This is a genomic window from Clostridium carnis, assembly GCF_054657435.1.
In genome coordinates, this window is the sequence record NZ_BAAHYS010000001.1 from 2,408,180 (window position 1) to 2,465,850 (window position 57,671).

Annotated in this window: 50 protein-coding genes, 1 pseudogene and 1 riboswitch (1 of these 52 cut by a window edge); of the genes and pseudogenes, 44 read left to right on the forward strand and 7 right to left on the reverse strand. The window is 27.3% G+C overall.

Annotated features, from left to right (window positions below):
* The 9 genes from ACYQ1T_RS11670 to ACYQ1T_RS11710 all read left to right on the forward strand — a co-directional run.
* A protein-coding gene (locus ACYQ1T_RS11670; RefSeq protein WP_459834901.1) for a phosphoribosylformylglycinamidine synthase crosses the window boundary here: on the forward strand, positions 1–3,671 show its 3' portion. Its footprint begins 76 nt before the window's first position; 3,671 of the gene's 3,747 nt are visible here — the last part of the coding sequence; its start codon lies off the left edge, out of view; the stop codon is at positions 3,669–3,671.
* Positions 3,672–3,686: 15 nt separating this feature from the next.
* Positions 3,687–4,166 (forward strand): 5-(carboxyamino)imidazole ribonucleotide mutase, encoded by a 480-nt coding sequence (purE, locus tag ACYQ1T_RS11675; RefSeq protein ID WP_459834903.1) that lies wholly within the window; start codon positions 3,687–3,689, stop codon positions 4,164–4,166.
* Entirely contained in the window at positions 4,166–4,870 is a 705-nt protein-coding gene (gene purC / locus ACYQ1T_RS11680) for a phosphoribosylaminoimidazolesuccinocarboxamide synthase (protein WP_459834905.1), read from the forward strand. The genes purE and purC overlap by 1 nt, the downstream gene beginning before the upstream one ends.
* Before the next feature lie 37 nt (positions 4,871–4,907).
* Positions 4,908–6,320 (forward strand): amidophosphoribosyltransferase, encoded by a 1,413-nt coding sequence (purF, locus tag ACYQ1T_RS11685; RefSeq protein WP_459834907.1) that lies wholly within the window; start codon positions 4,908–4,910, stop codon positions 6,318–6,320.
* A gap of 9 nt (positions 6,321–6,329) precedes the next feature.
* A complete protein-coding gene (gene purM, locus ACYQ1T_RS11690; protein WP_459834909.1) occupies positions 6,330–7,331 on the forward strand; it encodes a phosphoribosylformylglycinamidine cyclo-ligase in 1,002 nt (333 codons plus the stop codon).
* Positions 7,319–7,927, forward strand: a complete 609-nt coding sequence (gene purN / locus ACYQ1T_RS11695; RefSeq protein ID WP_459834911.1) for a phosphoribosylglycinamide formyltransferase — start codon at positions 7,319–7,321, stop codon at positions 7,925–7,927. Before purM ends, purN begins: the two co-directional genes overlap by 13 nt.
* 19 nt (positions 7,928–7,946) lie before the next feature.
* On the forward strand, positions 7,947–9,449 hold the full coding sequence (gene purH, locus ACYQ1T_RS11700) for a bifunctional phosphoribosylaminoimidazolecarboxamide formyltransferase/IMP cyclohydrolase (RefSeq protein WP_459834913.1): 1,503 nt from the start codon (positions 7,947–7,949) through the stop codon (positions 9,447–9,449).
* A 27-nt stretch (positions 9,450–9,476) separates the two neighbouring features.
* On the forward strand, positions 9,477–10,724 hold the full coding sequence (gene purD, locus ACYQ1T_RS11705; RefSeq protein ID WP_459834916.1) for a phosphoribosylamine--glycine ligase: 1,248 nt from the start codon (positions 9,477–9,479) through the stop codon (positions 10,722–10,724).
* Between the two features lie 83 nt (positions 10,725–10,807).
* Positions 10,808–10,957, forward strand: coding sequence for a hypothetical protein (locus ACYQ1T_RS11710; RefSeq protein WP_459834918.1), 150 nt, complete (start codon positions 10,808–10,810; stop codon positions 10,955–10,957).
* Positions 10,958–11,507: 550 nt separating this feature from the next.
* Here the strand turns inward: ACYQ1T_RS11710 and ACYQ1T_RS11715 are convergent.
* On the reverse strand, positions 11,508–13,865 hold the full coding sequence (locus ACYQ1T_RS11715) for a hemoblobin-interacting domain-containing protein (RefSeq protein ID WP_459834920.1): 2,358 nt from the start codon (positions 13,863–13,865) through the stop codon (positions 11,508–11,510).
* A 395-nt stretch (positions 13,866–14,260) separates the two neighbouring features.
* On the opposite strand from ACYQ1T_RS11715, the pseudogene ACYQ1T_RS11720 reads away from it, so the two are divergent.
* The 9 genes and pseudogenes from ACYQ1T_RS11720 to ACYQ1T_RS11760 all read left to right on the forward strand — a co-directional run.
* A pseudogene (locus tag ACYQ1T_RS11720) lies at positions 14,261–14,341 on the forward strand (HTH domain-containing protein); the annotation flags it as partial.
* Positions 14,342–14,343: 2 nt separating this feature from the next.
* On the forward strand, positions 14,344–14,472 hold the full coding sequence (locus tag ACYQ1T_RS11725) for a hypothetical protein (protein WP_459834922.1): 129 nt from the start codon (positions 14,344–14,346) through the stop codon (positions 14,470–14,472).
* 181 nt (positions 14,473–14,653) lie between these two features.
* Positions 14,654–14,776, forward strand: coding sequence for a hypothetical protein (locus ACYQ1T_RS11730; protein ID WP_459834924.1), 123 nt, complete (start codon positions 14,654–14,656; stop codon positions 14,774–14,776).
* Between the two features lie 52 nt (positions 14,777–14,828).
* Positions 14,829–15,701 carry an SPL family radical SAM protein gene (locus tag ACYQ1T_RS11735; RefSeq protein ID WP_459834926.1) on the forward strand — a complete coding sequence of 291 codons (873 nt, stop codon included), beginning with the start codon at positions 14,829–14,831 and terminating at the stop codon, positions 15,699–15,701.
* 86 nt (positions 15,702–15,787) lie between these two features.
* Entirely contained in the window at positions 15,788–16,747 is a 960-nt protein-coding gene (locus ACYQ1T_RS11740) for a tRNA dihydrouridine synthase (protein WP_459834928.1), read from the forward strand.
* Between the two features lie 438 nt (positions 16,748–17,185).
* Positions 17,186–18,898, forward strand: a complete 1,713-nt coding sequence (locus ACYQ1T_RS11745; protein ID WP_459834930.1) for a sigma-54 interaction domain-containing protein — start codon at positions 17,186–17,188, stop codon at positions 18,896–18,898.
* A 323-nt stretch (positions 18,899–19,221) separates the two neighbouring features.
* Positions 19,222–20,583, forward strand: a complete 1,362-nt coding sequence (locus tag ACYQ1T_RS11750) for a short-chain fatty acid transporter (RefSeq protein ID WP_459834932.1) — start codon at positions 19,222–19,224, stop codon at positions 20,581–20,583.
* Between the two features lie 27 nt (positions 20,584–20,610).
* Positions 20,611–21,555 (forward strand): 3-hydroxyacyl-CoA dehydrogenase family protein, encoded by a 945-nt coding sequence (locus ACYQ1T_RS11755; protein ID WP_459834935.1) that lies wholly within the window; start codon positions 20,611–20,613, stop codon positions 21,553–21,555.
* A gap of 44 nt (positions 21,556–21,599) precedes the next feature.
* Entirely contained in the window at positions 21,600–23,150 is a 1,551-nt protein-coding gene (locus tag ACYQ1T_RS11760; protein ID WP_459834938.1) for an acyl CoA:acetate/3-ketoacid CoA transferase, read from the forward strand.
* 159 nt (positions 23,151–23,309) lie between these two features.
* Here the strand turns inward: ACYQ1T_RS11760 and ACYQ1T_RS11765 are convergent, their stop codons facing one another.
* Positions 23,310–23,846: a DUF6143 family protein gene (locus ACYQ1T_RS11765; protein WP_459834941.1), complete on the reverse strand. Its 537-nt coding sequence runs from the start codon at positions 23,844–23,846 to the stop codon at positions 23,310–23,312.
* 336 nt (positions 23,847–24,182) lie between these two features.
* Here ACYQ1T_RS11765 and ACYQ1T_RS11770 point away from each other — a divergent pair, with 336 nt between their 5' ends.
* From ACYQ1T_RS11770 to ACYQ1T_RS11795, 6 genes are all read left to right on the forward strand, one after another.
* Positions 24,183–24,938 (forward strand): MIP/aquaporin family protein, encoded by a 756-nt coding sequence (locus ACYQ1T_RS11770; RefSeq protein ID WP_459834944.1) that lies wholly within the window; start codon positions 24,183–24,185, stop codon positions 24,936–24,938.
* 19 nt (positions 24,939–24,957) lie between these two features.
* Positions 24,958–26,457 carry a glycerol kinase GlpK gene (glpK, locus tag ACYQ1T_RS11775; RefSeq protein ID WP_459834946.1) on the forward strand — a complete coding sequence of 500 codons (1,500 nt, stop codon included), beginning with the start codon at positions 24,958–24,960 and terminating at the stop codon, positions 26,455–26,457.
* A gap of 253 nt (positions 26,458–26,710) precedes the next feature.
* On the forward strand, positions 26,711–27,844 hold the full coding sequence (locus tag ACYQ1T_RS11780; protein WP_459834948.1) for a deaminase domain-containing protein: 1,134 nt from the start codon (positions 26,711–26,713) through the stop codon (positions 27,842–27,844).
* A gap of 187 nt (positions 27,845–28,031) precedes the next feature.
* Positions 28,032–28,184: a zinc-ribbon domain-containing protein gene (locus ACYQ1T_RS11785; protein WP_430841979.1), complete on the forward strand. Its 153-nt coding sequence runs from the start codon at positions 28,032–28,034 to the stop codon at positions 28,182–28,184.
* A 145-nt stretch (positions 28,185–28,329) separates the two neighbouring features.
* The gene (locus ACYQ1T_RS11790; RefSeq protein ID WP_459834951.1) at positions 28,330–29,862 is read left to right on the forward strand and encodes a [FeFe] hydrogenase, group A; all 1,533 of its coding nucleotides are present in this window, start codon (positions 28,330–28,332) and stop codon (positions 29,860–29,862) included.
* A gap of 62 nt (positions 29,863–29,924) precedes the next feature.
* Positions 29,925–30,395, forward strand: a complete 471-nt coding sequence (locus ACYQ1T_RS11795; RefSeq protein WP_459834953.1) for an LURP-one-related family protein — start codon at positions 29,925–29,927, stop codon at positions 30,393–30,395.
* Between the two features lie 258 nt (positions 30,396–30,653).
* Here the strand turns inward: ACYQ1T_RS11795 and ACYQ1T_RS11800 are convergent, their stop codons facing one another.
* The gene (locus ACYQ1T_RS11800; RefSeq protein WP_459834955.1) at positions 30,654–31,442 is read right to left on the reverse strand and encodes a response regulator transcription factor; all 789 of its coding nucleotides are present in this window, start codon (positions 31,440–31,442) and stop codon (positions 30,654–30,656) included.
* Positions 31,435–33,135, reverse strand: coding sequence for a sensor histidine kinase (locus tag ACYQ1T_RS11805; protein ID WP_459834958.1), 1,701 nt, complete (start codon positions 33,133–33,135; stop codon positions 31,435–31,437). Before ACYQ1T_RS11805 ends, ACYQ1T_RS11800 begins: the two co-directional genes overlap by 8 nt.
* 204 nt (positions 33,136–33,339) lie before the next feature.
* Here ACYQ1T_RS11805 and ACYQ1T_RS11810 point away from each other — a divergent pair, with 204 nt between their 5' ends.
* From ACYQ1T_RS11810 to ACYQ1T_RS11820, 3 genes are read left to right on the forward strand one after another with little or no spacing between them, the layout of a single operon-like run.
* A complete protein-coding gene (locus ACYQ1T_RS11810) occupies positions 33,340–34,368 on the forward strand; it encodes an ABC transporter substrate-binding protein (RefSeq protein WP_459834960.1) in 1,029 nt (342 codons plus the stop codon).
* A 29-nt stretch (positions 34,369–34,397) separates the two neighbouring features.
* Positions 34,398–35,507, forward strand: a complete 1,110-nt coding sequence (locus ACYQ1T_RS11815) for an ABC transporter ATP-binding protein (protein ID WP_459834962.1) — start codon at positions 34,398–34,400, stop codon at positions 35,505–35,507.
* Entirely contained in the window at positions 35,500–37,155 is a 1,656-nt protein-coding gene (locus tag ACYQ1T_RS11820) for an ABC transporter permease (protein WP_459834964.1), read from the forward strand. Before ACYQ1T_RS11815 ends, ACYQ1T_RS11820 begins: the two co-directional genes overlap by 8 nt.
* Positions 37,156–37,223: 68 nt before the next feature.
* Here ACYQ1T_RS11820 and ACYQ1T_RS11825 read toward each other — a convergent pair whose 3' ends face one another.
* Positions 37,224–38,813, reverse strand: coding sequence for an amidohydrolase (locus tag ACYQ1T_RS11825; protein WP_459834966.1), 1,590 nt, complete (start codon positions 38,811–38,813; stop codon positions 37,224–37,226).
* 222 nt (positions 38,814–39,035) lie between these two features.
* On the opposite strand from ACYQ1T_RS11825, the gene ACYQ1T_RS11830 reads away from it, so the two are divergent.
* The 11 genes from ACYQ1T_RS11830 (at position 39,036) to ACYQ1T_RS11880 (ending at position 48,223) form a co-directional block, all read left to right on the forward strand.
* Entirely contained in the window at positions 39,036–39,434 is a 399-nt protein-coding gene (locus ACYQ1T_RS11830; RefSeq protein WP_459834968.1) for a ribosomal maturation YjgA family protein, read from the forward strand.
* Positions 39,435–39,534: 100 nt separating this feature from the next.
* Positions 39,535–40,437 carry an HD domain-containing protein gene (locus ACYQ1T_RS11835; RefSeq protein WP_459834970.1) on the forward strand — a complete coding sequence of 301 codons (903 nt, stop codon included), beginning with the start codon at positions 39,535–39,537 and terminating at the stop codon, positions 40,435–40,437.
* A 265-nt stretch (positions 40,438–40,702) separates the two neighbouring features.
* The gene (locus ACYQ1T_RS11840) at positions 40,703–41,179 is read left to right on the forward strand and encodes a glutathione peroxidase (RefSeq protein ID WP_459834972.1); all 477 of its coding nucleotides are present in this window, start codon (positions 40,703–40,705) and stop codon (positions 41,177–41,179) included.
* A gap of 43 nt (positions 41,180–41,222) precedes the next feature.
* Complete coding sequence (locus tag ACYQ1T_RS11845) at positions 41,223–41,972, forward strand: MBL fold metallo-hydrolase (RefSeq protein WP_459834974.1); 750 nt, start codon at positions 41,223–41,225, stop codon at positions 41,970–41,972.
* Positions 41,973–42,083: 111 nt separating this feature from the next.
* Complete coding sequence (locus ACYQ1T_RS11850) at positions 42,084–42,515, forward strand: MarR family winged helix-turn-helix transcriptional regulator (protein WP_459834976.1); 432 nt, start codon at positions 42,084–42,086, stop codon at positions 42,513–42,515.
* A gap of 357 nt (positions 42,516–42,872) precedes the next feature.
* The gene (locus ACYQ1T_RS11855; RefSeq protein ID WP_459834978.1) at positions 42,873–44,750 is read left to right on the forward strand and encodes a cell wall-binding repeat-containing protein; all 1,878 of its coding nucleotides are present in this window, start codon (positions 42,873–42,875) and stop codon (positions 44,748–44,750) included.
* A 220-nt stretch (positions 44,751–44,970) separates the two neighbouring features.
* A complete protein-coding gene (locus tag ACYQ1T_RS11860) occupies positions 44,971–45,603 on the forward strand; it encodes a hypothetical protein (RefSeq protein ID WP_459834980.1) in 633 nt (210 codons plus the stop codon).
* A 12-nt stretch (positions 45,604–45,615) separates the two neighbouring features.
* Positions 45,616–46,164: a hemerythrin domain-containing protein gene (locus ACYQ1T_RS11865; RefSeq protein WP_459834982.1), complete on the forward strand. Its 549-nt coding sequence runs from the start codon at positions 45,616–45,618 to the stop codon at positions 46,162–46,164.
* 21 nt (positions 46,165–46,185) lie between these two features.
* Positions 46,186–46,368, forward strand: coding sequence for a DUF1858 domain-containing protein (locus ACYQ1T_RS11870; protein ID WP_459834984.1), 183 nt, complete (start codon positions 46,186–46,188; stop codon positions 46,366–46,368).
* Between the two features lie 231 nt (positions 46,369–46,599).
* Positions 46,600–47,820: a peptidase T gene (pepT, locus tag ACYQ1T_RS11875; RefSeq protein ID WP_459834986.1), complete on the forward strand. Its 1,221-nt coding sequence runs from the start codon at positions 46,600–46,602 to the stop codon at positions 47,818–47,820.
* Positions 47,821–47,845: 25 nt separating this feature from the next.
* On the forward strand, positions 47,846–48,223 hold the full coding sequence (locus ACYQ1T_RS11880; RefSeq protein ID WP_459834988.1) for a hypothetical protein: 378 nt from the start codon (positions 47,846–47,848) through the stop codon (positions 48,221–48,223).
* 135 nt (positions 48,224–48,358) lie between these two features.
* On the opposite strand, the gene ACYQ1T_RS11885 is transcribed toward ACYQ1T_RS11880, so the two are convergent.
* Entirely contained in the window at positions 48,359–50,041 is a 1,683-nt protein-coding gene (locus ACYQ1T_RS11885) for a DUF2207 domain-containing protein (protein ID WP_459834991.1), read from the reverse strand.
* 168 nt (positions 50,042–50,209) lie between these two features.
* On the opposite strand from ACYQ1T_RS11885, the gene ACYQ1T_RS11890 reads away from it, so the two are divergent.
* The 5 genes from ACYQ1T_RS11890 (at position 50,210) to nrdG (ending at position 55,667) form a co-directional block, all read left to right on the forward strand.
* Complete coding sequence (locus ACYQ1T_RS11890; RefSeq protein WP_459834994.1) at positions 50,210–51,091, forward strand: M15 family metallopeptidase; 882 nt, start codon at positions 50,210–50,212, stop codon at positions 51,089–51,091.
* A gap of 237 nt (positions 51,092–51,328) precedes the next feature.
* Positions 51,329–52,204: a tetratricopeptide repeat protein gene (locus ACYQ1T_RS11895; RefSeq protein ID WP_459834997.1), complete on the forward strand. Its 876-nt coding sequence runs from the start codon at positions 51,329–51,331 to the stop codon at positions 52,202–52,204.
* Between the two features lie 99 nt (positions 52,205–52,303).
* Positions 52,304–52,678, forward strand: coding sequence for a hypothetical protein (locus tag ACYQ1T_RS11900; protein WP_459834999.1), 375 nt, complete (start codon positions 52,304–52,306; stop codon positions 52,676–52,678).
* Positions 52,679–52,943: 265 nt separating this feature from the next.
* Positions 52,944–55,064 carry an anaerobic ribonucleoside-triphosphate reductase gene (nrdD, locus tag ACYQ1T_RS11905; protein WP_459835001.1) on the forward strand — a complete coding sequence of 707 codons (2,121 nt, stop codon included), beginning with the start codon at positions 52,944–52,946 and terminating at the stop codon, positions 55,062–55,064.
* Positions 55,065–55,163: 99 nt separating this feature from the next.
* Entirely contained in the window at positions 55,164–55,667 is a 504-nt protein-coding gene (nrdG, locus tag ACYQ1T_RS11910) for an anaerobic ribonucleoside-triphosphate reductase activating protein (protein WP_459835004.1), read from the forward strand.
* Positions 55,668–55,729: 62 nt separating this feature from the next.
* On the opposite strand, the gene ACYQ1T_RS11915 is transcribed toward nrdG, so the two are convergent.
* Positions 55,730–55,939, reverse strand: coding sequence for a cold-shock protein (locus ACYQ1T_RS11915; RefSeq protein ID WP_459835006.1), 210 nt, complete (start codon positions 55,937–55,939; stop codon positions 55,730–55,732).
* Between the two features lie 188 nt (positions 55,940–56,127).
* Positions 56,128–56,187: riboswitch (Fluoride riboswitch) on the forward strand.
* Between the two features lie 37 nt (positions 56,188–56,224).
* On the opposite strand from ACYQ1T_RS11915, the gene ACYQ1T_RS11920 reads away from it, so the two are divergent.
* A complete protein-coding gene (locus tag ACYQ1T_RS11920; protein ID WP_459835009.1) occupies positions 56,225–57,412 on the forward strand; it encodes a chloride channel protein in 1,188 nt (395 codons plus the stop codon).
* The last annotated feature ends 259 nt before the right edge of the window (positions 57,413–57,671 follow it).

Below are 57,671 nucleotides of genomic sequence, written 5' to 3' on the forward strand. Positions count from 1 at the left end.
TTAAAACTAATTTAGGAATAAATGCTTTAGAAGACGTTAGACTTATAAATAAGTACACTTTAGGAAAAATCAATGATGAGTTTTATAAAAAAGCTCTTTATACTATTTTTTCTGAAAAAACGGTAGATAATATATATGAAAATAAATTAGAAATTAAATCTTCAGAGGTTGCATTTGGAGTTGAATATTTACCAGGACAGTATGATATGAGAGCGGCTTCAGCTTCAGAGTGTTATCAGCTTTTAACAGCTGATGAAAAGATAGAAGTTAAATATGCAAAAATAATTGTTTTAAAGGGAAATATTACTGTTGAGGAAGTAAACAGAATAAAAGGTTACTATATTAATCCTGTAGATTCAAGAGAGGTAGATGTATATGGACTAGAACTTTCATCAGAGCTTCCAAAGCCTAAAGATGTAGAGATTTTAGATGGATTCATAGATAAAAACGATGAAGAACTTGAAGCTTTTTATAATGAGTTAGGGTTAGCTATGAGTTTTGAAGATATAAAGATGATAAGAGATTTCTTTAAAGACGAAGAAAGAAATCCAAGTATTACAGAGATAAAGGTAATTGATACATACTGGTCAGATCACTGTAGACACACTACTTTTTCAACAGCAATTGAAGAAGTAAAGATTGAAGAAGGAATATACACGACTCCAGTAATTAAAGCTTATAAGGCTTATCTAAAATCAAGAGAATATGTTTATGGTGAAACTAATAGAGATAGAACCTTAATGGATATAGCAGTAATTACAATGAAGGAAATGAGAAAAAAAGGTATGTTAGATGACCTTGATATTTCAGAAGAAATTAATGCATGTTCAATTAAAGTTAATATAGAAACAACTAATGGAAATGAAGAATATTTAGTAATGTTTAAAAATGAAACCCACAATCATCCAACTGAAATAGAACCCTTTGGTGGGGCAGCTACATGTCTTGGTGGGGCTATTAGAGACCCTCTATCAGGCAGAACTTATGTATATCAAGCAATGAGAGTTACTGGAGCAGCTGATCCAACAGAAAAAGTTGAAAATACATTAAAGGGTAAACTTCCACAAAGAACTATAACTCTTGGAGCAGCTCATGGATATAGCTCATATGGTAATCAAATTGGACTAGCTACAGGTCAAGTTTCAGAAATTTATCATCCAAACTATGTTGCAAAGAGAATGGAAGTTGGAGCTGTTATAGCAGCAGCACCTAAAGAAAATGTAGTTAGAGAAGAACCACAAAATGGAGATATAGTAATACTTTTAGGTGGAAGAACTGGTAGGGATGGATTAGGTGGAGCAACTGGATCATCAAAGGAGCATACAGAAGATTCAATAAATGAGTGTGGAGCAGAGGTTCAAAAAGGTAATGCCCCTACAGAAAGAAAAATTCAAAGGTTATTTAGAAACTCAGAAGTAGCTAAAATGATAAAAAGATGTAATGATTTTGGAGCAGGTGGAGTTTCAGTTGCAATTGGAGAATTAACAAGAGGTTTAGATATAGATTTAGATAAAGTTCCAAAGAAATATGAAGGATTAGATGGAACAGAGCTTGCTATTTCAGAGTCACAAGAAAGAATGGCAGTTGTAGTTGATAAAGAAAATGTAGATAGATTTATAGAATTATCAGAGAGAGAAAATTTAGAAGCTATTAAAGTTGCTTCTGTTACAGATACAGAAAGACTAAGAATGTATTGGAGAGGCAAAAAAATAGTTGATTTAAAAAGAGAATTTTTAGATACAAATGGAGCAAGACAAATTACTAAGGTAGAAGTTATAGCACCAAAAGAATATCCTTTTTCAGTAGGAGATGTGGATGTTTCTAAAGAATGGATAAAAACATTAAATAAATTAAATGTATCATCACAAAAAGGACTAGTTGAAAGGTTTGATTCAACTATAGGAGCTGGAACAGTACTTATGCCATTTGGAGGAAAATATGCTAAAACACCGGCAGAAGGAATGGCAGCAAAAATACCAGTGTTAAATGGTGAAAGTAAAGATGCAACATTAATGAGCTTTGGGTTTAATCCAGACTTAGGACTTTGGAGCCCATATCACATGGCATATTATTCAGTTATTGAAGCAGTAACAAAATTAGTTTCAATGGGGGGGAATTATAAAAAGGCAAGGCTTACCCTTCAAGAATATTTTGAAAGATTAGGAAAAGAACCAAAAAGGTGGGGAAAACCTTTCGCAGCTTTACTTGGAGCGTATAAAGCTCAAATTGATTTAAATATTCCAGCAATAGGTGGTAAAGATTCAATGTCAGGTACATTTAAAGATATTGATGTTCCACCATCATTAGTAGCTTTTGCAGTAGGAGTAGAAAAAGCAGAAAATATAATCTCACCAGAATTTAAGAAAATAGGATCAAAAATTATTTTCTTAATAAGTGAAAAAAATAAAGATATGACATTAAATATTGAAGGATTTAAAAATAATTTAGATAGAATTTATAAATTGATTTTAGAGAAAAAGGTAATATCTTCATCAACAGTTAAGTTTGGTGGAGTAGCTGAAGCCCTTACCAAAATGGCTTTAGGAAATAGAATTGGGGTTAACTTTGAAAACTTAACTAAAGAAGAGTTATTTGGATTAAATTATGGCAGTTTAGTTTTAGAAGTTAAAGAAGATGTAAATATAGAAGAGGAATTTAAAGGATGCGCTTATAAAGTAATAGGTAATACAATAAAAAATGTGGCTATAATTTCAAAAGATTATGATTTAAATTTAGAGTTAGAAAAGTTAGAAAACACATTAGAAGAAAAATTATCTAAGGTGTTTAAATTAAAAACAAAAGATAAAGTAGAAAAAATAGAAACAGTTTTATATAACAAGAAAGAAATAATAATTCCAAAAGCAAAGGTAGCAAAACCAAGAGTATTTATACCAGTATTTCCAGGGACAAATTGTGAATATGATTCTGCAAGAGCTTTTAGAAATGAAGGAGCAGAAGTAAGAGAAGTAGTTTTGAGAAATATAAGTAAAGAAGCTTTAAATGATTCAATTATTCAAATGGAAAAAACTATTAGAGAAAGTCAAATAATAATGCTACCAGGTGGGTTTTCGGCTGGAGATGAACCAGATGGTTCAGGAAAGTTTATAGCAACTGTATTTAGAAATGAAAGAATTAAAGAAGCTGTAATGGATCTATTACAAAATAGAGATGGTTTAATGTTAGGGATTTGTAATGGCTTCCAAGCTTTAATTAAATTAGGTTTAGTTCCATATGGAGAAATAGTTGATATAGAAGAGGATATGCCGACATTAACTTATAATGAAATTAATAGACATATGAGTTCAATAGTAAAAACAAAAGTTATTTCAAATAAATCACCATGGTTTAGTAGTGTAACTTTAGGAGATATTCATTCAGTAGCAATATCACATGGAGAAGGTAGATTTGTTGCACCAGAAAAGTTATTAAAAGAGCTTATAGAAAATGGACAAGTAGCTACACAATATGTTGATGAAAATGGAGAAGTTTCAATGAATATGCCATATAACCCAAATGGTTCAATGCTTGGAATAGAAGGAATAACAAGCAAAGATGGAAGGGTTTTAGGAAAGATGGGGCATTCAGAAAGAATAGGAGAAAATTTATATAAAAATATTCCAGGAAACTTTGATCAAAAAATATTTAAGTCAGGTGTTAATTATTTTAAATAGCAAGGAGGAAATAAGGTGAAGGTAGCAATTTTCTTTGGAAGTAAGTCAGATACAGAAGTAATGAAGGGAGCTGCAAATTGCTTAAGGGAATTTGGAGTAGAATATAAGGCTTATGTTTTATCAGCTCATAGAGTACCAGAAAAATTAACAGAAACATTAATAGAAGCAGAAGAAAATGGATGTGAAGTTGTAATAGCAGGAGCAGGACTTGCAGCACATCTGCCAGGAGTTATAGCTTCTCAAACAACAATGCCAGTTATAGGAGTTCCTATAAAAGGTGCAGTTGAAGGATTAGATGCATTATTTTCAATAGTTCAAATGCCAAAATCAATTCCTGTAGCAACAGTTGGAATAAATAACAGTTATAATGCGGGAATGCTTGCAGTACAAATGCTTGCAATAAAAGATATATCTTTAAAAGAAAAATTAAAACAATTTAGATTAGATATGAAGAAAAAATTTGTTGAGGAAAATGGGCAAGGAGTGGATTTATAATGGAAAAATTAGAAATGATGTATGAAGGTAAAGCAAAGAAAATATATGCTACAGATAAGGCTGATGAAGTAATAGTTTATTATAAGGATGATGCTACAGCTTTTAATGGAGAAAAGAAGGGCTCAATAGATAATAAGGGAGTTTTAAATAATGCTATAACATCAAGTCTTTTTACAATGCTAAGTGAAAATGGAGTAAAAACCCACTTTATTAAAAAATTAAATGATAGAGAACAACTTTGTAAAAAGGTTGAAATAGTACCTCTAGAAGTAATAGTAAGAAATGTAGCAGCGGGGTCAATGGCTAAAAGATTAGGTCTTGTAGAAGGATTTGAACTTAAGACTACAGTATTTGAATTATCATATAAGGATGATTCACTTGGAGATCCATTAATAAATGATTATCATGCAGTAGCTATAGGAGCAACTACCTTTGAAGAGTTAAATAAAATATATGAAATGACTGCAAAAATAAATAATTTACTAAAAGAATTCTTTTTAAAACAAAATATTAATCTTATTGATTTTAAATTAGAATTTGGTAGATATAATGGAGAAATAGTTTTAGCAGATGAAATTTCACCAGATACTTGTAGATTCTGGGATGCAATAACTGGAGAAAAACTTGATAAAGATAGATTTAGAAGAGATTTGGGAAATGTTGAAGATGCATATGTAGAGATATTAAATAGAATTACTAAATAATTGAATGTAAATTGGAAGACGGGGGTTTTAAAAGGATATGAATTATAACTTAGACATAACTTTAGATCCAAGTAATGATAAGTTTAAAGAGGAATGTGGTGTATTTGGTGTATATACAAATAAAGAAATAGATGTTGCACAAATAACATATTATGGTTTGTATGCACTTCAGCATAGAGGTCAAGAAAGTGCTGGAATAGCAGTTTCTAATGGTACAGAAATTAATATGCATAAAGGTATGGGGCTTATTACAGAAGCATTTTCCAATGATAGTTTATCAAAGCTTAAAGGCTTTGCAGCAGTTGGTCATGTAAGATACTCAACATCAGGAGATACAAGAGTTGAAAATGCACAACCATTACTTAGCCAAAGTAAACTTGGTCCAATAGCAATGGCACACAATGGAACATTAGTAAATGCAGAAGTTATAAGAGAATTACTCGAAGATGGAGGACATGTTTTTCATACTTCAATAGATTCAGAGGTTATAGCAAGCTTAATTGCAAGAGGTGCAAAAAAAGGAATAGAGAGGGCAGTTCTAGATGCAATACAAGCCATAAGAGGATCTTTTGCAATGGTGATATTAACAGGAAATAAGTTAATAGGTGTAAGAGATCCACATGGAATAAGACCTTTATGTCTTGGAAAGATGGAAGATGGATATATACTTTCATCAGAAAGCTGTGCTTTAGATGCAATTGGTGCAGAGATTGTTCGTGATATTGAGCCAGGAGAGATAGTAATAATAGATGAATCTGGAATTAATTCATATAGATATTCAGAAAATACACAATGTCAAACTTGTGCTTTTGAATATATATATTTTGCAAGACCAGATTCAACAATAGATGGTTTAGATGTACATGAATCAAGAGTAAAAGCTGGAGAGCAGTTATTTAGAGAGCATCCAGTAGATGCAGATTTAGTAGTTGCAGTTCCGGATTCTGGGATACCATCTGCTATAGGTTATGCAAAGGCATCAGGAATACCTTATGATACTGGATTTGTTAAAAATAGATATGTAGGTAGAACCTTTATTACTCCATCTCAAGAAATTAGAGAAAGAGCAGTAGCAGTTAAACTAAATCCACTAAAGGTTAATGTAAATGGAAAAAGAGTTGTATTAATAGATGATTCAATAGTTAGAGGAACAACATCAAAACATTTAGTTGAATCTTTAAGAAGAGCTGGAGCTAAAGAAGTACACTTTTTAGTAGCTTCACCAATAGTTAAATATCCATGTTATTTTGGAATAGATACTCCTTATAGAAGTGAACTAATTGGTTCAGAAAGAAGTGTAGAAGAAATAAGGGAAATGATAGGAAGCGATAGTCTAGGATACTTAACTATGGAGGGTATGTATAGATGTTTTAAAGAAAATTCAGGATATTGTGTAGGATGCTTTAATGGAGTTTATCCAGTGGCAACACCAATTGAAAATGAAAGGTAGTGTTTAGAGATGATAACTTACAAAGAAGCTGGAGTTAATATAGAAGAGGGATATAAGTCAGTTAAGCTTATAAAAGAATATGCAAAGAGAACAATGAGTGAATATGTACTTAATGGACTTGGAAGCTTTGCAGGAATGGTAGAACTTCCATCAGGATATGAAAAACCAGTATTAGTTTCAGGTACAGATGGGGTTGGAACTAAACTAGAAATAGCTTTTAAAACTAAAAAATATGATACTGTAGGAATAGATTGTGTTGCTATGTGCGTAAATGATATTTTATGTCATGGAGCAAAGCCTTTATTTTTCCTAGATTATATAGCTTGTGGAAAACTAGAGGCTGAAGTAGCAGCAGATTTAGTTAAAGGAATTTCTGATGGATGTGTAATGTCAGATTGTGCTTTAGTAGGAGGAGAAACAGCAGAAATGCCAGGTTTCTATGCTGACGGAGAATATGATATGGCTGGGTTTGCAGTAGGTATCGTTGATAAAGATAAAATAATAAATGGAAAAAATATAAGTGAAGGAGATAAGCTTATAGGAATTTCATCTTCAGGATTACATTCAAATGGGTATTCATTAGTTAGAAAGCTTTTTACTAACTTAAATGAAAACTTAGGTGAAGAAGAAGCTTGGAAAACATTAATAACTCCAACAAAAATTTATGTAAAGCCAATTCTTAAATTATTAGAAAACTTTAAAATAAATGGAATGGCTCATATAACAGGTGGTGGATTTATAGAAAATGTTCCAAGAATGTTTAATGGAGAAAATCTAACAGCAGTAATAAATAAAGATAGTTATCCACTACCTTTAGTATTTGAAAAAATCATTGAAAAAGGTGTAGATAAAGATCATATGTATAATACTTTCAACATGGGTATAGGGTTTGTTCTTTGTGTAAAAGAGAAAGATGTAGAGGCAATTATAAAAGCTTTAGTGGAAATGGGCGAAAGAGCTTATGAAATAGGTTATATAATATCTGGGGGTGAAGGCTGTTGTTTAAAATAGCAGTACTAGCCTCAGGTTCAGGTTCTAATCTTCAAGCTATAATAGATAATATTAATAATGGTAAATTAAACTGTAAAATTGAAATGGTTATTGGAAGTAAAGAAGATATATATGCATTAGAGAGAGGTAAATCATGTGGAATAGAAACATATGTAGTTTCTAGAAAAGAACATGGGGATAAAACATGTGATGAAATATTAAAACTTACAAAAGGAAAAGTAGATTTAATAGTTTTAGCAGGATATCTTTCAATATTAAATGGGGAAATTCTAAAAGTATTTAAAGATAAAATAATAAATATTCATCCATCTTTAATACCATCATTTTGTGGGCCTAAAATGTATGGGATAAAGGTACATGAAGCTGTTATAAAATCAGGAGTTAAATATACAGGTTGTACAGTTCATTTTGTTAATGAAGAAGTAGATGGAGGTGCTATTATTCTTCAAGAAGTAGTACCAGTTTATTTTGAAGATAATGCAGAAGATGTTCAAAAAAGAGTTTTAGAATTTGAACATATATTATTACCAAAAGCTATAGATTTAATAAGCAAAGGTAAGATAGATATAGTAAATGGAAGAGTTAAGATAGTTTAAATAAATGGAGGGTTTTAACATGATAAAAAGAGCTTTAATAAGTGTATTTGATAAAGAAGGAGTATTAGACTTCTCAAATTTTTTAGCTTCAAAGGGAGTAGAGATTATATCAACAGGTGGAACATATAAACACCTAAAAGATAATGGAATAAATGTTATAGAAGTAAATGAAGTAACAAACTTCCCTGAAATGTTAGACGGAAGAGTTAAGACCTTACATCCTATTATACATGCTGGAATATTAGCAATAAGAGATAATGAAGAACATATGAATACTATAAAAGAAAGAGATATAGAAACTATAGATATGGTTATAGTTAATCTTTATCCTTTCTTTGAAAAAGTTAGAGAAAATTTAACCTTTGATGAAAAGGTAGAATTTATAGATATTGGTGGACCAACAATGCTTAGAGCTGCTGCTAAGAATTTTAAAGATGTAGTAGTTATTTCTAATAAGGAAGACTATAAGAACGTAATGGAAGAACTTGAAAAAACGGGAGAAGTAAGCATTAATCTTAGAAAGAAATTAGCAGGAAAAGTATTTAACCTTATGAGTGCATATGATGCTGCAATTTCAAACTTCCTATTAGGAGATGAAGAATATCCAGAATATCTTTCAGTTTCATATAAAAAGAAACAAAGCTTAAGATATGGAGAAAATCCACATCAAAAGGCTGCATATTATAGCAGTACAGAATTTGATGGGGCTATGAATAGTTTTGAAATACTAAATGGAAAAGAACTTTCATATAACAACATAAAAGATTTAGATATAGCTTGGAAAGTAGCATGTGAATTTGAAGAAGTAGCTTGTTGCGGACTTAAACATAATACTCCATGTGGTGTAGCTATAGGAGAAACTCCACTTGAAGTCTATACTAAAGCTTACAATGCAGATCCTACATCAATATTTGGTGGAATAGTTGCAGTAAATAGAAAAATAGATAAAGCTACAGCAGAGGAAATGGTAAAAATATTCCTAGAAGTAGTTGCAGCACCAGATTTTGATGAAGATGCTTTAGCAGTTTTAAAAACTAAAAAGAATTTAAGAGTAATTAAATGCAACAATACTCCAAAAGATAAAAAGTTTATGGTAACAGTTGATGGTGGAATATTAGTTCAAGAAGAAGATATAAAACTAGTTGAAGATATAAAAGTAGTAACAAAAAAAGTACCTACAGAAGAAGAAATGAAAGATTTAATATTTGGCATGAAAGTAGTTAAATATGTTAAATCAAATGCTATAGTTGCAATAAAAGATGGTGTAGCAGTTGGTGTAGGTGGAGGACAAGTTAATAGAATTTGGCCTACAGAAGAAGCTTTAAAAAGAGGAAAAGGAGCTACAGTTCTAGCTTCAGATGCATTCTTCCCATTTAGAGATGTTGTAGATACATGTGCTAAAAATGGAATAAAAGCAATAATTCAACCAGGTGGTTCAATGAGAGATGAAGAATCAATTGATGCCTGCAATGAACATGGTATAGCAATGGTATTTACAGGAATTAGACATTTCAAACATTAATAAGAGTTTTATTTGGAGGTATTATATATGAAGTTATTGTTAATTGGATCTGGTGGTAGAGAGCATGCCTTAGCCTGGAAACTAGCAAAAAGTGATAAGGTTGAAAAAATATTTGTAGCACCTGGTAATGGTGGAACAGGAACTTGTAATAAGTGTGAAAATATAAATATAACTGATATAAATGAATTAGTGGTTTTCGCTAAGGAAAACAGTATAGATTTAACTATAGTTGGACCAGAAGAACCATTAACAAAAGGAATAGTAGATTTATTTAAAGAAGAGAACCTTAAAATTTTTGGACCAGATAAAAGAGGGGCAGAACTTGAAGGAAGTAAAAGTTTTTCAAAAGACTTTATGAAAAAATACGGAGTTAAAACTGCTGAATATCAAGTGTTTTACAATGTAGATAAAGCACTTAATTATTTAGAAAACTGTGAATATCCTATAGTTATTAAAGCTGATGGATTAGCTGCCGGTAAAGGTGTTGCAATTTGCCAAACTAAAGAAGAGGCAAAAGACACTATTAAATCATTTATGATTGATGATATCTTTAAAGGAGCAGGAAATAAAGTTGTTATAGAAGAATTCTTAGATGGAGTTGAAGCATCAATACTTTCAATAACAGATGGAAAAACAATTATACCATTCCTATCAGCGAAAGATCATAAACAAGTATTTGATGGTGGAAAAGGACCAAATACAGGGGGAATGGGAGTTTTAGCACCAAATCCATATGTAACAGCTGAAGTTAAAAAAGACTTTGAAGAAAACATAATGAATAGAACACTAGAAGGAATACAAAAAGAGGGCTTTGATTTTAAAGGAATAATATTCTTTGGTCTTATGATAACTAAAAAAGGAACATATCTTCTAGAATACAATGTAAGAATGGGAGATCCAGAAACACAATCAGTACTGTACCTAATGGAAAGCGACTTGCTAGAACTAATAGAAGCAGCACTAAAAGAAGAACTACACAAAAAAGAAGTTAAATGGAGAAAAGGTACATGCGTAAATGTAGTACTAGCATCAATGGGATATCCAGGAAACTTTACAAAAGGATATAAAATAAAAATATCAAAAGAAATAAAAGAAAAAGTATTTCTAGCAGGAGCCAAACTTGAAGATGGTATTCTAAAAACTAACGGAGGAAGAGTACTTTCAGTTATAGGCGTTGGAGAAACAGTAGAAGAAGCAAGAAATGAAGCCTACAAAAATATTGAAGATATAGAATTTACAGATAAATACTTTAGAAATGATATTGGTTTAGTTTAAGAAAACTTTTTTATATTTTATGTGTAATAATTGATTTAAGTTTTACAAATAATATGAAAGAAAATATTATTTGGAGGAATACAATGAATAGAGAAACTAAAAATCAAATTTATGAAAAAGCAAAGCAAATGATAATAGAAGGTGAGTCTTGGGATAAAATAATGGAAGAAACAAGACTAAGACAAAAAGATTTAAAAAGAATACAGATGGAAGAGATAAATCCTAAATTCTAATAATGTTAGAACAGTTATTTAGAAGAAGTCTGTGTACAGTATAAAAGTGGGTTTTTAATAATCCACTTTTATTTATATTATGAAAGTATTTGTTTTAATATAAATTAGTATGGAGGTTATATACACCTCGCCTCCACCATACCATTTTTTAGGTGTATTAATTTGTTATATCAATCCAATTTAGTATTATTAATATTTTTACTTTTGTTTAATTTAGGTTAATTAAGTATAAGTTTTATTGGTGGTAATAAAAATTATGAAGAGTATTAATTTTAAAAATAAAAGATTAATATTCTTATTTGGAAGAAACAAGATCAAGGGAAAAACAATTTAGTTATATATGATTTAAGTATATGGATATTATAAAATATAATTTATTTTAACTAAGGCTTCATATATGTATCTTATTGTTATTTAGGCAGGGATTCATTATTATTTTTAAATTTAAATATAAAAATATAACTGGAAATGAAATTTCCAGTTATATAAATAAACCTAATTTAAAGTTTTTACAATTATTCTAAGAACTAACGATTGTAAGTATAAATTTTTAAAGTCTTTTATTTTTTGCAAAAAATACTCCTAATCCTGCTATTATAGTTCCTAGTATTGATAAAAGATTACTATTGAATCTTGCACCAGTGTAAGGTAATGTTTTGTTTTTAATTTCTTTTTGTGTTGTTTTAGTTTGTTCAGGTGTAGCATTTGCTTTTATTTCAGTGCTTATAGCAGATTCTGAGTTAGCTTTAACTTTAGAATCTACATTAGATTTAATTTCTGGTTTAACATTAGATTCTGTATTAGGTTTCACTTGAGAATCAACATCTGGTTTGATATTAAGATTTACTTTTTTATCTAATTTTTCGAATCCTGTCCAACCTTTAGAACAGTTTTTATCAAATACAAAGATAACTTCTTTATATTCAGAGTAATTTCCTATATCGCTTACTTTACCACCCATCATACCTACAAGTACAGCTCCCATATGATTTGAATTTAAGTCAGATATTGGAATTTCGCATATTTGCATCTCATATTCACCTATAGAATTTTTTTCTCCTACAAATTCTCTTTTGGCACTTATATATTTATCATCACTTTTTATACAAAAATCTATTATGCTATAGGCATAATGAGTATTTAACATTGTTAAGGTGATTTTACCATCTTTAACTGTAACTTTTACTTTTTCGTCAAAGAAACCAGATAACATTGATTCGTTTTCAGGAATATCAGCTCTATATGCTTTAAATCTTATTGTATAAACTCCATCCTCAAGGTTATCAGTTGGTATAGTAGAATCAGAAACAACTACTTTTCTTTTGACAGTTTCAGTTTGTCCATTATAAGTTACAGAGTAGGTTACTTCATAAGTTCCTTCTTTAGGATTTTTAATATCTAAGTCTCCAGTATCAATTTTTATTTGATCAGTTAAATCTATATTTTCTTTACCAGTTGCAGTAGCAGATACATTTTCCATTAAATTAATAGGTTTACCAGGTAGTGTATATATAGCTTTTTTTATATTAATAATTCTAATTTTTTCTGTTGTTGCAGTTAATGAAGGGGATTCTTCTTGGCTTATTAATGTCCCATCTTTCTTTATTTTTATTCTCATATCATTATAGCCATCTACTTTGATAATTATAGTATTTACATCTTCCGTAAATGCGGCATCATTTAATTCTAAACCTCCAAGATAACTTAAATGATATCCATTTATTCCAAAACTGAAGTCATCATAATATCTAACCCCATTTACAGTTACCTCAGGTTGATTAGTATTTGGATTTTTAGGATCTGCAGCCTTTATATAGTCATTTAATGCATCATTTTTCTCAAGGCTTATTTCATATTCAACTCTTCCATAAATTTCACCATATCTTGAGTTAGTTATTTTAGGGAGTGAAGTTATAGATCTCCAAACTCGGGAATCATCAATACTACTTTCTATATTATCTGTAATGGTAGTTACTTCAGGTTCTGAATTATTCACACTTTCATTTGATGGGTTAACTAGGCTCATAGTTTCACCATCTTTTTTTATTTTTATAGTCATATCATCATATCCATTATTTTGAATAACTACCGTATTTAATCCATTTTTAAATGCACTTGGGTTAAGTTCAAGTCCCATTAAAGAAAAGTTAAAAGTATTTTCTTTATTTAAATCATATGAATTAGTATATTTAACTTCATTTACAGTTATATTACTTGTAGGTCCAATAGAATCTCTATAGGCTTTTACGGAATTCCATTCATTATCTGGTGTGGAAATAAAACTAATTCTGCATTTCATAAAGTCTGAGTAAAACTTATCATATTTTACATTTTCTACTTTAGGTAATATAGCTTTTTTATCATCAGCACTATCTATAACTGCTGCATTTAAACTTATTTCTCTCTCACTTACTAAAGTACCATCTTTTTTTATGATTATTTCCATATCATTATATCCATTAGCTTTAACAAGAATTGTATTTATTTCCTCTGTAAATCCACTTGGATTAAGATCAAGCCCCAATAATCCTGCGTGATAAGCATTTTTTTCGCTTACAAGATTAGTATTATCATATTTAATTCCATTTACTGTTACATCATTTGTGTTATTTATAGCTTTTATATATTTTTCGAATTTTTCAGATTCTGCTTTTGTTGTGCTAGGGAATTTTATTCTGTATTTATCAAAATTTTCCCAAAACTTTCCTAGCTGTGATGATTCTATTTTAGGTAATGTATCTATATCAATCCATTTTGCTTCATTATTTAATTTATTGTTTTCTATAGACACATTAGTTGAGTTAGGGACATTTGTATCCGCAAATACAGTTTGAGATGTTCCAGCTATAATTAAAGCTGTAGTTACGATAGCACTTAGTCTTTTGTTGAATTTTTCTGACTTTTTCATATAATCACTCCTATTTTTAATATTAAAAAATTTTTAATAACTATTTTATTTAGTAAATAAAGAATAAAAGGCTGATTTGGAAAATTAAACCTTGTTCAAATAATATCATTAATGATAATCATTTTCAATTAAATTTGAACAAAAATTAAAATTATTATAATTTTGTTAAATTTATATTAAATTTATTAATTTTTTTATAATTTTTAATAGAAAATACTATTAAATTAGGTATGAGCTATATAAATAAAGTTATAGAAAGGAAGATTTTATAAAAGCAACATCAATAATATAGGGCTATTTTAATTTGTAATATATAATAGTAAAATTAGTATAAAAGGGATTTGAAAGTAGAGGAGAGGTACAAAAATATTATGTAAGTAGATAGATTATTTGAAATTATATATATTCTTTTAGAAGAGAATATTGTAACTGCAAAGGAGTTAGCAGATAGATTTGAAGTATCACAAAGAACTATTTAATGAGAATTTCATCTAAAATGGCATATAGAGTATACGATGAGTTTGAAGATTTTAGAAAGCTAGATGATGGTAGTTTTATTGTTACTATTGAATATCCTAAAGGTGAGTGGCTTTTTAATTATTCTTAATATGACATATAGTTGTCAGATTAATATAAGTATAATAACCTTATCAAATATATGGAGGTTATAAATATGAATTATGAAATTGTTAATTTAAAAGAAAAATAGTAGTGAGATTTAGTATTATTACAAGTAGTGATGATCCTAATATGAGAAAAATTATTGGAGGTCTTTTAGAAAAGTTATTATGGAAAAGGCAGTTGCACAAGCTTGTAGTGAAATTTGCCAGATGAATTTAGATAGAAGCTATAAAGCTGATTTTGAAGAATATTTAAATTCAGATTTTGATAATGCTAAAATTGATATTTAGATTTCATTGAACTAATTATTAAGAGAATTATTTAGAAGGGAGTTACAGTTACATGCATAATGTTATAGCAAAGGGGATACTATCTAGTAATAATGGGATGAATATTTATAGGGGATGTACTCATGGGTGTATATACTGTGATTCTAGAAGTATTTGCTATGGAATGAATCATATTTTTGAGGATATAGAGGTTAAGGTTAATGGGCCACAGTTATTGGAGGATACACTTAAGAGAAAAAGAAAAAAATGTATAATTGTAACAGGAGCAATGAGTGATCCATATATTCATCTAGAAGAAAAGGTTCAGAATACAAGAAAAGCCTTAGAGATAATTGAAAGATATGGATTTGGATTAGCTATACAAACTAAATCAAATAGAATATTAAGAGATTTAGATTTACTAAGGAGCATAAATAATAAAGCAAAGTGTGTTGTCCAGATGACATTAACAACTTATGATGAAGAATTATGTAAGATTATTGAGCCAAATGTTTCTACAACAAAAGAACGATTTGAAGTTTTAAAGATAATGAATGATAATGGAATTCCTACAGTAGTTTGGATAAGTCCTATTTTACCTTATATAAATGATACAGAGGAAAATATAAGAGGAATATTAGATTATTGTATAAAAGCTAAAGTTAAAGGAATTATAGTATTTGGTATTGGATTAACATTAAGAGATGGAAATAGAGAGTATTATTATAGAAATTTAGATAAGTACTTTAAAGGATTAAAAGAAAGATATATAAGACAATATGGAAAAAATTATGAAGTAGTAAGTGAGAATCATGAAAATTTGATGAAAATTATTAAAGAAACCTGTGAGAAGAATAATATTATCTATGGAATAGAGGATGTCTTTAAATATATGAAAACTTTTGAAGAGAAAAATAATGAAGTTCAAATAAGCTTTGATATATAAGAAAGTAAATATAATTAATAATAAGTAGATAAGAAAAAAGAAGGCTGATATAATGTTTCTTAGAATGTTTATAAAGGAGTTAGTAAATGAAACATTATTTAGCACCAATGGAAGGAATTACAGGATATATATATAGAAATTCTTATGAAAAGTTTTTTGGAAATATAGATAAATATTTTACACCGTTTATTGTTCCTAATAAAAGTAAAAGCCTTAAAACTAAAGAACTTAGGGATATTTTACCTGAAAATAATAAAAAAATGAATATAGTCCCTCAAATACTTACTAATGATTCAGAAGGTTTTGTTGTTACTTCAAGAAAATTACAAGAATTAGGTTACAATGAGGTTAATTTAAATTTAGGGTGTCCTTCTGGAACAGTTGTTTCCAAAAATAGAGGTTCAGGATTCCTTGCCAAAAGAGAAGAACTTGATATGTTTTTAGATGAAATATTTAAAATGAAAGATATGAAAATTTCTATAAAAACTAGAATAGGAAAAGATAGCCCTGAAGAATTTTATGAGTTAATAAAAATTTATAATAAATATCCTTTAGAAGAATTAATTATACATCCAAGAACACAAAAAGATTTTTATGGAAATAAGCCTAATTTAGATGTGTTTAGAGATGCATTAGCTTTAAGTACTAATGAAGTATGTTATAATGGGGATATTTTCACTGCTACTGACTATAATAAACTTATAAAAGATTTCGATGAAGTAAAATCATTAATGTTAGGAAGAGGAATATTAGCAAATCCAGGGCTAATAAATGAGATTAAAAATAATACTAATATAGATAAAGAAGTACTAAAGGATTTTCATGATGAAATTTTAAATAAATATATAGAGTTATTTAATGAAGATAGGAATGCAATATTTAGAATGAAAGAACTATGGGGATATATGATCTTTATTTTTTCAGATAATAGAAAATATGCTAAAAAAATAAAGAAATCACAAAAGTTAAGTGATTATAATGAAGCTGTATTAAGTTTATTTAGAGAGCAAGAAATAATAAAAGGGGCTGGATTGCTTAGAAATTAATACTAAATATCTATTTTATTAAATAGATAAGATTAAAAACTAAGAGAATATAATAAAATAGATTTACATTACTGGTAGATTTTAAAGGACAAGCTTAGTATAAATTATGAAATCCATGATAGAAATATCATGGATTTTTGTGTATACAAAAATGTTTAATAATATATAAGAAACAATCATCAAATTATTATAGTATATAGATATAATATTAATTTTTGGTTAAAAATGTAAATTTTCAATTAAATAAGTAAACTATAGCTAATATCAGCTATAACTCCTAAAGCTAAGGAATACCTCTATTTCGTAGTTTGGTAATAAAATACTTTTGTGTTAAATTATATAAAGATATTGATTTATTTTTAACATAATAAAGTATAGGACAAAAGGAGGGGAATTTGGTAAGTAATTTATTTATATATAGATACTTACCAAGAGCAAATGGTTAGTTTAAAAAAATTATTTAAAGATATATGTGATAGGTTATATAAGGGCTTTATTATAATCGATAAAAATGAAAATATAATTCTAATAAATGATATGACAGAATCACTATTAAATATTAAAAAAGAGGATTTTATAGCTAAGAATATATGTAATCTTATAACAAATATTGATTTTAAAGAGCAGTTATATAAAGGTAGTTTGGAACTAGATATACGATTTAATTTTAATGAAAAGAATTTTGTTATAGATAAATTACCTATATGGGGTGGAGAAGAAATAATTGGTGCCATAGGAATTTTTCAAGATAATGAAATTCACGAAAATATAATTAACATGACTTCTAATATTTTAAGTTCAGATATATTAAATACTATTATGGATACTACAAAGGAGTGTGTTGTAGTAGTTGATAAAAATGGCATTATAACAATGATGAGCAAATGCTATAAGGAGTTTCTTCAATATGATAATCCAGAAGGAAAGTATGTAGAAGATATAATAGAGAATACTAGATTACCTAAAATATTAAAGTCAGGGAATATAGAATATGGTGATGTACAAGTAATAAAAAATAAAGAAGTTATAGCAATGAGAGTTCCTATAAAAACAAATGGAGATATAACTGGTGCTATAGGTAAAATAATGTTTAAAGATATAGAGGAGCTAGTTTTACTTAATAATAAACTTAACAGATTAAAAAACGAAGTAGAATTTTATAAAAGTGAATTAGGAAAAGAAAGAAAAGAAAAATATTCTTTTGATAATATTATTGGAATATCTAAAAAGGCAATAGAGGTAAAGAAAATATGTAGGCTGTTATCAAATACTGATTCAACTGTCTTAATTATAGGGGAAAGTGGTACTGGTAAAGAATTACATTCTTGTGCAATACACAATTTAAGTAAAAGATCATTAGGGCCATTAGTTAAAATAAATTGTGGAGCAATACCTAGTAATTTGATAGAGTCAGAACTTTTTGGATATGATGATGGAGCTTTTACTGGTGCTAGAAAGGGCGGAAAAATAGGAAAGTTTGAAATGGCAGATGGAGGAACAATATTCTTAGATGAAATTGGGGAAATGCCTATGGATATGCAGGTTAGACTACTTAGAGTAATTCAAGAAAAAGAAATAGAGAGAATTGGCGGAAATACTGTAAAGAAAATAGATATAAGAATAATAGCTGCAACAAATATAGATTTAGAAGAAGCTGTTAAAAAAGGAAAGTTTAGAAAAGACCTTTATTATAGATTAAATGTTATGAGAGTTGAAATTCCACCATTACGTGAAAGGAAAGAGGATATAGAAATATTGGCAGATAGTTTAAGAGTTAAGATAGCCAATAAACTAGGAATTTATGTTGAGGGAATATCAAAAGAATCTATTAAAATGTTACAGAATTATAACTGGCCTGGAAACGTAAGAGAATTAGAAAATGTTATAGAGAGAGCTATAAATCTTTTAGACTCTGAAAGTATAATAATTGAATCAAAACACTTGCCACAAGCAATTACTAATAATAAATCAATAAACTTTTTCCAAGAGGAAATGACTTTAAGTGATATTCTTCAAAAGGTAGAAAAAAGATCAATAGAAGGATGCTTAAAGAAAACTAAATGGAATAAAAACAAAGCAGCAAAATTATTAGGAATAAGTAGAGTAAGTTTATATAAAAAAATTGAGAAATATAATATAGAGGAAAAGTAGAAATCAAATATAAATATTAGTAACTATTATAATAATTTTAATTTGATAACTAGCTTTTATTAAATGAGAAGTTAATGATTTTAAATAGTGTATATTTATTATACATGTACAATAAATATACAAAAAAACACAAACCTTTATGTATAGCTTTACATGAGGGGGTTAAGCTGTAAATTATGTATAAAAAATATACATATGGATATAGGAGGTATATGGTAAATTCAATGTATTTACTAAAATTGGAAATTGGCATGACTATTGCTATAAATAAAAGTGTAATTTAATTAATATTTTAAGTTAATAAAAATATGGGGGGAATGTAAATGTTTAAAAAATTTACTAATGGATGCGTAGCTCTAGTACAAAGGTATCTACCAGATCCATTTATTTTTGCATCTATACTTACAATTATAGTTTATATAGCAGGAATGCTAGTAACAAATCAAGGACCATTAGAAATGTTAAGTCATTGGAATAATGGATTTTGGAGCTTATTATCATTTGGAATGCAAATGGTATTAATTGTTATTACAGGACATACTTTAGCTAGTACTCCAATAGCTAATAAAGGAATAAAAAAAGTAGCATCTATTCCTAAGAAACCATGGCAGGCAATAGTAATAACAACATTAGTTGGAGGTATGGCTTGTTGGATAAATTGGGGATTTGGACTTATATTAGGTGCCATATTAGCAAAGGAAATAGCTAAAAAGGTAAAAAAGGTTGACTATAGGCTTTTAATTGCATCAGCTTATTCTGGTTTTGTTGTTTGGCATGGTGGATTATCAGGATCAATACCACTTACAATTGCAGCTGGAGGAAAAGAAGTAGAGGCAGTTTCAGCAGGAGTAATAAAATCTGTAATACCAACAAGTGAAACAATATTTAGTATTTATAATATTTTTATCGTATTAGCTATTTTAATAATATTACCTATAATTAATTGTTATATGCATCCAAAGGGAAAGGATATATTTGAAATAGATCCTAAGTTATTAGAAGAGAGTGAAGCTTCATCTAAAGAAACTATTAGTTTAAAGGATATGACACCAGCTCAAAAACTAGAAAATAGTCCTGTAATATCTACTTTAGTAGGAGCTATGGGTTTAATATATATGATTTATTATTTTACCCAAAATGGATTTAAACTTAATTTAAACGTAGTTAATTTTACATTTTTATTTTTAAGCATATTACTTCATGGTACTCCTCGTAAATTCTTAAATGCTGCAGCATCAGGAGTAAAAGCTACTACAGGTATTATTGTACAATTCCCATTTTATGCTGGAATAATGGGAATGATGGTTGGAGCTAGTGCAAGTGGAGTTTCATTAGGAGGAACAATTGCAAATGGAATAATAGGAATAGCAAGTCAAAATACATTACCTATACTATCAATATTAAGTACTGCTTTATGTACTATATTTATACCTTCTGGTGGAGGAGAATGGGCTCTTCAAGCGCCAATAATAATGCCAGCAGCTCAACAGTTAGGGGTTAATGCTAGTGTAGCAGCAATGTCAATAGCTTGGGGTGATGCTTGGGCATGTTTAATACAACCATTTTGGGCATTACCAGCTTTAGCTATTGCTGGATTAAATGCAAGAGACATTATGGGATTTTGTATAGTAGACTTATTAGTTACAGGATTAATTGTATTTGGAGGCTTCTTATTATTAGTATAAATTTTATAAGGAAAGGTGAGGAGAAAAATGAATATAAAGAATGTAGCAGTTTTAGGAACTGGAACCATGGGACATGGAATAGCACTTTTATCAGCTAAAGCAGGTTTAAATGTAAAAATGTATGGAAGAACTGATGAAAGCTTAGATAGAGGTATAAGTAGTATAATATCAAGTCTAAACAGATTAGCTATTGAAGGGGAACTTAGTGATGATGAATGTGAAAAAATTCTTAGAAGAATAAAAGGTGTAAAAACTCTTGAGGAAGTAGCAGAGGATACAGATTTTATAATTGAATCAGTAGCAGAGAATTTAGAGCTTAAGCAAAGTATTTTTAATAAATTAGACTTATTGTGTAAACCAAAGGTTATATTAGCAAGTAATACATCAGGACTTAGTCCAACTGATATAGCAAAAAATACTAAGCATCCAGAAAGAGTTGTAATAGCACACTTTTGGAATCCACCTCAATTAATACCATTAGTAGAAGTGGTGCCAGGAGAAAAAACAGATAAGGAAACTGTTGATATAACTGTTGATTGGGTTAATTTTATCGGTAAAAAAGCAGTTAAGATGGAAAAAGAATGTCTAGGATTTATTGGAAATAGGTTGCAATTAGCGCTTCTAAGAGAAGCTATGTATATAGTTGAAAAAGGATGGGCAAAACCAGAAGAAGTAGATAAGGCTATGGAGTATGGACATGGTAGAAGACTATCTGTAACAGGACCATTATGTAGTGCAGATTTAGGCGGATTAGATATATTTAATAATATTTCATCATATTTATTTAAAGACTTATGTAGATATACAGAACCATCTAAGTTATTAGAAAATAAAGTTAATGAAAAGAAGTTAGGAATTAAGACTGGTGAAGGTTTTTATAATTGGGATAGAAGAAAAATTGAGGATAAACAAAGAGAAAGAACAGAAGTATTATTATATTTTTTAGATAGAGATAATAATGAAAATAAATAGATGGAAGTGTTTAGGATAATTATATTTATCGAGGTGTATATAAAATGAAATCTAAAATTATAAGTTTAGAGGATTCAATTAAAATAATAAAAAATGGTTGCGTAGTAGCAGTAGGAGGATTTATTGGAAGTGGACATGCAGAAGCAGTAACAGCAGAAGTGGAAAAGAGCTTCTTAAAATATGGTACTCCAAATAATTTAACACTAATATATGCTGCTGGACAAGGGGATAGTAAGGATAAAGGCCTAAACCACTTTGGACATAAGGGACTTGTTTCGAAAATAATTGGTGGGCATTGGGCATTATGTCCTAAATTACAAAAATTAGCAGTTGAAAATGAAGCTAGAGCTTATAATATTCCTCAAGGGATAATATCTCATATGTATAGAGATATTGCAGCTGGAAAGCCTGGAACAATATCAAAAGTTGGATTACAAACCTTTGTAGATCCAAGGCTTGGCGGAGGGAAATTAAATGAAAGTACAAAAGAAGATATAGTTAGAGTAATAAATATTGATGATGAGGAATATTTATTTTATAAATCTATACCAATAGATGTTGCGATACTAAGAGCAACTTATGCTGATGAAGAAGGAAATGCTACATTTGACAAGGAAGTTGCAACATTAGATGCAACCTCAATGGCTCAAGCTGCAAAAAATAGTGGAGGAGTAGTAATTTTACAAGTAGAGAATATAGTTTCTAAGGGAACTTTAGATCCAAGAAAAGTTAAGATTCCAGGAATATATGTTGATGCAATAGTAGTTTCTAAACCAGAAGTTCATATGCAAACTTATGCTGAAATGTATAATCCAGCATATTCAGGAGAAATAAAGTCACCAGTGAGTTTAGTTAATTCTTTACCATTAGATGAGAGAAAAGTAATAGCAAGAAGAGCAGCATTAGAGTTAAAGACAAACTCCATAATAAACTTAGGTATAGGAATGCCAGAAGGAATATCTAGTGTAGCAAATGAAGAAGGAATAGGCGATAAATCTACATTGACAGTAGAATCAGGACCTATTGGAGGCGTTCCAGCAAATGGTTTGAATTTTGGTGCATCATTAAATCCAATATCTATTTTAGATCAAGCAACTCAATTTGATTTTTATGATGGTGGAGGCTTAGATATAGCTTTCCTTGGACTTGCTCAATGTGATAGAAGTGGAAATATAAATGTAAGTAAATTTGGAACTAAAATAGCAGGATGTGGTGGATTTATTAATATTACTCAAAATGCTAAAAAGGTTGTATATTGTGGAACTTTTACAGCAGCTGGCTTAAAAGTTAAAGTAAATGATGGTAAATTAAATATAGTAAATGAGGGACGATTTGTTAAATTTATAGATAAAGTAGAGCAAATAACCTTTAGTGGAGAATATGCATCAGAAATAGGGCAAGAAGTTTTATATATTACAGAAAGAGCAGTTTTTAGGCTGTATAAAGAAGGGTTAGTACTAGAAGAAATTGCTCCAGGAGTAGATTTGGAAAAAGATATATTAGAAAATATGACCTTTAAGCCTATAGTATCTAAAGATTTGAAATTAATGGACGAAAGGATTTTTAAAGAAGAATTAATGGGTTTAAATATGTAATGATAGTAAAATGTAGTTAAGATTTAAATCTAAAATATAGTTTATATTTTAAAATGAAAAAATGGGATGTGTTAAAAATAGTTGATACATCCCATTTTACAGTATGGTAAAAAACAACTGTTTAAATATATTTCTAGGTTAATAAATAAGGATTTTAGTTTAACAATAACAAGTTAAATTTCTTTCCCACCAACCGAAAGCAACTATAGTACTATCAAAGGCAATAGGTAGGAGGCCACCAAGATAAACAATAAGAGATTCTCCAGGTGGAATAATTATTTGTCCACCATCAATTACTAAAGTTGAGTAAGGAGAAATTATTCTGCTAAATATAGATACACCATTTCTTGGAGGAGTAGTAGTTGTTGGTAAATATTTAATTTTCCCTCTAGGAGTTGGTTCAGGAGTAATAGATAAGTTAGTACAGCTAACTGAATTACTATTCAGTGCTCTATTTAAGGTAGATTTTAGATAAAATTCAGCAGATAAATTAATCTCAGAAATATTTGTTACAGTTATAGCATTTACATAAATATTTACATTTGAATTAATAGGATTTACTAACGCGGCTAAAGCATGCTGATCTTTTCCAGTTAATATTGGTGTCTGACCAATAAAGTATCTTCCTTTTTCAGATTGATATAATGGATAAGGTATAGACACTTCCTTCATAATTTTTTTATTAGTATAGGACATTTTAATCACCTACATATAAAATTTTAGGAAAATAATATTCCTATAAATATTATATTTACAATATATCTAATATGTGAAAGAATAGAGTACTATTTATTTTTATATTGAATAAAAATATTCAATATAAAAAGGAATATATTGACAATTATATATAAAGGGTGATACAATAATATTGTGCTGAAAATGATTACAAAAATGTAGGTAATGAATGTAAAATTAAAAATAAAGATTTGGATATGTAGAATAAAGAGAATTAGAGAAAAAAGCTACATAAAATTGTGCATGCAATTTTATGTAGCTTTTTTTCTTTAAATATTAATAAAAGGAGCGAGCAAAATGCAAGCATATTTAGCAGAATTTTTAGGCACTATTATTTTAATTTTACTAGGTAACGGAGTTGTTGCCAATGTAGTGTTAAGAAAAACAAAAGGAAATTCCTCAGGGTGGATTGTAATAACGGCAGGGTGGGGATTTGCAGTAGCAGTAGCAGCATATATTACAGGGTGGATGAGTGGAGCTCATCTAAATCCGGCTGTAACTATAGCATTAGCTTCATCGGGATTATTTCCATGGGGAGATGTACCAATGTATATAGTAAGTCAGTTATTAGGGGCTATGGTTGGAATGGTTCTTGTTTATATTAACTATAAGCCACATTATGATGAAACTTTAGATGGTGAGGATATAAGAGCAACATTTTGTACAGCACCTGCTATAAGAAATAAATTTTATAATTTTATAGGTGAATTTACTGGTAGTTTTATATTATTATTAGGTATAAGAGGAATAACTTATAGCGAAGTATTTAAAACTACATTCCAAAGTTCAGGAGGAGAAATAGTAGGAACAGTAGGTATTATGGGATCATTTTTAGTAGGTATTTTAATATGGGGTATAGGATTATCTTTAGGAGGTACAACAGGATATGCTATAAATCCAGCAAGAGATTTAGGTCCAAGAATAGTACATGCTATGCTACCAATAAAAAATAAGACTAATTCAGATTGGGGTTATTCTTTAATACCAGTTATAGCACCAATACTTGGAGGAGTTTTAGGAAGTTTAGTATTTGATATAATAATTAAATTATAAAATGTTAGGAGTGAAGATTATGGGAAAGTATATTATAGCATTAGATCAAGGAACCACAAGTTCAAGGGCAATTGTATTTGATAAGGAACAAAATATAATAGGAATAAGTCAAAAAGAATTTACTCAAATATATCCTAAAGAAGGCTGGGTTGAACATGATCCAGTGGAAATATGGGCTACTCAATATGGTGTTCTTCAAGAAGTTATCGCTAAAACTAATATTACTCAAGATGAAGTAGCTGCTATAGGTATAACAAATCAAAGAGAAACTACTATTGTTTGGGAAAAAAGCACTGGAAAACCTGTTTATAATGCTATTGTATGGCAATGTAGGAGGACAGCAGATATATGTGATAATCTAAAAGCCAAAGGATGGGAAGATTATATTAAGAAAAATACTGGTTTAGTTGTAGATGCATATTTTTCAGGAACTAAAATAAAATGGATACTAGATAATGTAGAAGGGGCAAGGGAAAAAGCAGAAAGAGGAGAACTTTTATTTGGAACTGTAGATACTTGGCTTGTATGGAAGCTAACTAATGGTAAAGCACATGTTACAGATTATACTAATGCATCAAGAACTATGCTTTATAACATAAAAGAATTAAAATGGGATGATAAAATTTTAAAGGAATTAAATATACCAAAATCAATGTTACCAGAAGTTAAAAATTCTTCAGAGGTATATGGTGATACAAACCTTGGTGGAAAAGGTGGAGTAAGAGTTCCTATAGCTGGTATGGCAGGAGATCAACAAGCAGCCTTATTTGGACAAACTTGTTTCGAAAAGGGTGAGGCAAAAAATACTTATGGAACAGGATGCTTTTTATTAATGAATACAGGAGAAGAAATGGTAGAAAGTAAAAATGGTCTTTTAACTACTATAGCTATAGGTATTAATGGAAAGGTTCAATATGCGTTAGAGGGATCAGTGTTTGTAGGAGGCGCAGTTATTCAATGGCTTAGAGATGAATTAAGAATAGTAAATGATTCAGCAGATACTGAGTATTTTGCATCTAAAGTTGATGATAATGGAGGGGTATATATAGTGCCAGCTTTTGTTGGGCTTGGAGCACCTCATTGGGATATGTACGCTAGAGGAGCAATATTTGGATTAACAAGAGGAACTAATAGAAATCATATTATAAGAGCAGCACTTGAATCAATAGCATATCAAACAAGAGACCTTATAGATGCTATGAAGGAAGATGTTGGATCAGATCTTAAGAGTATAAAAGTAGATGGAGGAGCAAGTAGAAATAAATTCTTAATGCAATTTCAAGCAGATTTATTAGGAAAGAAGGTTATAAGACCGATAATATCAGAGACAACAGCATTGGGAGCAGCGTATTTAGCAGGGCTTGCAGTAGGATTTTGGAATGATAAAGAAGAAATTAAAAAGTTCTGGCATATGGCTGATGAATTTGATGCAAAACTTGATAAAGAAAAAGCAGACAAGTGTTATAAAGGATGGGAAAAGGCTGTTAGTAGATCTTTAAGATGGGAAGAGGAAGAGTAATATTTAACGATAAAGGTTATTGTAAAAAGTAAAGTATAATGTATAAATTGGGTATCTTATAAATGATTTTTAAATTATTTATAAGATACCTATTTTTTATTATACCTAAGATTATATTAAGTTATCTTTGAGTAAATATTAATTAAGTGTATAATTGGAATAGTTTTGATAATATAAATTACATTTTAGTATTGAAATATATAAATTTAATTATTTCAAGTATATTAATGAAATTTAAACATAAGAGGTAAATATGAGGGAAGTAAATATGACCTTAAAGAAAAGAAAAAAAGAACGAATAAAGATTAGTAATATAAGTCAGTTTAAGGATGAATTAAAAAGAGAAGGATATAACATAAGTGAATTAGATGAAGAAAAATTTAAGGAAAAGGTTATAAAAATTTTTAAGGTAGATACTAGTGTAATAGATAGGTTATATATATGTATTAAGGAGGGTGATATTACTTATAAAGCAAATAATATAAGAGGTTTTATAGACTATATAGAGAAAATAATGTTATTTGAAAATGAACATAACAACCTATGTAAAAAACTAAGTAAAATAAAAAAGCTAAATATAGATAGAATCGAATATGAACGAGAGATAGGCTTTCAAGACAATGTAACCCATATTATAAATACTATAGAAAAAACAAAGAATGATGTATCTAGTCAAATAAATGAAAAAGAGAAAATCAAAATAGATAAATTAGAGAAAGAATTAGATAAGGAGTGTATTTATACAAAGGATATTGAGTTGTTGAAAAAAATGATTATTGTTAAAAAAGATGTTGTAAAAGAAAAGTATAATGACAAAACTAGAACTAAAACAATATCTATAGAAATACCAGAGAAAATAAATCATAAATATATTATACCGGAAAAAGGAACGATAGAGTATCATCAACATTTAAGTAATAATATACCAAGAATTCAACGTTTAATAAGGAATATGCATAAATATATAGAAAGTGATAAAAAAGAAAAAACAACATTTAAAATAGAACAAAGTAAAACATTACAGGATTCTATAAATATAGCAGTAGCAATATATGATAATAAGGAGTTTAAAGCAATAAGTGGAAGTAATAATGTAAGAGATTATTGTTTTGCACCAGCAATAGAAGAGGCAGTTTTTAAAAGCTATAAGGTTAATAAATTAGGTGAATTAGGAGTAGGATATAACAGAGTTAATGATAGTGAAAAAAAGATATTTGAAGAAATACATAAACAAATAGAATCAAAAGTATTAAAAAATGAAGGAAATCTTATTTTATATAGTAAATGGGAACCGTGTCCAAGCTGCTATTTTGTAATTAGTCAGTTTTGCCAAAAACATCCTAATATAAAAGTAAAAGTGAAATATAGTAAAAAATATGGTGAATAACAGATTATTATAAAATTATAGATATTTATAAAAAAATAATAATATTATATTGCAATAAGTATTATTTTATGTTATTATAAAAAAGTAGCAGAAATGCTAACAAAATAAAGACTTTCATTTTGTAAATAGTTTCTCGTAAATAGAGATTATTAATGAATTAAAATCTTTAAATTTAGGAGGAATTATTATGACAGATAAAACAATAGTATGCAGAGATTGCGGTAGTGAATTCATATTTTCAGTAGGAGAACAAGAGTTCTACAAAGAAAAAGGATTCGATAATGAACCAACAAGATGTATTTCTTGTAGAAGAGCTAAAAAAGAACAAAATAGAAGATAATTTTAGATTGTTAGAAGGCTATAGTGTTAACTATAGCCTTTTTTTGTTATATAATTATATTTAATAGATTTTTTTTCAAAAACAATAATATTAAAAGTAGAACTATAATATTATTAGAATAGAAAAAATATTTAGGAGTAGTTTAGTGGGGAAAAGACGTAAAAAAAATATTAGGCAAGCCCAGGAGTTAATTAGAATCAATAGAAAAAAATGTATAGCATGTACAGCTTGTGCTATTAATTGCACAAAAATTACAAATATATCGGTGCTAAAATTATCTCAGCCAGATATGAAAGTTATAAAACCTAAAAAAGATACTTTTAATGATAGTGGTTGTATATATTGTGGACAATGTACTTTAATATGCCCAACATCAGCCATAGATATAAGAGAAGATATTAATGAGATTGATAATGCTATAGCTAGTAATAAGTATATAGTAGCTACATTCGCACCAGCTGTTAAAGCCACATTAGGTGAGGAATTTGGGTTAGAAATTGGCACAAATGTTAATGAAAAGTTAGCTACTTCGGCAAGACTTTTAGGAGCTAATAAGGTATTTCAAACAGATTTTGGAGCAGATATGACGGTAGTTGAAGAAGCAAAAGAATTATATGATAAAATTAATAATAAAGAAGCTTTACCTATGTTTACATCTTGTTGCCCCGCGTGGGTTAAATGGGCTGAAAGATTTAGAAGGGAATTATTACCTAATATATCTACTTGTAAATCTCCACAGCAAATGGTAGGAACTTTAATAAAAACATATTTTGCAGAAAAAAATAATATACCAAAAGAAAATATATTTGTTATATCTATAAAACCATGTACTGCAAAAAAATTTGAAGCAGAAAAACTTGAATTTAGTAAAAATGGATATAAAGATATAGATGTTGTACTTACAGTTAGGGAATATGCAAAACTTTTAAATATAAAGGGCATTAATATAAAAGATATTCCATCAGAGGAATTTGATAATTTAATGGGAGAAAATACAGGATCGGGAGCAATCTTTGGAAGTAATACAGGTGTGCTAAGGTCTACTTTAAGATCAGTAGGATATTATTTTAAAGATGCTAATTTATCAAATTTAATAAATATTAAGCCTGTTGATTTAGTTGGATTCGATGGGGTTAAGGTAATAGAGTATAGTATAAATAATCTTACTATAAAAGGTGCAGCAGTAAATGTAATTAGTAATCTAATAAACTTTTTAGATAGTGAAAAATGGAAGGATTATGATTTTATAGAAGTAATGGCATGTCCTGGCGGGTGTATAAATGGAGGAGGAACTCCAAAAGTTATGAAAAAATCCAAAGTAAAAGAAAATTTTTGTGTTTCCTGCGGAACTTGTATAGAAAATTGTCCTACTACAGCATTAAAATTTAACACAAAGGGAGTTGCAGCGGTAGATAAAGATAAATGTGTAGGATGTAAACTTTGTAGTAATTTATGTAGAAGTAATGCTATTTCAATGGAGTTTTATGATAAAAGTAACTATACACTTTTAACTGAAAGTTATATAGATTTAAGGAAAAAAGTTTTAAATGAAATAGATGAAAAATCAGAAATTAGGGTATCTAATGAAAATCCGGAAGTAAAAGAAGTTTATGATAATTACTTAGGTGAAATAGGAGGTAGCAAAGCTTTAGAACTTCTTCATACTAAATTTAATTAACATTTTTGAATATATTAAGGAAACTAAATTTAGATATTTATATAAATAAAGGAGAGGTTTAAATGGTAAAAATAATAAGTATTAGAGGAGCTAAAGAACCAAAGGTAATCAAGGTAACAGATGAAAATGGGAAATATATTCTAAGTTTAAAAAAATCAATGGCATTACCAACAAGGTCACGATATTCAATAGTTAACAATAATAATGAAAATATAGGAATTATAGAAAAAACTAGAGCTAATTTTTCCATTGTTGATTTTCCTGAAATAAATATATTAATAAATGATGATAAAATTAAAATAAAAAAAGACATGAAAGAATTAAAAGACGTTTATGAAATTATAGGAAGTGGTTTTTCTGTTGTTGGTAATTGGTTTGGACCGACATTTAATATCACTAAAAATGAAAACTTAGTAGCATCTGTTAATGTAGAAGAAGAAGAAATAGGCAGAGGCTATTTAGCTGATATTATTGATAAATCAAATGAAGAGGAGATTATATGTATCTTGCTTTCATTAAGTTGGATTATGTAAAAATCAAATTACAAAAGCCATTAAATCAGATACCAAAGGCAAGATAAAGGTTACTGTATGTAAAAAGTGTTGTAAAATTTAAATGTTTTTTGATAAGTTAGATAAAATAAAGTAGTGAATAACTTTAACATTATATGAATTAAAAAGTAAAATGGACAAGAAAAATTACCTTGTCCATTTTTATATAGTCAGTTATAAACACTAATTTAAAATAGAAATAAATACTATAACGTATTTGAGTTATTTCAACATACTAAATTAATTATTTTTAAAGTATTCTAAAAAATCACTTGGAAGGCAATTAGTATATTTCTTAAAAACATTTATAAAATATCTATAATCTTTAAATCCAACATCAGTTGCAATTGTATAGATTTTACCTTCTCCAGTTTTTATTAAATTTATTGATTGACTTATCCTATATCTATTTAAATAATCATTAAAAGTATAGGAAGTTTCTTTTTTAAACTTTTGATTAAGGTAAGTTGAACTCACACCTAGATTATCAACTAAATCCTGAATTGTAATTTTTTTACTATACTCACTATTAACGTAATCTATCATTTTTGAAACATAGTAAGAGGAATTTGATATTTTTTTCAAAACATTTTTTTGAATTACATCTAATTCATCTATAGTAGATGTAGTATTTTCAATAATATTATGCTCTTTTAGTAATAGAACTTGTTTTTTTGCTCTTTCTAAAGCATCGAATAGCTGTTCACTATCTAACGGTTTTAAAAGATATTCAGTTACTCCAAGATGAATAGCTTCTTTAGCTAAAGCAAATTCATCATATCCAGAAATTATTATTGCACTATATTTAAACTCAGTTATACTATTTTTTATCATTGTAAGACCATCCATAATAGGCATGTTTATATCAAGAAGAACTATATCAGGTTTAAAATCTCTGATTTTATCTAGGCCTTCTTTTCCGTTGCAGGCTTCATCTACAACGACAACATCTGATTTACTCCAATTAAATGTATAGCGTAGCCCTTTTCTTATCATTTCTTCATCTTCCACTATTAAAAGTTTAAACATAAGAGTTTTCCTCCTCAAAAGGTATTGTTAATTTTATGTTAGTACCTATCCCTAATGCACTTTCAATTTCAAAAGTTTGGTTATCTACATATAGTAGAACTAATCTTCTATATAAATTATATAAACCAATATGATTTGAAGTATTATTAGGATCAGATATAATTTTTTTTACTTTGGCTAATTGTTCCTCTGACATTCCAGAACCATTATCTTTTACTGACAATATAAGTTTATTATCTATAATATTTGAAGTTATATTAATTTCTAAATTTTCTTTATCCTTATATCCATATTTAATTGAATTTTCAATAATTGTTTGTAATAGGAGCTTTGGAATAAGAGCTTTTTCAGAATTATTATATATATCCATAGTATATTTTAGTTTACCTTTAAATCTAAATTGATTTAATTCTAGATAATCTTTTATATACTCTAAATCTTTATTTAACAGAACCTTTGGTCCGTCACAATTAATGCTATATCTTAAAAGGCTTGAAAGTCCCATTATAATTTTCTCACAGTCATTTGGCGCTATAATCATAGAATATTTTAATGTTTCAAGAATATTAAAAATAAAGTGTGGATTAAATTGTGACTGTAAAAGTTTAATTTCGCTTTTATAACTAAGATCAATAAGCTCCTTATTTTTTTTCATTAAAGAATTAAGATTATCTAACATATTATTAAATTCATTTGCAAGTAGTTCAAACTCATCTCCAGAATTTATACTTACATAAGAGGTTAAATTACCTTTTTTTAATTCATTTACAGAGTAGATAAGCTTGTCTATAGATTTACTATTATTCTCAGCCATTTTAGTGGCAAGGTAGTGTATTAAAGCTACTGATAATAGAATAACTATAAGCATAAAGGTAAAATAGATTAATAAAATATTATTTTTTATATTTATACAATTTAATGTGTATACAGATATAGGGGAGTTGGGTATATTAGTTTTATTTAAATAATATTTATTATTTAAAATCTTAACATGGTTATCATCATAATATTCAGGACTAAACTTATTCATTAATCCTTTTACAAAGTTATTATTTGTAGCGATTATCCTATTATGTTTATCTGTAATAACACTTAACTCATTATTTTCTTCAAATAATAAATTTTCAAAATCCTCTTCATAGAGTTGATAAATTAAATATCCTATTATAGAATTTTCATTTTTAATTGCTTTAGCAAAGGTATAAATTGTTTTTTTATTATATTCATAGGAAAGGATATTTATTTCACTTAGTATTTTATCTGGATTATCCTTAATTTTAGGTATTATAAAGTTTAATATAGTAAGATCTGTATCAGAAGTAGGATTACTAGTTGAAATTAAAAAGACACCTCTAGAATCTATTAAGTTTAAAACTCCTTTTACTTTTTGCTTATTTGCAAATTTATAATATTCGTCATATACAAGATTTAAATCTGTTCTATTATTTATATAATTTATAACATTACTAGAAATAGACATTTTATCAACTTCATTATAGTAGTTAGTATAAATTTCATTAATAGAATCACTAATGTTCTTTCCAGCCTGCTTAGTGTTCATAATAATATTTATTTTAGTTATTATAACTATAAATATAGAAAATAATATAATTAGTATAAAAATAGGTATAAGTGCATACTTGAAGAAGAAGTGATGTATTGACTCCTTAAAGCTTTTAAAATTATTATTCATAAAAATACTCCTCATTTTTTCTAATATATGAATATTATGTAAACAGTATAACATTTAATTAAATATGTTTCTATTAAGAAATTGTAAGTAAAAATTAGTTTTCTATTTTACACTATATTTGTGAATTTTAGCATTTAAAGGAATATTGAATACGCTTACAATAAAGATGTACTTAATAAATAAAAAAATAAGGGGGAAAGAAAAATGAAAAAAGTTTTAGCGATTGTAACTTCAATTCTTTTAGGAGCAACATGTTTAGTTGGGTGTAGTGGAGCTAATGGAGGAGATGGAGGTAAGGAATCTAAAAATCTTGTTGTTTATTCTCCAAATAGTGAAGATATTATAAATACTATAATACCAATGTTTGAAGATGAAACAGGAATTAGTGTTGAACTTGTAAGTGCTGGAACAGGAGAGTTATTTAAGCGTATTGAATCTGAAAAAGATAATCCATATGCAGATGTTATATTTGGTGGTTCTAGGGCTCAATATGCACAAAAGCCTGAATTGTTTGAAAAATATGTTTCAGCAAATGATAGTGATTTGATGGAAGGACATAAAAATACAACTGGATATATTACAACTTATGTTTCAGATGGTAGTGTTATTCTTGTTAATAAGAATCTTATAGGAGATATAAAAATAGAGGGATATGAGGACTTATTAAATCCAGTATTAAAAGGAAAAATAACAGGGGCTGACCCAACAAGCTCAAGTTCAGCTTTTGCACATTTAACTAATATGCTACTTGCAATAGGTGGAGATTATACTTCTGATAAAGGATGGGATTATGTAAAAAAACTTGTTGACAATTTAGATGGAAAAGTAGCAAGTGGTTCAGGTGCAGTACACAAAAGTGTAGCAGATGGAGAATATGTTGTAGGATTAACTTATGAAGATCCATCAGCGAGTTATGTAAAAAGTGGCGCTCCAGTTGAAATAGTTTATCCTAAAGAAGGAACTGTTTTCTTAGATGCAGCATCAGGAATTATTAAAGATGCTAAAAATATGGACAATGCAAAGAAGTTTATGGACTTTATAACTTCAAAGAAAGCACAAGATGCTTTTGGATCAAAGTTAACTAATAGACCTATTAGAGAAGATGCACAATTAGGCGATTATATGAAACCGATGAAAGATATACATCAAATATATGAAGATACTGATTATGTAGCTAATAATAAAAATAAAATAGTAGAAAAATATAGAGAAGTTATTGTAAAGAAAAATTAAATAATACAAAAGGATAGAGGGTGAATTATATGAGTATAGCTATAAATTGTGAAAAAGTAGTAAAGAAATATGGGGAAAATATTATAATTCCAGATTTAGATTTAAATATAAAAAATGGAGAGTTTTTTACATTACTTGGTCCTTCAGGATGTGGGAAAACTACATTGTTAAGAATGATTATAGGATTTAATAGTATTGAAGGCGGAGTAATTAAATTTAATGAACGTGTAATTAATGATGTACCACCAGCTAAAAGAAATATAGGCATGGTATTTCAAAATTATGCTATATTTCCTCATTTAACAGTAAAACAAAATGTTGCTTTTGGATTGGAAAACCGTAAAGTACCAAAGGATGAAATAGAAAAAAAAGTAGATGAAATTATGAAGGTAGTTAAAATTGATGAGTATAAGGATAGACTACCAGAAAATTTATCAGGTGGTCAGCAACAACGTGTAGCCTTAGCACGTGCCATCGTAATTCACCCAGATGTACTATTAATGGATGAACCACTATGTAATCTTGATGCTAAATTACGTGTAGAGATGCGTAATGCAATTAAAGAAATTCAAAATCAAATTGGAATAACTACAGTTTACGTTACTCATGACCAAGAAGAAGCAATGGCTATATCAGATAGAATTGCAGTAATGAAACAAGGTGTTATTCAACATGTAGGTACTCCACAAGAAATATATCAAAGACCTGCAAATTTATTTGTTGCATCATTTATTGGTGGTACTAATGTATTAGAACGTAAAATAATTCTAAAAAATAATAAGGCATATATTAAGTTTAATGATAAATATGTTGAAGAAATGGACAACCTATTCTTAAAAGGGGATAAAGAAATTAATGCAAAAATTTCTGTAAGACCTGAAGAATTTATTATATCAAAAGATAATAATGGCTTAAAGGCAACTGTAACTTCAAGTGTGTTCCTAGGATTAAATACACATTACTTTGTTGAATTAGAAAGTGGTGAAAAGATAGAAATAATTCAAGAATCTACTATAGAAAAAATTATAAAACCAGGAACTAAGATAGGATTAACAGTGAAAAAAGATAAAATAAATGTGTTTGATGAAGAAGGAAATACTAATTATACTCTAAATAACGTAGGTGATTTAAATGAGTAGATTAAAGAAAAAAAATGACGTATGGACTTTTATTACAGCAGGAATATTTATAGTATATATATTAGTATTAGTATTTCCTTTATTCACATTATTATGTAAAAGCTTTATAAGTGGAGAAACTCATAGCTTTTCACTAGCATATTTTGCTAAGTTCTTTAAAGAATCTTATTATTATGAATCACTTTTTAATAGTTTAAAAGTTACAGTTTGCGTTACGTTATTATGTGTTGCAATAGCTACACCTCTAGCTTATATTATGGCAACAATAAAAATTAAGGGTAGATCAATTATAAGAATATTAATATTAATTTCATCTATGCAAGCACCATTTATTGGAGCGTATTCATGGATATTATTACTTGGAAGAAATGGAGTAGTAACTAATTTCTTAAAAGATGCATGGCATATAAATATGCCAGATATATATGGCTTTTCAGGAATATTACTAGTTTTAACCCTTCAACTTTCACCACTAATATTTATGTATGTATCAGGAGCTTTAAAGAGTGTGGATAATTCACTATTAGAAGCAGCAGAAAGTATGGGATGTACTGGTGTTAGAAAAATGTTTAAGATAATGGTACCTCTAATATTACCAACATTATTAGCAGGGGCTTTACTAGTATTTATGAGAGCTTTAGCTGACTTTGGTACACCTATGCTTATAGGAGAAGGATATCAAACAGTTCCTGTTTTAATATTTAATGAGTTTATTAGTGAAATGGGTGGAGATGATGGATTTGCAGCTGCTATTAGTGTAATAGTAATTGTATTTGCAACTTTAATATTCTTATTTCAAAAGTATATTTCAAATAAAAAATCCTTTACTATGAGTGCGCTTCATCCAATGGAAGCTAAAGACATTAAAGGATTAAAAAATATTTTAGCTCATGTATATGTATATATATTTACATTTATTGCATTATTACCACAAATAGTTGTTATTTATACATCTTTCTTAAATACTTCAGGAAGAATTTTTACAAATGGATTTTCTTTGAAAAGTTATACAACTGCATTTACAAAGGTTGGAGGATCTATAAAGAATACATTTGTATTAGCTACACTTGCAATAGTAATAGTTGTTATATTAGCAATTCTAATTGCTTATGTAACAGTTAGAAGGAGAAACCCATTAACTAATTTATTAGATATATTAACTATGTTCCCATATATTGTACCAGGATCTATTTTAGGTATAGCATTACTATTAACATTTAATAAAAAACCACTTTTATTAAGTGGAACAGCAATTATTATGATAATTGCATTTGTAATAAGAAGGCTACCTTATACTATAAGATCTAGTGCAGCTATAGTACATCAAATAAGTATAAGTACTGAAGAAGCTGCAATAAGCTTAGGAGCATCTAATTTAAAAACTTTTTGGAAAATAACATTGCCAATGATGTTACCTGGAGTTGTTGCAGGTGCAATATTAAGTTGGATAACAATAATAAGTGAGCTTAGTACATCAATTATACTATACACTGGAAAAACTAAAACAATGACTATAGCTATATATACTGAAGTTCTTAGAGGTAATTATGGTACAGCTGCTTCATTAGCTACTATATTAACAGTAATTACAGTTATATCATTATTACTATTCTTTAAGCTTTCAGGTAAAAAAGAAATAACAATGTAAAAAAATAAAATACTATATCTTAAGAATTTTAAAACTCTTAAGATATAGTATTTATTTATTAAGTTAAATTATTTTTTAAATATAGTAGCTCCTTCTTTTATTGTTTCTAAAACTGATATATTAGATATTTCTAAGGGATCTACTTTTAGTGGATTTTTATCTAATATGACTAAGTCAGCTAATTTACCTTCTTTAATTGAACCTTTTATATCTTCTTCAAAATATTGATATGCGGCATTTATTGTAACAGCTTTTAATGCATCTAATGGTGAAATCTTTTCATCCTCACCTAAAATAACACCGGATTTAGTAATTCTATTAACAGCACACCATACAGTTTCTAACATATTAGGTTCTATTACTGGAGCATCTTGATGGAATGTAAATTTAATTCCTTTCTTTAGGGCAGAATTAGCTACACTTATTAAACTAGCTCTTTCTATACCAAAGTTTTTAATATGAGTATCACCCCAATAATATACATGAGCAACAAAAAATGAAGGAATCATATTAAGAGCTTTAACATTATCTAACTGATCTCTACGTAATAATTGTGCATGAATTAAAACTGGTCTAATATCATTATTAGAATTACATTTTTCCTTAGCAATCCTATATTGATTTATATATTGATTAGTAGCTGCATCACCATTACAGTGTACTAATAATTGCATATCTTCATTTATTGAAAGTTCAATTTTTTCTTCTAAATCAGCATCTTTATATATAGGATATCCTCTATAGCCATCTTTAGCATCTTTATAAGGTTCTAACATCCATGCAGTACGACCTTGAGGAGAGCCATCTAAAAATAACTTATATCCGCCAATTTTAAAATGATTATTATATCTTTTTATACAATATTTAAACCTTTCTAATAATTTATTAGAATCTCGTAAATCAATATATCCAATTAAATCTAGCTTTAATATTTTAGATTTTATTAAAAGATCTAAGATATCTCCTAGTAAATTTACAATCATACCTTCTTGCATTGTTGTAATTCCATAGCTTGCATATTTTTCCTGTGCTTTAATTAATACTTTTTTAAAGTCATCCATTGAGGATATAGGAAGTTTTTGTATATTATTTACAAAGGCATTTTCTTCAAGATAACCTGTAAGTTCTCCATTTTTTTTAAATATAACTCCACCTTCAGGGTTTGGAGTATCATTTGTTATATTTAATTTCTTTAATGCTAATGAGTTAAATAATCCACTATGACCTGATTTATGTTGTATAACAAGTGGATTCTTTGGAGATATTTTATCTAATAGCTCCTTATTTGGGTGTTTTTTTTCAATTAAAGAATTATGATCATAACCTTTAGCAAGAACCCATTCCCCTTCTTTAATATTATTATTTTTTATAAAATTTTCTATAGAATAAGAAATATCATTAAAGCTAGTAGCATTTTCTAATGAAGCTTGAAGAAGAGAATTTGCATATCCAGAAAAATGGCTATGGCTATCTATAAATGAGGGCATTAATGTTTTACCTTTTAAATCTATTAGTTCAACATTACTGTCTACTAAGTTAATTAAATCCTCTTTTTTACCTATTTTATGTATTTTACCATCTTTAATTAATATGGAATCTACATATAAACAATCTTCCATAGTTAATATATCACCATTAAAATATAATTTTTCACTCATAAATAAAAATACCTCCCTTTAAAATATAATATACTTTAATTATAACATTTAATTAAACGTATTTTTTATTAAAGATTACATATAGATTGTCTCCATAAAAATAATTTATATGTAATTTAAATAAATGAGATATTAATTTTTATTTATATCTATTGTAGAATAATATAAGTTTATAGGATAATAAGATTAAATGGAAATTAATAGTAGAGGAAGTGGATTAAGATGAATAGAAAAAGATCTATTTATTTTACTTATATAATAATAGTTATTGCTTTAGGTTTAGCATCAAGAAAATTCGGAAGTTATTTACCTAATTTTATAAGTAAATATGCTGGTGATACTTTATGGGCAATAATGGTTTATTTAGGTTTAGGTTTTTTGTTTAATAAAGCTTCAGTTTTTAAAATAACAATGTTTTCTCTGATTTTTTCTTATTGTATAGAAATTTCTCAGCTTTATCAAGATACTTGGATTAATAGTATAAGAAGCACAACTATTGGGGCATTAATTCTTGGTCATGGATTTTTATATAGTGATTTAATTTGCTATAGTATTGGTATTGTGTTAATTGCTATAGTAGAGTATATAACTTATAAATTAATAGGATACTTTAAAAATTAAGAAAAAGTTATATTATTAAAAGAAATAAAATTTAATAATTTTAAGTGAAATTTCTTAGTTTTTGCACATACTAAATTTATAAAAATTTTTGGAGGATTTTATGTATAAGAAGGATATATTTTTAGCAGATATTAAAGATGAAAGCAATATAAAAATATCATTAATGGTAATGAAAATAATTTTTAAGGATTTATCAAAGATAGTATGTATATTAGCGGACAAAACAGGAGAAGTAAAAGCTACAATTCCTAATAAAAAAGAAGATATTATAGAGGGAAGAGTATTACAAATCGAAGGTATAAAGGGAGTAAACTTAGAGGTTAAAAAGTATGAAGTTATTTTTAAATATAATTTAGAAGATTATCTTAAAACTGTAGATAGACCAATAGAAGATATTATGGAAGAAATAGAATGTTATACAGAAAAATACATAATTTCAAGAGAAGCTAAAGCGTTAAATGATTATTTCTTTAAGAATGAAGAGTTTTTAACTATGTTTAAAAAAGGTATAGGTGGAGTATCTATGCATCATAATTATATAGGTGGACTTGCAGAACATACTTTAAATGTTATGTATCTAACAGCAATGCTTTGTGAGAAGTATAAATGTAGAAGAACAGAAACAGCTGTACTTGCAGCAAAACTTCATGATATTGGAAAAGTTTATGAGTTATATTATGATGGACCATTTAAATATACATTAAGAGGAGAAATGGAAGGTCATATAGTTATTGGAGTACAATTAGTAGATAAGGCAATTTTAGAAAATCCAAATTTTTATTCAGATGACTTTATTACAAGGATAAAGGGATGTATTGTTCAACATCATGGAAAGCTTGAATATGGATCACCGAGAGAAATGAAAATGGAAGAGGCTTTTATATTAAATTATGCTGATTCAATAGATGCTACTATGAATAAAATTTCTCAAATAAAAAGTAATACAGATGAAGGTAAATGGTCAGAGTATGATAGAAGAATAGAGACGAGATTATATCTGTAAAATATAAATAATTTAAGGGGAATATAAAAATATTTATACTGATATGTTTATAGCTCATATGGATACATATTTTAAAGTGAACTATTACTTTAAAATATGTATCCATATGAGCTACTTTTTTATAAATAATTAATGTTAGAATTTAATATTGTAATTTATTATTTATAAAAATTATTGACATTATAAAAAAAAAGATATAATATAAATTTAAGAAATTAATTGTATAAAATTAAATTTTAAAAAATTAATTAAAGGAGAGGAAGTTATGGGATTTTATAAATTTTCAGCTAACAATATAGATGGAAAAGAAGTGAAAATGGAAAAATATAAAGGAAAGGTTATATTAGTAGTAAATACTGCAAGTAAATGTGGATTAACACCTCAATTTAAGGAATTAGAAGAATTATATAAGGAATTTAAAGATAAAGATTTTGAAATATTAGGTTTTCCTTGTAACCAATTTAAAAATCAAGATCCATCAAGCAATGAAGAAATAAATAATTTTTGTCAATTAAATTATGGTGTAACATTCACCATGTTTGAAAAGATAGATGTAAATGGATCAAATGCACATCCGTTATATAAGTTTTTAAAAAATGAAGCAAAAGGACTTCTAAGCAATGAAATAAAATGGAATTTTACTAAATTTTTAATTGATTCAAATGGAAATGTAGTGAAAAGATATTCACCAACAACAGTACCAAAAAAAATTAAAAATGACATTGAAAAGTTAATTAAATAAAAATCAATATAAAATAAAAATTGAATTTGAAGGAGATAATAATATGGAAATTAAAGCTTTAGAATTTTATAAAAATGGCTATATGAAACAAGTATTTGCATTTGGAGGATCTATGGATAAAGAGCTTATCGATATTGAAAAGACATATGAAGCTAGCCTACAAAACTATTTAATAGATACAGGTAAAGAAGTTATTTTAGTAGATACAGGTTTACCGATAGAAACAAAAGATTTTGAAAAGAAACCAGGTGAATTGTTATATACTGGAGAAAAAGTAGCCGATTTTGTAACAGCCTTAAAAAACGTAGGTTATAAAGTTGAAGATATAAATAAAGTAATAATTACACATAAGCATCCAGATCATACTGGTGAATTAAGATTATTTAAAAATTCAAAAATTTATATTTCTCAAATAGAGGCAGAGGCTATGAACTTAACTGGAGAAAATATAATTAGAGTAAATTTTGAAAGTGGAAAATACAAAAACTTTGAAAAAAGTGAAAAAATATCAGATGGAATTTATATGATACCTGCATATGGACATACAAGAGGTAATTCAATAGTTATTGTAGAAGATAAAGAATTAAATTATATGCTTCATGGAGATATAACTTATACAAATGATGCATTAATAAAAAATCAATTATCAGTTGTATTTGAAGATAAGGAAAAAGCAATTGAAACATTAAATAATATAAGAGAATTTATCAAAGAAAATGATACAGTGTATTTATCAACACATTCTCCTGAAAGTTTAGTTGATTTAAAGGAAAAGAATATTATAAATCTATAGATTTAAGTATTGACAGAAAAAATAAAAAGTAATATCCTACTATATATAAATTAATTGTATAAAATTTAGTTTTAACAAATAAAATTAAATTTATCTATAATAGGAGATTTTATGAAAGAAAATAATTATTTAAAATTAGATAACCAATTGTGTTTTAGGCTATATGCAGCATCTAGAGAAATAATAAAAAAGTATAAACCAATTTTAGATGAATATAACTTAACCTATACTCAGTATTTAACAATGCTTGTTTTATGGGAAGAAGAAAAAATAAGCGTTAAAGGAATAGGTAAAAAATTACATTTGGATTCAGGAACCTTAACTCCTTTATTGAAAAAATTAGAGCAAATGAAGCTTATAACAAAATATAGAGATCCAAAAGATGATAGAGTTGTTATAGCAGAATTAACTAAAGAGGGTCGTGATTTAAAGAACAAAGTTATAGATGTTCCAAGTAGAGTTTTTTGTTCTGTTGGAATATCAAAAGAAAAAGCAAGAATTTTAAAAGAAAATTTAGATGATATACTTAGATTGTTAGATTAATAAAATATAAAATTAATATTTATATAGTGATAATTATTTAGAATATAAGAGGTTAAATTTCTTTATTAAAGAAGTTTAACCTCTTATATTTTTATTAATTTTAAGCTTAAAATTAATTCTAATTATTAATATTAAAATTATAATACTATAATTAAGGATACTTAAAAAAATCATAAGAAAACATAAGGTTTCATAAAGATTTATAAGTTATTCATAAAATATGCTTAAGATGACCTTAAGTTTTAATTTCAACCATTGACATAAAATCTTTATATATTTAGAATGGCAGATGTCTTAATATAAGTATTTATCTTTAAGATATTGTAGCAGAAGAAACAAAATGAAAGGATGTAGATTATGAGAAAATCAAATTTAAAAAAATTAAAAAATATATGTGTTGCGTTATTAGCAATAATAATATTTAATGGTGTATCTGTAACTAATGTAGCAGCATTAAATAATAATGAAATGGGCAGTGAAAAAAAAGCTGAAGAAATTGATATGGAAGCAATTTTAGTTGATAGAGATAATTATCCACAGTATTTTATAGAAATAGGAGATAAAGCAGATGAATATTTTTTAGATGTTTCAAAACTTCCTCTTGATGGTAAAATATATAAATATATAGATAATACTAATCCTAAATTTGTCAGTCAACGTTATTTTAAAATAATAAATATAGAAAAAGGTATAAGGTATGGAGAGGTTAAGGTTACTTATATAGAAGGAATTAAAATTATGGCTGATGAAGTTATAAAAGATGATATTGTGGCATTTTCACCAGAGATGGAACTTATAATTTTTTCACCAGAAAAATATAATGAAATAACAAATGTTAAAAATATTCCTTCAGATATAGTCAGAGGAATGGTCTATGAAAGAATTCCAGAAGGAAAAACAGTTGAAGAAATTAATTCTATATCTACTTTAGTTGATATAGATAATTATTCACAATATCTTACAGAATATAATAATAATCCAGGTGAATATTTTTTAGATATCAAAAAAATTCCATTTGATGGGAAAATATATAGGCATTTCAATATTGGTCGAGAACGTACGTTCTACCTTAAAATAATAAAGATGGAAAAAGGCTCAGAAAATGGAATGGTTAAAACTACTTATGTAACGGGAGTTATTAATGAGGATGATAATATTGTAGATGTTTCACCAAACATGGAAGAGGTGTTTTTTTCACCTGAAAGATATAGAGAAATAACAGAGGGTAAAATAAATCCTCCAGCTATAGTTAAAAATGAAATACTAGTAGTAAAAGAAGAAGTACCTGTAATTAAAAATGAAATACCTGCTATAATACCTAATGAAAAGATTAAGGAAAATATAAGGTTAGGTGGAAAGGATAGAATAGAGACTTCTATAAAAGTTGCTGATAATATTAGAGGTAATGGAAAGTTAAATGCTGTATTATTATCCTCTTATATAGATTTCCCAGATTCGTTAACAGGCGCTATTTTAAATACAAAATACGATGGACCAACTTTATTAGTAAGAAAAACTGTTGATAGAAGTTTAGATACTTTAAATTATGTAGAGAAAAATGCTAATAAAGATGCAAATATAATAATTTTAGGTGGAGAAGGTGTTGTAGACAATTCTGTGATTAGCTACCTAAAGTCAAAAGGATTTAATAATATTAAAAGATTAGGTGGAAAAGATAGATTTGAAACTAATAGAATGATAGTTAATGAATTAGCACCTAAAAAAGGAACTCCAGTAATTATTTCATATGCATTTAATTATCCAGATGCTTTATCTATATCTTCAATATCAGCAGCTAAGGGATATCCAATATTTTTAGTTGGAAATAGTATTACTGAAGAAACTAAAAATGCCATAAAGAATATAGCTCCTAGTGAAATAATAATAACTGGAGGTACAGGCGTTATAAGTAAGGATATTGAAGATCAATTAAAAGGCATATCATCTAATGTAAATAGATTAGGGGGAAGTGATAGATATGTTACTTCACTTATGATAGCCGAAAGATTTAAGGGGGAATCAAATAATTTATTAGTTGCTAGTGCTTTAGATTTTCCAGATTCCTTAAGTGGTGCATATTTAGGTTCAAAAGTTTCAGCACCAACATTAATTGTAAGCCCTAATAACCTTGACACTCAAAAAGAATTTATAAAGAAAAATAATAAATTTAAATTATATATTTTAGGTGGACAAGGTGTTATAAATGATCAAATGGTTAAGTATTTAGAAAAATAAAACTTAAAAAATAGAAAATCCATGATTATAAAGAGAGAAAAGTATTATAATCGTGGATTTTATTTTTATATTAAATAAATTTAGTATAAAATATTTTTAAGTAATTTAACTGATAATAAGATATAAATTTTAAAATATGTAACGTAAGTTACCGATTAATTCGTACTATTTTACTATACTTTAAATATAGAAAACATTAAGAAAATATGGAGGGAATAAAATGAGTTTATATTTAGGTAAAATACATTATTGGTTATTTAATAAAATAGTTTGGTTTGAAGGTTTAGAGAATGAAATTATTAATTTAGCAAAAGATGAAATCTTAGATATAGAAGAATTATCAAAGGAGATCAATGGTAAGTATGGTACACAATTACCAAATATTCCTTTAGAAAATATGATAGATCAAGGAAATATTCATGGTTGGTTACAAAGCAAAATTCATTCAGCAGAAGGAAGAATGGCTGCATGGACATCAAAGGTTTTAGAGGATAATAACAAATTATCTAAAATAGAGAATATATATATTAATCAAGGCATAAAAGCAGCAAAAGAAGTAAAAGAAAATAAAGTAGATTTTAATTCAGCTGTTGATATATTTAATAGTATAAATGATTATATATTAGATGGTATGCCATGTGATAGAGTAAATGAAGTAATTGAATCAGAAGAAAATATTATTAAATGGAAAAGAAGAGTTTGTGTTCATAAAGAAATTTGGAACAAAGAAGGTGTAGATGTTAATTGTTTTTATGCTCTAAGAGGACTCTGGATTAAAGCTTTTGTGAATGAACTAAATGAGGAGTTTTCTTATAAGGAAGAAAATGAGATTATGATTATAGAAAAGATTTAAGGTGGTGATAAGATGAATGCTATAGATTTAATGATGGAAGAACATGGGTATATTAAAAGAATGCTTAAGGTATTAAGAAAAGCATGCCTTAATATACTAAATGGTGAAAATATAAATTATGAAGATTTTTATTTAATGATGGATTTTATTAAAAACTATGCAGATAATCATCATCATAAAAAAGAGGAAATATTACTTTTTAATAAAATGATAGATGAAATTGGTACAACAGCAGAGAAATTAGTTAAGCATGGTATGTTAGTTGAACATGATTTAGGACGATTATATATAATTAGTCTAAGAGAAGCTATACAAAAATTAAAGGATGGAGATAGTGAATCTAAGCTAGATATAATAGCTAATGCTGTTTCTTATACTAACTTATTAGAAAGACATATTCATAAAGAAGATAATGTTGTATATAAATTTGCAACAAGAGAATTAAAAGAAGAAACAATAAACATTATAAATAATGAATGTAATGCTTATGAGAAAGAACATAGTAATATTAAAGATAAAAATATAGCCATTTTAGAGAACTTAGAAAAAAAGTATAAATAAGACAAAGGAAAGGTGAAATTTATGATAACAAGAGATATGACAATAGGAGAAGTTATAAGAATAAAAGAAAGTGCAGTAGAAGTATTGATGAGTTTTGGAATGGGATGCGTTGGATGTCCATCAGCTCAAGCAGAATCAATTGAAGAGGCAGCAAATGTTCATGGATTAAATTTAGATGAATTATTAGAAGCATTAAATAAATAATGTTAAAAAGGAAAACTGGCATAGTAAATAGAACTATGTCAGTTTTTTATCTAAAAATATTAGTGATAAATAAAAGTATGTTGATTAAATAAGATTATTTAGATAAGAAAGTAGTAATATAAAAAATTATGATATAATAAAATGGAATATTAAGTTAGGATATTTAAAATAAGTTAGCTTAAAATACTTAAAGAAATATACGTTAGTATAGTAAAGAAAGGAAGCAGGATTATGAAAAGAGTAGAAGAAAGATTTTTAGAATATGTTAAAATTGACACTAAGTCAGATGAAAATACAAAGGTAACACCTAGTACAAAGGGACAATTAAAGCTTGCAGAAATACTTTTAAATGAACTAAAGGAAATGGGATTAAATGATGCTGAAATAAGTGAAGATGGATATGTATATGCAACGCTAGAAAAAAACTGCAATAAAAATATACCAACTATTGGTTTTATAGCTCATATGGATACTGCTCCAGATTATAGTGGAACTAATGTAAAGCCTAAAATAGTTAAAAATTATGACGGAGGAGATATAAAATTAAATGAAGAAGTGATTTTATCGCCTAAATTCTCTCCGGAATTAAAAAATTATATAGGAAAAACTCTTATAACTACGGATGGAACAACTCTTTTAGGGGCAGATGATAAGGCTGGTATAGCAGAAATAATGACAGCTGTAGAATATTTAGTTAACAATAAGGAAATAGAACATGGAACTATTAAAATTGCATTTACTCCAGATGAAGAAATAGGGGAGGGTGCTGATCATTTTAAAGTTGAAGAGTTTAATGCTGATTTTGCATATACTTTAGATGGCGGATCAATTGGAGAACTTGAGTATGAAAATTTTAATGCAGCAGGAGTAACTGTAGAAATTAAGGGAGTTAATGTACATCCAGGATATGCTAAAAATAAAATGATAAATTCAATTATGGTTGCAAATGAATTTATAAATAGTCTTCCATTAGGTGAGGTGCCAGAAAAAACACAAAAATATGAAGGCTTTTATCACTTATCAGATATAAATGGAACAGTAGAAAATACAAAACTAGAATTTATAGTGAGAGATTTTTTTGAAGATACATTTGAAAAGAGAAAAGAAAAGTTTATAGAAATAGAAAGAGAATTAAATGAGAAATATGGTGAAGAAATAGTAACAGTAGCTATAAAAGATCAATATAAAAATATGAAAGAAAAAATAGAGCCAATTATGCATATAGTTGAAACAGCTAAAAAGGCTATGGAAGATGCTGATGTAATTCCTAAAATAAAACCAATAAGAGGGGGTACAGATGGAGCAAGACTTTCATTTATGGGGTTACCGACTCCTAATATATTTGCTGGTGGAGAGAATTTTCATGGGAAATATGAATATATCCCAGTAGAATCTATGGAAAAAGCAGTTGCCGTAATATTAAATATAATTAATATATATACATCTAAGTAAAAATTTATTATTAATAATAGAAAAGATGTATTTTATAATTAGTATATTATTTGATTGTATTATTCTATTAGGTTCATTTACTGGAATTTTTACTACAGCATATTTAGTAAAAAATAAGAAGGTGAAAAAGCAATATACTATATTAATTAGTCTATTACTAATTTTATCATCTATATTATTATTTATAAGGATTATACCTAAATTTAAAGATTTAAATAGATTTAAGCATAAAAAATACAGCGTATATGAAGGTGAATGTAAGAGTATAGCTAAAAATGAAGTTAGTTTAAATGGTAAGTTATTTACATATAATCCTTGGGACTTTAAACCAGAAATAAGTAAGCAGTATACAATTTATTATCTTCCCAATAGTAAGTTTATAATAAAATATATTGAAAAGTAGTAATTGTATAGTATTAAATAAAAAAATAGATATAATATATAATCAAGATATTAGTCCTTTATATAAAGGTTTATTAATATCTAAGACGTATATTATATCTATTTTTGTTATTATTATGATAGTTTTTTTGTACTTTTAAAAAGCACCTGAACCACCACCACCGCCACCATTAAAGCCACTACCAGAGGAGAAGCCATTAAAGCTGCTATTATTAATGTTAGAGTTGCTATTATTATGATTATTATATTGAGTATCTGCAGAGTTATTTATATCATCAAATAAAACAATATTATTTATATAATAATAGTAAAACAAGTTATTAGTGTTATATATATAAGAAGTATTAGTACCGTTTAGGTCGTTTATTTTATTTGATAATATTTCAAGTTTTTTATCCTTTAATCCTAGAGCGGGTGCATAAATAAGAGAATCATCTAGGTTAAAGTTTTCATTACTTAAGTCTTCATTAATAAAGGATATTAGATAATTTTTATAAGCTTTCCACATAAGTAATTCTGCATAAGCTTTATTATTTAAAATTTCTTTACCTCTAATTTTAGTATAAAGGTTAAGATTCCTACCTTCTAGTCTTACTGAGTTTATAAAATCCCAATAATTATTTCTAAATTTTTTAGCTGTTTTATAGTTATTATCTACTAATTTCTTTATATCCATTAAAGAAAATTTACCGTTATTTTCATATTGAGAAAACCAATTAATTAAATTATTTAAATGAGGACTACTACATTGAGTAAAAGATAGATTTCTTGTAAATGTAAGCTCCAAAGTTTCTTTATTTTTTAAAAGCTTTGTATCTAATTTATAGTAACCCTTTTTACTTAAATACATTAGAGTAGCTGGAACAATAGAAGATGGAATATTATCTTTATCATATAAATAAGCTACTATAGCTGGACTTAAATCTTTAGGTGGATAAGGAGTTAAATCTTCTTTTATAAATAAATGCTTAGAACGATAGTTTTCAACTTCTTTATTAAAAGCTTTTTTTTCTTTAGCTTTAAATATATAAACTATTGATAGAATAATAAAAATTAATGTAATAGGAATTAAAAATATTAAAGGTGAAGAATTAGTATCATTTTCAAAGTTATTATGATAAGTTGGAGCATCTCCACTTTTTACAGGAAGTTCACTTAAAAAATCAGGTTGAAATTTAAGATCAATTCCAAGGGTAGAGGAAAGATTAGTACCAACTAATGTAACTTTATTATTTGAGTAGTAAGTTTCAAATTCACCATCTACATAAGCAGTATAATTAAGATTGTTTTGTAAAAAGTTAGAATCCTTTAATGATATATTTAACTCTGCATTTTTAACTATATTATTATCAGATACAGTATAAAAACTCCAATATAAAGATCCATAGTCATTATATCTTATAGCAGCAGATTTAATTTTGTAATTAATTAAAAATTTTTTTCTTTCATTAAAGCTTTTAGAGTGAATTTTTATTTGTGTTTTATCACTAGAATCAAATATTTCGTAGTAATTAGTATTTGAGGTACTTGAATTTTCTATTATAGTAATATTATCACTAGAATCTTTGATTGCTACCTGAGATATTTCATGACCATTAGATCCATTCTTGTTTAAATCAATATATATTCCATTAAAGCCTCCATTAAAGTCATAGGTTAATTCCTCAGAAACTATAATATCTCCATTACTTTGAATTTGTGCATTAACTAATAAATTGTTTATATCAAAGCTTTTATTTGTTGCATAAACTTTATTTGGGATAATTAGAGAAAAAATTAAAATAAAGCATACAGTAAAGTGGATAAAAAATTTTTTCATTTAGTATCTCCTCCTTATATAAATTAGAATATCATATTTTAGATATTATCTCCATATTGAATATTCTAAAAAATGGAATTGTTAAATTTATATATTAGTAAATATAATATGCTATTTTAGGGGAAATAATATATTATAAATATATTTATAATATAAGAGGTTGATTTAATGAAAAAAATTTTAAGTACAATAATTTTATTATTAATGTGTAGTACATTAATATGTAGCGCATCTTATAATACTCTTTTAAATGAGGATAATTATGAAAAATTTAATTTAAAACGAGATCTTTTAGTATTAATGGTAGCTTATGAAAAAGAAATTGTTGATATAGAAAAAGGTGATAATGAAAACATTTATTTAATATTAGATAATGGGAAAAAGGTTCTTTATAATGGTGACTTGAAAAGTAGTTTAAAAACTATATACCCCTTATATAGCATTGATAAAGTAGAAGAAGATAGTGACCCAGGAAGAATAAGATGTTATGAATTTTTAGGTGCTATATATGGAGAAAGTAGAGGTAGCATTGAGAAAAATTTAAAAATATTTCCAACATATTATGGAGATATGTATTTTAATAAAAATGCTTTAGCTGGAGAAAGTTTAAAAAATGCATTAAATGAAGCAGGGTATGCATCTAAAGATAATCCAAAGATATCATCTTATGTAACACCTATTAGTGGAACATATAATTATAGAGTTATACAGGATACAGGAAGGTTAAGTCCACATTCTTTTGGTATAGCAATAGATTTACAAAGAGATAGTAGAGATTATTGGAAATGGGCAAGTAAAGATAAAGGTAGTGAAAGAATAGCTTCATATTCTAAGGAACTTGTGAAAATATTTGAAAGTCATGGATTTGTATGGGGTGGAAAATGGTCTCATTTTGATACACTTCATTTTGAGTATAGACCAGAAATAATTCTAAAAAGTAAATATTTTGGTGAAATAAAAAATGACGAAGTGAAAAACTGGTATGATGGTGCTCCAGATGACAATAAAGTAAAAGAGAAAATTAATTTAATAGAAAGTAAAAATTTATAGTTTGAAATTAATAGATTTTAAATAAACTAAAGTAAATATGATAAAATATGAAGTGCATTCCAAGTGTTAGATATAATAAAGCTAATATTTTGAAATGCATTTTTTATTTTAGTAAAAGTTATTCATAATAAAATAATATTTTGGTAGTATAGTAGTAATAAGTTAGTATAATAAAGTATAAGTGATAACTTTATTTATAGTTATAAGTACAATTTTGAATATAGGATGGGAGTAGTAATGTTTAATAATAAGGAACAAAGTATAGAAGAAACTTTTAATGAAATTTTGGCTTTCAATGAAGAGGAGGCCTTTAAATATTGTAAAGAAGGATATAATGAAACTAATGATCCAGAATATTTATTATATATGGGACATGGACATTTAGTTTTTGGTGAATATGAAGACGCTATAGAGTGTGTAGATAGAGCTTTGATTGAAGGTTGTGATTACTATGTGTATGCTTATAATGTAAAGGGGGAAGCTTTATTAGAGTTAGGTCTTTATATAGAAAGTAGAAGATGCTTTGAAAGAGCATTAGAAATTGAAGAGGATCAATTTCTATCCACTACATTTTTAGTTGAACTTGATATAAGAGAAGAGTTTTATGAAGAAGCGATAAATAGATGTATTAATTATATAAACATTTATGGTAAAGATAAGGATGAAATAGGAGAACTTAAGTCTATTATTGGTTGGACGTATTTAGTTGATATAAGAAATAAGGAAAAAGCAGAAAAATACTTTAAAGAAGCTATAGAAAATACAGAAATTTGTTCAAGAGCATATACAGGTCTTGGTATATATTATGTTGGGGAGAAAAATTTTAAAGAAGCGATTAAATTATTTGAAAAAGCAATAGAAATAGATGATACTGATGGAGAAAACTTTTTTGGATTAGCTATTTGTTATAAAGAGCTAAGAGAATTTGATAGTGTAGAGGATTATTTAATAAAAGCAGATTCTTTAGAACCAGGAGATACAAGAATTTTAATGGAACTTGGCTTTGAACTATTAAGGCAAGAAAAGATAGAAATTGCTAAAGAATATTTTAAGGAAATTCTTTTTATAAATCCAGAAGCAGAAGATATAAGAAATCTATTAAAAGATATTTAGAATATTTTACATATTTAAACTACTAGGTTTTTAATTAAATTAAGTAATTTTTTATGGTATAATACTTTTAATAATTTTTTTATAAATGGAGGGGTTTAAATGAGCTTAATTAATACTTACGAAAAATACGTTAAAATTAATGAAGAATATATTAAACTTATAGACAAGCTAGTTGATACTGATTTAAGTCAATGTGAAGATATTTCAGTAATGGAAGCTCTTTTAAAAGCTAAAGTGGATTTTGAAGAATTAAATATAGAGGCAGAAAAAATAAGAGTAGAAGATAAGGATTCTGAGAATCTTAAAGATCTTAAATATTTAATTATGGATGGAGTATTTATTACATCGGATTTAGTAGCTTTTTATGAACATAAGCATTTTGAAAGATTTAAAATGAGAGCAGTTAATTATATAAATAAAAAAAGAAGAGCAGAAATATTCAAAGATGTAAACTGTGGAGACTGTAGAGTATAGAATATTTAAAATAAATTATTAAAGGAGAACTAATAGTTCTCCTTTAATAATTTTATAAAAACCTATTACTAAATTTCTTTTATTAGTACATAAAAATAAAAGAAAATTAGTGATAATAGCAAACTTTAATATGGTTATTCTAATTTCTAGAGTTTTTTTCAAAATGCATTATTTTATAAACTAGTGTATAATAAACCAAGTAATTATTATTAATTGTCATTAAATAGTTTAAAGTGAAGATTTTTGTGGGGGGATGAAAAGTTAAATGAAAGTAATAAAAAGAGATGGAAGTACAGTTGCATTTGACAAGTGTAAAATAAGAGAAGCTGTAAGTAAGGCTATGAAGAATGGAAGTGGAATTTACTTAAAAGACATAGCTAGATTAATAGCTAATGATGCAGAAAAGCATTTTAGTAATCATGAGGATACTCCTACAATATACAAAATAGAAACTTATGTATATGATAGACTAGTTCATTATGGGCAATCCATTACAGCAAAGGCTTATGAAGGCTATAGGGCAGTACAAGAGTTTAAAAGAAATACAAATACAACAGATGAGAGTATATTAAGTTTATTAAGCAAGACAAATGAAGATGTTATGAAGGAAAATTCAAATAAGAATTCTGTAATTGCTGCAACTCAAAGAGATTTAATTGCGGGAGAGGTATCTAAAGATATTTCAAGAAGAAGACTTATACCAGCTCATATGGTTCAAGCACATGATGAAGGAATAATACATTGGCATGATATGGATTATACACTTTCATCTATTTTTAATTGTTGCTTAATTAATTTAGAGGATATGCTAAACAATGGTACTGTTATAAATGATAAACTTGTTGAATCACCAAAGTCTTTTGGAACAGCATGTACAGTTACTACACAAATAATGGCACAAGTTGCAAGTAACCAATATGGTGGCCAAAGTATTACTATTAAGCACCTTGCAAAATTCCTTAAGGTAACAGAAGAAAAATTCTATAAATTTTATTTAGATAAATACGGTGATGAAAAACTAGCAAAAGAACTTGCAAATGATATGAAACTTAAGGACTTAAAAGATGGAGTTCAAACTATAAGATATCAATTATCAACCCTACAAACAACAAACGGACAATCACCATTTGGTACTATATATTTAGAAATTGAAGTAGGTAATGAATATGAAGAAGAAATGGCTTTAATTTGTGAAGAAATGATAAAGCAAAGATTAGAAGGAATGAAAAACTATAAAGGCCAAGAAATTGGAGAGGCATTCCCAAAACTTGTATATCTTCTTGATGAACATAATGCCCTTGAAGGTGGAAAATATGATTATATAACTAAACTTGCAGCACAATGTACTGTTAAAAGATTAGTACCAGATTATCAATCAGCAAAAATAATGAGAAATAACTATGAAGGAAATACATTCCCTCCAATGGGATGTAGATCTCATTTAAGTCCATATAAGACTTCAGATGGAGAGTATAAATGGTATGGAAGATTCAATCAAGGTGTTATAAGCTTAAACCTTCCACAAATAGGAATACTTGCAGATAAGGATATTGAGCTATTTTGGGATATGCTAGATCAAAGATTAGAGTTATGTAAAGAAGCATTACTTGTAAGACATAAAATGTTACTTGGAACAACTTCAGATGTATCACCAATACATTGGCAACATGGTGCAATAGCAAGACTTGAAAAAGGTGAAAAAATAGATAAACTTCTTAAAGATGGATATTCTACTTTATCTCTTGGATATGTTGGGATATACGAAATGGTTCAAGCAATGCTAGGGGTAAGTCATACAACAGAAGAAGGGGAAAAGTTTGCCTTAGAAGTAATGGATCATATGAGTAAAGCCTGTGAAAAATGGAAAAAAGAAACAGGTTTAGGGTTTGGGTTATATGGTACTCCGGCTGAAAATCTAATATATAGATTCTGTAGATTAGATAAAGCTAAATTTGGAGAGATTCCAAATGTAACAGATAAACTATACTATACTAATTCATATCATGTTCATGTATGTGAAGAGATAGATGCATTTAGTAAGCTTAAATTTGAATCACAATTCCATAATATAAGTTTAGGTGGATGTATATCATATATTGAAGTTCCAGATATGAGCAGAAATGTAGAGGCTGTAGAACAAGTTATAAACTTTATATATCATAATATTCAATATGCAGAAATAAATACGAAACCAGATATATGCTATAAATGTGGATATACTGGAGAAATTAAATTAGATGAAAATTTAACTTGGTATTGTCCATCATGTGGAAATACTGATGAGAGTGATATGCAAGTTATGAGAAGAACTTGTGGATATATAGGAACTAATTTCTGGAATAAGGGACGTACAGCTGAAATAGGAGATAGAGTACTTCATTTATAGAAATATAAAATGGGCAATTAAGAATGAGTTTAGATTAAATTCTTTCTATAATTGTCCATTAAACTTAATAAGATATTTTATTTACAGGAGGTAAGTTATTTGAACTATGCAAAAATAAGAAAATTTGATGTAACTAATGGACCTAATGTAAGAACAACGTTATTTGTAAGTGGATGCACAAATAATTGTGAAGGATGTTTTAATAGAGAATTACAAGACTTTAATTATGGAGAAAAATGGAGCAAAGAAATAGAAGATAATTTTATATCATATGTAAAAAATAATAATATCCATGGTGTTAATATATTAGGTGGAGAGCCTATGGACCAAGTTATGGATAGCGATTTAGTGAATTTACTAACTAGAATTAAAAATGAAACTAAAAAGACTATTTGGCTTTGGTCAGGTTATGTATTTGAAGATATTATAAGAGATGAAAGAAAAAGAGAAATAGTATCTTTAGTAGATATTCTTATAGATGGAAAATTTGAAATAGATAAAAGAAATATAAGTTTAAAATATAGAGGATCAGAAAATCAAAGAGTTATAGACGTAGAAAAATCAATTGCTGAAGGTAAAGTAATTGAAATAGATATAAACTAGAAGAAGATTATCTTAAAATAATAGTTATTCTATATTTTAAGATAATCTTATTTAATTATAGTTTATATTTTTTGAACATTTACAGCCATAGGTCCTTTTTGACCATCTTCAATACTAAAGGACACATTTTCACCTTCATGTAAATCCTTATCATTTCCCTTCTCTTTAACTTGTGAAATATGAACGAAAACATCGTCTCCTTCATCACAAGATATAAATCCAAAACCTTTTTCAGAATTAAACCATTTAACAACACCAGTCTTACTAGACATAATATACCTCCCTGCTATAAATTAATCATAAATAGTATTTCCAAAAAATATATTTTTATCCCAAAGCGTATTTAGATGCAAAAATGTATTTATGAAAACTAATATTTATATTGAAATAAATAGAATATATATTATAATGAAAAAAATATTGACTATAGAATTATATTATAGTAAATTGAAAATGATAAGAATATTTGAGCGATGGAGTTCGCTTTTAAATGCTTGATGCTAATGACTCCTACCAATAGGGTAGGAGTCTATTTTATTTTAAGGAAGGAAGTAATTATGAATAGAAAAGTTATATTAAAATTATCGTTATACTCTGTTATTGTTGGAATTATAGGTGGAACTATAATAGGTTTATTTTTGATTTCTTTAGAAAAAGTAACTATGTTAAATAAAAAATATTATTGGTTAATATTTATATTACCTATTTCAGGAGCAATAATGACATATTTATATGAAGCTTATGGAAGGAATTCACATAAAGGAAATAATATAATAATAGAAAATATAAATGGGAGTAATGAAAAAATTAATCTTTTAATGGCTCCATTAGTATTTTGTGGAACAGTACTTGCACATCTATTTGGAGCTTCAGTTGGTAGGGAAGGAACAGGAGTTCAAATAGGAGGAACAATAGCGAGTTTTATTGGAGAGAAATTTAGAATTAAAGCAAATGAAAAAAAAATATTACTAATAGCAGGAGTAGCTACAGGATTCTCAGCAGTATTTGGAACTCCATTAGCAGGTACAATATTTGCCTTAGAACTTGCAACTATAGGTAAAATAACATATGATGCATTTTTACCAGCAATAGTTGGAGCTTTTGTTGGTAATTCTGTAGTAAATTTTATTGGAGTTTCTCATAGTCATTATAAAATTGCAGAAGTAGAAAATTTTGAGAGTAATATAATAATAAAGGTTATAATTATGGCAATATGTTTTGGAATAGCAAGTAAATTGTTTACAGTATTTACACATAAATTTAAAGTAGTATTTAGCAAATATTTTAAACAAAAATATATTAGAACTTTTATTGGTGGAATAATAATGGTTTTAGTAACAATAATTATTGGTAATAGGATGTATAATGGGTTAAGTCTTGGTTTGTTAAATGATGCATTTGATGGAAATATAGAATACTATAGTTTTTTTATTAAATTACTATTAACCACATTATGTCTTGGAGCAGGTTTTCAAGGTGGGGAAGTTACACCGTTATTTGTTATAGGATCAACACTTGGTTCAACGTTAGCATTGATATTAGGGTTACCATTTGAATTTGCTGCATCTCTAGGTTTAGTTGGTGTATTTGCAGGAGCAACTAAAACTCCAATAGCATCCTTTGTTTTAGGCGTAGAATTATTTGGAACAAATAATATGGCATTTATAATGATTGTTTGTATAATAAGTATATTTATCTCAGGTAAAAAAGGAATATATGGATCTCAAATATATGAAGATTTATAGAATCATTGATTAAAATTAAAAGCCTTATAGTAAACTTACTATAAGGCTTTGATTGGGAAATATTTAGCTAGTAATAACATACTAGCTAATTTTAATGAAAAAACAACATTCATTAGCTTATTATATACAAAATACCTGGGAAATGTACCTTGTATTTACAAAAATATAATTATAAATAAAGACCTAACCTAATAGTAGCTAAAGTAAAAGGGATAAGTTGAACTTAATATTAATAAGGTCTATTATTAATTTATAATAT

What these genes read in the sequence shown, in the direction of transcription:
- purC (WP_459834905.1), top strand. Translation starts at nt 4,166, where the DNA reads ATGGAAAAATTAGAAATGATGTATGAAGGTAAAGCAAAGAAAATATAT.
- purF (WP_459834907.1), top strand. Translation starts at nt 4,908, where the DNA reads ATGAATTATAACTTAGACATAACTTTAGATCCAAGTAATGATAAGTTT.
- purM (WP_459834909.1), top strand. Translation starts at nt 6,330, where the DNA reads ATGATAACTTACAAAGAAGCTGGAGTTAATATAGAAGAGGGATATAAG.
- purH (WP_459834913.1), top strand. Translation starts at nt 7,947, where the DNA reads ATGATAAAAAGAGCTTTAATAAGTGTATTTGATAAAGAAGGAGTATTA.
- purD (WP_459834916.1), top strand. Translation starts at nt 9,477, where the DNA reads ATGAAGTTATTGTTAATTGGATCTGGTGGTAGAGAGCATGCCTTAGCC.
- ACYQ1T_RS11710 (WP_459834918.1), top strand. Translation starts at nt 10,808, where the DNA reads ATGAATAGAGAAACTAAAAATCAAATTTATGAAAAAGCAAAGCAAATG.
- ACYQ1T_RS11715 (WP_459834920.1), bottom strand. Translation starts at nt 13,865, where the DNA reads ATGAAAAAGTCAGAAAAATTCAACAAAAGACTAAGTGCTATCGTAACT.
- ACYQ1T_RS11725 (WP_459834922.1), top strand. Translation starts at nt 14,344, where the DNA reads ATGAGAATTTCATCTAAAATGGCATATAGAGTATACGATGAGTTTGAA.
- ACYQ1T_RS11730 (WP_459834924.1), top strand. Translation starts at nt 14,654, where the DNA reads ATGGAAAAGGCAGTTGCACAAGCTTGTAGTGAAATTTGCCAGATGAAT.
- ACYQ1T_RS11735 (WP_459834926.1), top strand. Translation starts at nt 14,829, where the DNA reads ATGCATAATGTTATAGCAAAGGGGATACTATCTAGTAATAATGGGATG.
- ACYQ1T_RS11740 (WP_459834928.1), top strand. Translation starts at nt 15,788, where the DNA reads ATGAAACATTATTTAGCACCAATGGAAGGAATTACAGGATATATATAT.
- ACYQ1T_RS11745 (WP_459834930.1), top strand. Translation starts at nt 17,186, where the DNA reads ATGGTTAGTTTAAAAAAATTATTTAAAGATATATGTGATAGGTTATAT.
- ACYQ1T_RS11750 (WP_459834932.1), top strand. Translation starts at nt 19,222, where the DNA reads ATGTTTAAAAAATTTACTAATGGATGCGTAGCTCTAGTACAAAGGTAT.
- ACYQ1T_RS11755 (WP_459834935.1), top strand. Translation starts at nt 20,611, where the DNA reads ATGAATATAAAGAATGTAGCAGTTTTAGGAACTGGAACCATGGGACAT.
- ACYQ1T_RS11760 (WP_459834938.1), top strand. Translation starts at nt 21,600, where the DNA reads ATGAAATCTAAAATTATAAGTTTAGAGGATTCAATTAAAATAATAAAA.
- ACYQ1T_RS11765 (WP_459834941.1), bottom strand. Translation starts at nt 23,846, where the DNA reads ATGTCCTATACTAATAAAAAAATTATGAAGGAAGTGTCTATACCTTAT.
- ACYQ1T_RS11770 (WP_459834944.1), top strand. Translation starts at nt 24,183, where the DNA reads ATGCAAGCATATTTAGCAGAATTTTTAGGCACTATTATTTTAATTTTA.
- glpK (WP_459834946.1), top strand. Translation starts at nt 24,958, where the DNA reads ATGGGAAAGTATATTATAGCATTAGATCAAGGAACCACAAGTTCAAGG.
- ACYQ1T_RS11780 (WP_459834948.1), top strand. Translation starts at nt 26,711, where the DNA reads ATGAGGGAAGTAAATATGACCTTAAAGAAAAGAAAAAAAGAACGAATA.
- ACYQ1T_RS11785 (WP_430841979.1), top strand. Translation starts at nt 28,032, where the DNA reads ATGACAGATAAAACAATAGTATGCAGAGATTGCGGTAGTGAATTCATA.
- ACYQ1T_RS11795 (WP_459834953.1), top strand. Translation starts at nt 29,925, where the DNA reads ATGGTAAAAATAATAAGTATTAGAGGAGCTAAAGAACCAAAGGTAATC.
- ACYQ1T_RS11800 (WP_459834955.1), bottom strand. Translation starts at nt 31,442, where the DNA reads ATGTTTAAACTTTTAATAGTGGAAGATGAAGAAATGATAAGAAAAGGG.
- ACYQ1T_RS11805 (WP_459834958.1), bottom strand. Translation starts at nt 33,135, where the DNA reads ATGAATAATAATTTTAAAAGCTTTAAGGAGTCAATACATCACTTCTTC.
- ACYQ1T_RS11810 (WP_459834960.1), top strand. Translation starts at nt 33,340, where the DNA reads ATGAAAAAAGTTTTAGCGATTGTAACTTCAATTCTTTTAGGAGCAACA.
- ACYQ1T_RS11815 (WP_459834962.1), top strand. Translation starts at nt 34,398, where the DNA reads ATGAGTATAGCTATAAATTGTGAAAAAGTAGTAAAGAAATATGGGGAA.
- ACYQ1T_RS11820 (WP_459834964.1), top strand. Translation starts at nt 35,500, where the DNA reads ATGAGTAGATTAAAGAAAAAAAATGACGTATGGACTTTTATTACAGCA.
- ACYQ1T_RS11825 (WP_459834966.1), bottom strand. Translation starts at nt 38,813, where the DNA reads ATGAGTGAAAAATTATATTTTAATGGTGATATATTAACTATGGAAGAT.
- ACYQ1T_RS11830 (WP_459834968.1), top strand. Translation starts at nt 39,036, where the DNA reads ATGAATAGAAAAAGATCTATTTATTTTACTTATATAATAATAGTTATT.
- ACYQ1T_RS11835 (WP_459834970.1), top strand. Translation starts at nt 39,535, where the DNA reads ATGTATAAGAAGGATATATTTTTAGCAGATATTAAAGATGAAAGCAAT.
- ACYQ1T_RS11840 (WP_459834972.1), top strand. Translation starts at nt 40,703, where the DNA reads ATGGGATTTTATAAATTTTCAGCTAACAATATAGATGGAAAAGAAGTG.
- ACYQ1T_RS11845 (WP_459834974.1), top strand. Translation starts at nt 41,223, where the DNA reads ATGGAAATTAAAGCTTTAGAATTTTATAAAAATGGCTATATGAAACAA.
- ACYQ1T_RS11850 (WP_459834976.1), top strand. Translation starts at nt 42,084, where the DNA reads ATGAAAGAAAATAATTATTTAAAATTAGATAACCAATTGTGTTTTAGG.
- ACYQ1T_RS11855 (WP_459834978.1), top strand. Translation starts at nt 42,873, where the DNA reads ATGAGAAAATCAAATTTAAAAAAATTAAAAAATATATGTGTTGCGTTA.
- ACYQ1T_RS11860 (WP_459834980.1), top strand. Translation starts at nt 44,971, where the DNA reads ATGAGTTTATATTTAGGTAAAATACATTATTGGTTATTTAATAAAATA.
- ACYQ1T_RS11865 (WP_459834982.1), top strand. Translation starts at nt 45,616, where the DNA reads ATGAATGCTATAGATTTAATGATGGAAGAACATGGGTATATTAAAAGA.
- ACYQ1T_RS11870 (WP_459834984.1), top strand. Translation starts at nt 46,186, where the DNA reads ATGATAACAAGAGATATGACAATAGGAGAAGTTATAAGAATAAAAGAA.
- pepT (WP_459834986.1), top strand. Translation starts at nt 46,600, where the DNA reads ATGAAAAGAGTAGAAGAAAGATTTTTAGAATATGTTAAAATTGACACT.
- ACYQ1T_RS11880 (WP_459834988.1), top strand. Translation starts at nt 47,846, where the DNA reads ATGTATTTTATAATTAGTATATTATTTGATTGTATTATTCTATTAGGT.
- ACYQ1T_RS11885 (WP_459834991.1), bottom strand. Translation starts at nt 50,041, where the DNA reads ATGAAAAAATTTTTTATCCACTTTACTGTATGCTTTATTTTAATTTTT.
- ACYQ1T_RS11890 (WP_459834994.1), top strand. Translation starts at nt 50,210, where the DNA reads ATGAAAAAAATTTTAAGTACAATAATTTTATTATTAATGTGTAGTACA.
- ACYQ1T_RS11895 (WP_459834997.1), top strand. Translation starts at nt 51,329, where the DNA reads ATGTTTAATAATAAGGAACAAAGTATAGAAGAAACTTTTAATGAAATT.
- ACYQ1T_RS11900 (WP_459834999.1), top strand. Translation starts at nt 52,304, where the DNA reads ATGAGCTTAATTAATACTTACGAAAAATACGTTAAAATTAATGAAGAA.
- nrdD (WP_459835001.1), top strand. Translation starts at nt 52,944, where the DNA reads ATGAAAGTAATAAAAAGAGATGGAAGTACAGTTGCATTTGACAAGTGT.
- ACYQ1T_RS11915 (WP_459835006.1), bottom strand. Translation starts at nt 55,939, where the DNA reads ATGTCTAGTAAGACTGGTGTTGTTAAATGGTTTAATTCTGAAAAAGGT.
- ACYQ1T_RS11920 (WP_459835009.1), top strand. Translation starts at nt 56,225, where the DNA reads ATGAATAGAAAAGTTATATTAAAATTATCGTTATACTCTGTTATTGTT.